Annotated in this window: 56 protein-coding genes, 2 pseudogenes and 1 other annotated feature (2 of these 59 only partly in view); of the genes and pseudogenes, 42 read left to right on the forward strand and 16 right to left on the reverse strand. The window is 48.4% G+C overall.

The features are described from left to right. The 13 genes and pseudogenes from ABEQ74_RS15385 to ABEQ74_RS15445 form a co-directional block, all read left to right on the forward strand. Window positions 1-17 carry the end of an XkdQ/YqbQ family protein gene (locus ABEQ74_RS15385; protein ID WP_430123031.1) on the forward strand. It extends 949 nt beyond the left edge of the window, so the window shows 17 of its 966 coding nt (coding positions 950-966); its start codon lies off the left edge, out of view; its stop codon occupies window positions 15-17. Window positions 18-23: 6 nt separating this feature from the next. Further along, window positions 24-320 (forward strand): DUF2577 domain-containing protein, encoded by a 297-nt coding sequence (locus ABEQ74_RS15390; RefSeq protein WP_053491635.1) that lies wholly within the window; start codon window positions 24-26, stop codon window positions 318-320. After that, window positions 317-730 (forward strand): DUF2634 domain-containing protein, encoded by a 414-nt coding sequence (locus ABEQ74_RS15395; RefSeq protein ID WP_430123032.1) that lies wholly within the window; start codon window positions 317-319, stop codon window positions 728-730. Before ABEQ74_RS15390 ends, ABEQ74_RS15395 begins: the two co-directional genes overlap by 4 nt. Further along, a complete protein-coding gene (locus ABEQ74_RS15400; RefSeq protein ID WP_430123033.1) occupies window positions 723-1,781 on the forward strand; it encodes a baseplate J/gp47 family protein in 1,059 nt (352 codons plus the stop codon). The genes ABEQ74_RS15395 and ABEQ74_RS15400 overlap by 8 nt, the downstream gene beginning before the upstream one ends. Further along, window positions 1,778-2,323, forward strand: coding sequence for a YmfQ family protein (locus ABEQ74_RS15405; protein WP_430123034.1), 546 nt, complete (start codon window positions 1,778-1,780; stop codon window positions 2,321-2,323). Before ABEQ74_RS15400 ends, ABEQ74_RS15405 begins: the two co-directional genes overlap by 4 nt. Window position 2,324: 1 nt before the next feature. After that, window positions 2,325-3,818 (forward strand): hypothetical protein, encoded by a 1,494-nt coding sequence (locus ABEQ74_RS15410; RefSeq protein WP_430123035.1) that lies wholly within the window; start codon window positions 2,325-2,327, stop codon window positions 3,816-3,818. A gap of 36 nt (window positions 3,819-3,854) precedes the next feature. Continuing rightward, window positions 3,855-3,977 (forward strand): annotated as a pseudogene (locus tag ABEQ74_RS15415) (IS200/IS605 family transposase); the annotation flags it as partial. A 1,026-nt stretch (window positions 3,978-5,003) separates the two neighbouring features. Then, window positions 5,004-5,453, forward strand: a complete 450-nt coding sequence (locus tag ABEQ74_RS15420; RefSeq protein ID WP_430123036.1) for a phage holin family protein — start codon at window positions 5,004-5,006, stop codon at window positions 5,451-5,453. Further along, on the forward strand, window positions 5,440-6,225 hold the full coding sequence (locus ABEQ74_RS15425; protein ID WP_430123037.1) for a glucosaminidase domain-containing protein: 786 nt from the start codon (window positions 5,440-5,442) through the stop codon (window positions 6,223-6,225). Before ABEQ74_RS15420 ends, ABEQ74_RS15425 begins: the two co-directional genes overlap by 14 nt. Window positions 6,226-6,554: 329 nt before the next feature. Then, window positions 6,555-7,004 carry a hypothetical protein gene (locus ABEQ74_RS15430; protein WP_430123038.1) on the forward strand — a complete coding sequence of 150 codons (450 nt, stop codon included), beginning with the start codon at window positions 6,555-6,557 and terminating at the stop codon, window positions 7,002-7,004. 380 nt (window positions 7,005-7,384) lie between these two features. Continuing rightward, window positions 7,385-8,800 (forward strand): deoxyguanosinetriphosphate triphosphohydrolase family protein, encoded by a 1,416-nt coding sequence (locus ABEQ74_RS15435; protein ID WP_430123039.1) that lies wholly within the window; start codon window positions 7,385-7,387, stop codon window positions 8,798-8,800. Window positions 8,801-8,938: 138 nt separating this feature from the next. Further along, window positions 8,939-10,099, forward strand: coding sequence for an MsnO8 family LLM class oxidoreductase (locus tag ABEQ74_RS15440; RefSeq protein WP_430123040.1), 1,161 nt, complete (start codon window positions 8,939-8,941; stop codon window positions 10,097-10,099). Between the two features lie 53 nt (window positions 10,100-10,152). Then, window positions 10,153-11,130: a TRM11 family SAM-dependent methyltransferase gene (locus ABEQ74_RS15445; RefSeq protein ID WP_430123041.1), complete on the forward strand. Its 978-nt coding sequence runs from the start codon at window positions 10,153-10,155 to the stop codon at window positions 11,128-11,130. 142 nt (window positions 11,131-11,272) lie between these two features. Here ABEQ74_RS15445 and ABEQ74_RS15450 read toward each other — a convergent pair whose 3' ends face one another. Continuing rightward, window positions 11,273-11,584 (reverse strand): MGMT family protein, encoded by a 312-nt coding sequence (locus tag ABEQ74_RS15450; RefSeq protein WP_430123042.1) that lies wholly within the window; start codon window positions 11,582-11,584, stop codon window positions 11,273-11,275. 300 nt (window positions 11,585-11,884) lie between these two features. Next, on the reverse strand, window positions 11,885-12,838 hold the full coding sequence (locus tag ABEQ74_RS15455) for a D-2-hydroxyacid dehydrogenase (protein WP_430123043.1): 954 nt from the start codon (window positions 12,836-12,838) through the stop codon (window positions 11,885-11,887). A gap of 324 nt (window positions 12,839-13,162) precedes the next feature. On the opposite strand from ABEQ74_RS15455, the gene thpR reads away from it, so the two are divergent. From thpR to ABEQ74_RS15470, 3 genes are all read left to right on the forward strand, one after another. Then, on the forward strand, window positions 13,163-13,711 hold the full coding sequence (gene thpR, locus ABEQ74_RS15460) for an RNA 2',3'-cyclic phosphodiesterase (protein WP_430123044.1): 549 nt from the start codon (window positions 13,163-13,165) through the stop codon (window positions 13,709-13,711). A 106-nt stretch (window positions 13,712-13,817) separates the two neighbouring features. Continuing rightward, window positions 13,818-14,717, forward strand: a complete 900-nt coding sequence (locus ABEQ74_RS15465) for a cell wall hydrolase (protein WP_430123045.1) — start codon at window positions 13,818-13,820, stop codon at window positions 14,715-14,717. 42 nt (window positions 14,718-14,759) lie between these two features. Continuing rightward, window positions 14,760-15,443: a metal-dependent hydrolase gene (locus ABEQ74_RS15470; protein WP_430123046.1), complete on the forward strand. Its 684-nt coding sequence runs from the start codon at window positions 14,760-14,762 to the stop codon at window positions 15,441-15,443. Between the two features lie 95 nt (window positions 15,444-15,538). Here the strand turns inward: ABEQ74_RS15470 and ABEQ74_RS15475 are convergent, their stop codons facing one another. Beyond that, the gene (locus tag ABEQ74_RS15475) at window positions 15,539-16,714 is read right to left on the reverse strand and encodes an MGDG synthase family glycosyltransferase (RefSeq protein WP_430123047.1); all 1,176 of its coding nucleotides are present in this window, start codon (window positions 16,712-16,714) and stop codon (window positions 15,539-15,541) included. A 337-nt stretch (window positions 16,715-17,051) separates the two neighbouring features. Here ABEQ74_RS15475 and ABEQ74_RS15480 point away from each other — a divergent pair, with 337 nt between their 5' ends. From ABEQ74_RS15480 to ABEQ74_RS15495, 4 genes are all read left to right on the forward strand, one after another. Then, entirely contained in the window at window positions 17,052-17,633 is a 582-nt protein-coding gene (locus ABEQ74_RS15480) for a TetR/AcrR family transcriptional regulator (RefSeq protein WP_430123048.1), read from the forward strand. A gap of 215 nt (window positions 17,634-17,848) precedes the next feature. Continuing rightward, window positions 17,849-20,113, forward strand: a complete 2,265-nt coding sequence (locus tag ABEQ74_RS15485) for a YhgE/Pip family protein (RefSeq protein WP_430123049.1) — start codon at window positions 17,849-17,851, stop codon at window positions 20,111-20,113. A 403-nt stretch (window positions 20,114-20,516) separates the two neighbouring features. Beyond that, a complete protein-coding gene (gene gltB / locus ABEQ74_RS15490; protein WP_430123050.1) occupies window positions 20,517-25,112 on the forward strand; it encodes a glutamate synthase large subunit in 4,596 nt (1,531 codons plus the stop codon). Between the two features lie 284 nt (window positions 25,113-25,396). After that, window positions 25,397-25,543, forward strand: a complete 147-nt coding sequence (locus ABEQ74_RS15495) for a hypothetical protein (protein ID WP_430123051.1) — start codon at window positions 25,397-25,399, stop codon at window positions 25,541-25,543. Window positions 25,544-25,632: 89 nt separating this feature from the next. Here ABEQ74_RS15495 and ABEQ74_RS15500 read toward each other — a convergent pair whose 3' ends face one another. After that, complete coding sequence (locus tag ABEQ74_RS15500) at window positions 25,633-26,001, reverse strand: helix-turn-helix domain-containing protein (protein ID WP_053491656.1); 369 nt, start codon at window positions 25,999-26,001, stop codon at window positions 25,633-25,635. Window positions 26,002-26,258: 257 nt separating this feature from the next. On the opposite strand from ABEQ74_RS15500, the gene ABEQ74_RS15505 reads away from it, so the two are divergent. Together ABEQ74_RS15505 and ABEQ74_RS15510 are read left to right on the forward strand one after the other, a co-directional pair. Beyond that, the gene (locus ABEQ74_RS15505) at window positions 26,259-26,621 is read left to right on the forward strand and encodes a hypothetical protein (protein WP_430123052.1); all 363 of its coding nucleotides are present in this window, start codon (window positions 26,259-26,261) and stop codon (window positions 26,619-26,621) included. Between the two features lie 452 nt (window positions 26,622-27,073). Beyond that, a complete protein-coding gene (locus ABEQ74_RS15510) occupies window positions 27,074-28,000 on the forward strand; it encodes an LCP family protein (RefSeq protein WP_430123053.1) in 927 nt (308 codons plus the stop codon). 111 nt (window positions 28,001-28,111) lie between these two features. On the opposite strand, the pseudogene ABEQ74_RS15515 reads toward ABEQ74_RS15510, so the two are convergent. Next, a pseudogene (locus ABEQ74_RS15515) lies at window positions 28,112-28,303 on the reverse strand (helix-turn-helix domain-containing protein); the annotation flags it as partial. A 295-nt stretch (window positions 28,304-28,598) separates the two neighbouring features. Here ABEQ74_RS15515 and ABEQ74_RS15520 point away from each other — a divergent pair. From ABEQ74_RS15520 to ABEQ74_RS15530, 3 genes are all read left to right on the forward strand, one after another. Beyond that, the gene (locus ABEQ74_RS15520) at window positions 28,599-28,760 is read left to right on the forward strand and encodes a hypothetical protein (RefSeq protein WP_430123054.1); all 162 of its coding nucleotides are present in this window, start codon (window positions 28,599-28,601) and stop codon (window positions 28,758-28,760) included. 104 nt (window positions 28,761-28,864) lie between these two features. Beyond that, window positions 28,865-29,782, forward strand: coding sequence for an ABC transporter ATP-binding protein (locus tag ABEQ74_RS15525; protein WP_430123055.1), 918 nt, complete (start codon window positions 28,865-28,867; stop codon window positions 29,780-29,782). After that, complete coding sequence (locus tag ABEQ74_RS15530; protein WP_430123056.1) at window positions 29,772-30,548, forward strand: ABC transporter permease; 777 nt, start codon at window positions 29,772-29,774, stop codon at window positions 30,546-30,548. Before ABEQ74_RS15525 ends, ABEQ74_RS15530 begins: the two co-directional genes overlap by 11 nt. 139 nt (window positions 30,549-30,687) lie before the next feature. Here the strand turns inward: ABEQ74_RS15530 and ABEQ74_RS15535 are convergent, their stop codons facing one another. After that, entirely contained in the window at window positions 30,688-31,107 is a 420-nt protein-coding gene (locus tag ABEQ74_RS15535; protein ID WP_430123057.1) for a bactofilin family protein, read from the reverse strand. A 40-nt stretch (window positions 31,108-31,147) separates the two neighbouring features. Beyond that, window positions 31,148-32,119, reverse strand: coding sequence for a M23 family metallopeptidase (locus tag ABEQ74_RS15540; RefSeq protein WP_430123058.1), 972 nt, complete (start codon window positions 32,117-32,119; stop codon window positions 31,148-31,150). Window positions 32,120-32,408: 289 nt separating this feature from the next. Between ABEQ74_RS15540 and cls the strand changes: the two genes are divergently transcribed. Together cls and ABEQ74_RS15550 are read left to right on the forward strand one after the other, a co-directional pair. Continuing rightward, the gene (gene cls / locus ABEQ74_RS15545; RefSeq protein ID WP_430123059.1) at window positions 32,409-33,839 is read left to right on the forward strand and encodes a cardiolipin synthase; all 1,431 of its coding nucleotides are present in this window, start codon (window positions 32,409-32,411) and stop codon (window positions 33,837-33,839) included. A gap of 166 nt (window positions 33,840-34,005) precedes the next feature. Then, window positions 34,006-34,923: a YitT family protein gene (locus ABEQ74_RS15550; protein WP_430123060.1), complete on the forward strand. Its 918-nt coding sequence runs from the start codon at window positions 34,006-34,008 to the stop codon at window positions 34,921-34,923. A 64-nt stretch (window positions 34,924-34,987) separates the two neighbouring features. Here ABEQ74_RS15550 and ABEQ74_RS15555 read toward each other — a convergent pair whose 3' ends face one another. The 3 genes from ABEQ74_RS15555 to ABEQ74_RS15565 all read right to left on the reverse strand — a co-directional run bounded on the left by ABEQ74_RS15555 (window position 34,988) and on the right by ABEQ74_RS15565 (window position 37,724). Beyond that, entirely contained in the window at window positions 34,988-36,058 is a 1,071-nt protein-coding gene (locus tag ABEQ74_RS15555) for a serine hydrolase domain-containing protein (RefSeq protein ID WP_430123061.1), read from the reverse strand. Between the two features lie 29 nt (window positions 36,059-36,087). After that, window positions 36,088-36,669: a TetR/AcrR family transcriptional regulator gene (locus tag ABEQ74_RS15560; RefSeq protein WP_430123062.1), complete on the reverse strand. Its 582-nt coding sequence runs from the start codon at window positions 36,667-36,669 to the stop codon at window positions 36,088-36,090. A 173-nt stretch (window positions 36,670-36,842) separates the two neighbouring features. After that, window positions 36,843-37,724, reverse strand: coding sequence for a DUF2167 domain-containing protein (locus ABEQ74_RS15565; RefSeq protein WP_430123063.1), 882 nt, complete (start codon window positions 37,722-37,724; stop codon window positions 36,843-36,845). Between the two features lie 422 nt (window positions 37,725-38,146). Between ABEQ74_RS15565 and ABEQ74_RS15570 the strand changes: the two genes are divergently transcribed. After that, a complete protein-coding gene (locus ABEQ74_RS15570; protein WP_430123064.1) occupies window positions 38,147-39,229 on the forward strand; it encodes an SPL family radical SAM protein in 1,083 nt (360 codons plus the stop codon). Here ABEQ74_RS15570 and ligD read toward each other — a convergent pair. Genes ligD through ABEQ74_RS15585 form a run of 3 tightly spaced genes read right to left on the reverse strand, consistent with a single transcriptional unit; the run spans window position 39,212 to window position 41,975 of the window. After that, window positions 39,212-40,129 carry a non-homologous end-joining DNA ligase gene (gene ligD, locus ABEQ74_RS15575; protein WP_430123065.1) on the reverse strand — a complete coding sequence of 306 codons (918 nt, stop codon included), beginning with the start codon at window positions 40,127-40,129 and terminating at the stop codon, window positions 39,212-39,214. The genes ABEQ74_RS15570 and ligD overlap by 18 nt on opposite strands. A 5-nt stretch (window positions 40,130-40,134) precedes the next feature. After that, window positions 40,135-41,040, reverse strand: coding sequence for a DNA ligase (locus tag ABEQ74_RS15580; protein WP_430123066.1), 906 nt, complete (start codon window positions 41,038-41,040; stop codon window positions 40,135-40,137). A 5-nt stretch (window positions 41,041-41,045) separates the two neighbouring features. Further along, window positions 41,046-41,975, reverse strand: a complete 930-nt coding sequence (locus ABEQ74_RS15585; RefSeq protein ID WP_430123067.1) for a Ku protein — start codon at window positions 41,973-41,975, stop codon at window positions 41,046-41,048. A 202-nt stretch (window positions 41,976-42,177) separates the two neighbouring features. Between ABEQ74_RS15585 and ABEQ74_RS15590 the strand changes: the two genes are divergently transcribed. From ABEQ74_RS15590 to ABEQ74_RS15625, 8 genes are all read left to right on the forward strand, one after another. Next, complete coding sequence (locus ABEQ74_RS15590) at window positions 42,178-42,468, forward strand: hypothetical protein (protein WP_430123068.1); 291 nt, start codon at window positions 42,178-42,180, stop codon at window positions 42,466-42,468. A 17-nt stretch (window positions 42,469-42,485) separates the two neighbouring features. Then, the gene (locus ABEQ74_RS15595; RefSeq protein WP_430123069.1) at window positions 42,486-42,668 is read left to right on the forward strand and encodes an H-type small acid-soluble spore protein; all 183 of its coding nucleotides are present in this window, start codon (window positions 42,486-42,488) and stop codon (window positions 42,666-42,668) included. Between the two features lie 396 nt (window positions 42,669-43,064). Beyond that, window positions 43,065-43,535, forward strand: coding sequence for a tRNA (adenosine(37)-N6)-threonylcarbamoyltransferase complex ATPase subunit type 1 TsaE (gene tsaE, locus ABEQ74_RS15600; RefSeq protein WP_054404089.1), 471 nt, complete (start codon window positions 43,065-43,067; stop codon window positions 43,533-43,535). Continuing rightward, complete coding sequence (gene tsaB / locus ABEQ74_RS15605; RefSeq protein WP_430123070.1) at window positions 43,522-44,313, forward strand: tRNA (adenosine(37)-N6)-threonylcarbamoyltransferase complex dimerization subunit type 1 TsaB; 792 nt, start codon at window positions 43,522-43,524, stop codon at window positions 44,311-44,313. The genes tsaE and tsaB overlap by 14 nt, the downstream gene beginning before the upstream one ends. A 19-nt stretch (window positions 44,314-44,332) precedes the next feature. Continuing rightward, entirely contained in the window at window positions 44,333-44,857 is a 525-nt protein-coding gene (gene rimI / locus ABEQ74_RS15610; protein WP_053491674.1) for a ribosomal protein S18-alanine N-acetyltransferase, read from the forward strand. Next, a complete protein-coding gene (gene tsaD / locus ABEQ74_RS15615) occupies window positions 44,854-45,912 on the forward strand; it encodes a tRNA (adenosine(37)-N6)-threonylcarbamoyltransferase complex transferase subunit TsaD (protein WP_430123071.1) in 1,059 nt (352 codons plus the stop codon). Before rimI ends, tsaD begins: the two co-directional genes overlap by 4 nt. A 104-nt stretch (window positions 45,913-46,016) precedes the next feature. Beyond that, window positions 46,017-46,142, forward strand: a complete 126-nt coding sequence (locus ABEQ74_RS15620) for a hypothetical protein (RefSeq protein WP_430123072.1) — start codon at window positions 46,017-46,019, stop codon at window positions 46,140-46,142. A 165-nt stretch (window positions 46,143-46,307) separates the two neighbouring features. Beyond that, window positions 46,308-46,651, forward strand: a binding site (T-box leader). Window positions 46,652-46,802: 151 nt separating this feature from the next. Then, window positions 46,803-48,326 (forward strand): 2-isopropylmalate synthase, encoded by a 1,524-nt coding sequence (locus ABEQ74_RS15625; RefSeq protein WP_430123073.1) that lies wholly within the window; start codon window positions 46,803-46,805, stop codon window positions 48,324-48,326. A 478-nt stretch (window positions 48,327-48,804) separates the two neighbouring features. On the opposite strand, the gene ABEQ74_RS15630 is transcribed toward ABEQ74_RS15625, so the two are convergent. Next, window positions 48,805-50,757, reverse strand: a complete 1,953-nt coding sequence (locus tag ABEQ74_RS15630; protein WP_430123074.1) for an ABC-F family ATP-binding cassette domain-containing protein — start codon at window positions 50,755-50,757, stop codon at window positions 48,805-48,807. Between the two features lie 391 nt (window positions 50,758-51,148). On the opposite strand from ABEQ74_RS15630, the gene ABEQ74_RS15635 reads away from it, so the two are divergent. The 5 genes from ABEQ74_RS15635 (at window position 51,149) to tatC (ending at window position 54,142) form a co-directional block, all read left to right on the forward strand. Next, on the forward strand, window positions 51,149-51,799 hold the full coding sequence (locus ABEQ74_RS15635) for a 5-formyltetrahydrofolate cyclo-ligase (protein ID WP_430123075.1): 651 nt from the start codon (window positions 51,149-51,151) through the stop codon (window positions 51,797-51,799). A 3-nt stretch (window positions 51,800-51,802) separates the two neighbouring features. After that, window positions 51,803-52,279 (forward strand): cyclic pyranopterin monophosphate synthase MoaC, encoded by a 477-nt coding sequence (moaC, locus tag ABEQ74_RS15640; protein ID WP_430123076.1) that lies wholly within the window; start codon window positions 51,803-51,805, stop codon window positions 52,277-52,279. A 63-nt stretch (window positions 52,280-52,342) separates the two neighbouring features. Further along, window positions 52,343-52,834 carry a MogA/MoaB family molybdenum cofactor biosynthesis protein gene (locus tag ABEQ74_RS15645; protein ID WP_430123077.1) on the forward strand — a complete coding sequence of 164 codons (492 nt, stop codon included), beginning with the start codon at window positions 52,343-52,345 and terminating at the stop codon, window positions 52,832-52,834. Window positions 52,835-53,052: 218 nt separating this feature from the next. Continuing rightward, window positions 53,053-53,286, forward strand: a complete 234-nt coding sequence (locus tag ABEQ74_RS15650) for a twin-arginine translocase TatA/TatE family subunit (RefSeq protein WP_053491680.1) — start codon at window positions 53,053-53,055, stop codon at window positions 53,284-53,286. Window positions 53,287-53,368: 82 nt separating this feature from the next. After that, window positions 53,369-54,142: a twin-arginine translocase subunit TatC gene (tatC, locus tag ABEQ74_RS15655; RefSeq protein WP_430123078.1), complete on the forward strand. Its 774-nt coding sequence runs from the start codon at window positions 53,369-53,371 to the stop codon at window positions 54,140-54,142. A gap of 147 nt (window positions 54,143-54,289) precedes the next feature. On the opposite strand, the gene ABEQ74_RS15660 is transcribed toward tatC, so the two are convergent. Both ABEQ74_RS15660 and ABEQ74_RS15665 read right to left on the reverse strand, forming a co-directional pair. After that, window positions 54,290-55,111 carry a WYL domain-containing protein gene (locus ABEQ74_RS15660; RefSeq protein WP_430123079.1) on the reverse strand — a complete coding sequence of 274 codons (822 nt, stop codon included), beginning with the start codon at window positions 55,109-55,111 and terminating at the stop codon, window positions 54,290-54,292. After that, the gene (locus tag ABEQ74_RS15665) at window positions 55,080-56,411 is read right to left on the reverse strand and encodes a helix-turn-helix transcriptional regulator (RefSeq protein WP_430123080.1); all 1,332 of its coding nucleotides are present in this window, start codon (window positions 56,409-56,411) and stop codon (window positions 55,080-55,082) included. The genes ABEQ74_RS15660 and ABEQ74_RS15665 overlap by 32 nt, the downstream gene beginning before the upstream one ends. A gap of 202 nt (window positions 56,412-56,613) precedes the next feature. On the opposite strand from ABEQ74_RS15665, the gene ABEQ74_RS15670 reads away from it, so the two are divergent. Continuing rightward, window positions 56,614-56,970, forward strand: partial view of a nucleotidyltransferase domain-containing protein gene (locus ABEQ74_RS15670; RefSeq protein ID WP_430123081.1) — the start only. The gene runs 462 nt beyond the window's last position; 357 of the gene's 819 nt are visible here — the first part of the coding sequence; the start codon lies at window positions 56,614-56,616; the stop codon falls past the right edge of the window.

Here is a 56,970-nt window from a genome sequence, read left to right on the forward strand (position 1 = left end):
ATATGAAGGTGGTGTAAGCAGTGATGTTAGATATTATCAAAAAAGCCAGTCTCAGCGCCGTAGGAAGCACAAACCCGATGGCGGTGCTGTATGGCACAGTCACATCTGTAAGTCCTCTTGAGGTGAACGTGGATCAACGTTTTAGCCTTACGGAGGATTTTTTAGTTATGGGGGAAATGTTGACGGAATACAAGCTGTACATTGAGGGTGTAGAGTATGTAATCCGAAAGGGACTTAAGGCAGGAGACACGGTGCTGCTCCTTCGTTACCAGGGCGGTCAGACGTATCTCATACTGGATCGGTTGGTGAAGCCATCATGATCCCGCAAGGTGGAACGCTTCAACCGGACAGTCAGATTATGGAGACTCTAGAGCAGCCAAGTTTGACGTATGAACTAAATCTGAAAGAAAAAACGATAGCTGGCTACATTGATGGTCTGGAGGCTGTTAAACAGGCTGTTGTAAAAATACTTCAGACTCGTCGTTTTGAACATTTGATCTACAGCAGCAACTATGGCCAAGAGCTGGAGTCTGTCATCGGGCGTGATCCGCTATGGGCCTATGCTGAAATTGAGCGGCACATCAAGGAAGCACTGCTGCAGGATGACCGCATTTTATCGGTAGATGACATGAAGATTACTTTTAAAGGCGAACAGGCTTTAGCGGAGTATATCGTTCGAAGCATATATGGGGCTTTCCATATGACAGAGGAGGTGAGGAAGGATGGTTGAGGAACAAACGTATGAGTTGATTCTGGATCGAATGCTGGGCAGAGTACCGGATGGCATGGATAAAAGGGAAGGCAGTATTATCTATGATGCGCTGGCACCCTCTGCAGCTGAACTTGCCCAAATGTACGTGGAAATGGAGTATTCCATGAACCTGAAATTTGCCGCTACAGCGACGGGTGAATTTTTGGATCGAAGTATTGCCTGGTCGGGATTGATCCGAAAGAAGGCAACAAAAGCGCAGCTTCTGGGACATTTCTCAGGCAGTAACGGCTCTCCTGTGGATGTTCCTTTGGGAAGCCGTTTTTCATTGGATTCGTTAAATTACAAAGTGATTACCCGGCTGGATACAGGGCAATATGTTCTGGAATGTGAGACAAGCGGGAAGGAAGGCAATCGCCGATTTGGTTCACTGCTTCCGCTAGAATACGTTGAAGGGTTAGTTAAGGCAGAACTAATGGAGCTCTGGGTACCCGGAGAAGATACCGAATCGGATGAAGTGTTATATGAGCGCTATCGGGAGAAAATCTCCCGCCCTGTGACCAGTGCGAACCGAAATCAATATGAGCTATGGGCCAGGGAGAAAACGGGGGTTGGCAAGGCCAAGGCTTTTCCGTTATGGGATGGTCCGGGAACAGTGAAGGTCGTACTGCTAGACAATGAGATGCGATCGCCTACGCCTTCTGTAGTGGAATCGGTACAGCAGTATATCGATCCAACCATGGATGGCATGGGGGAAGGAACTGCTCCAGTAGGCTCGGTTGTAACCGTGGTGGGGGCGGTTGAAGTCCCTGTAAATATTGAGGTACAGGTTACACTGCTGGAAGGAGCCGGGATAGATGGTGTGCAGGATTCCATTGAGCAAGGTGTTCGCCAGTATCTCAAAGACCTTGCTATGTCCGACCCATTGGTTCGGTATAACCGGATTGCCAACGTGATCTTGGATATTCCAGCAGTTATCGACTACGAGGTACTGACCGTGAACGGCGGTACGGACAGCATTCCGATCGCACCTGAAGCGGTGGCTGTCCTAGGGACGGTGACGGTCCGATGAGTAAAGCCGAAACTTGGCTGGGGTACCTGCCGTCCTTTTATCATGATATTAGAGAAATGAAAGCTATTGCAGATGCCGAAGGGCCTGAACTAGATAAGCTCACGCAGAAAATGGATGATCAATTGGATCAGTATTATCCAGAAACCGCTACATGGACGCTGTCTCGGTATGAGCAGGATCTGAATATCCCGGTGAATCTATCCAAGCCGATCGAGCAGCGGCGTTCAGTTATCATCTCGAAAATGCGAGGCAGCGGAAGGGTTTCTGCCAGCATGCTCAAAAACGTAGCGCAAGCCTACGATAGAGGCAACATTGAGGTGTCCGTTCAGCCGGCAGAGTATAGAGTGACGATACATTTTCGCGATACGCTGGGTATTCCCCCCAATTTGGGGGATCTGAAATCTGCCATTGAGGAGATCAAGCCAGCACATATAGCGATAACGTATGCGTTCAACTACTTGCTGATACGTGATATTCATGACGTGATGACCCTGTTTGACATGGGCCAAACGCCATTAAACAAATTTGCAGGAGGTGTTTGAGTTGTCCAGTAATACACCGAATTTAGGACTATTGAAGAAAGACCCAATGGTGGATGGCAACGAGACCTTTAACATTGAGACGATGCTGAATGAAAACTGGGATAAGGTTGATGAGGCTGTGGGGAGAACTGGAGGATACGGAGTTACGACTCAGCCTAAAGCGAACGAATATGAGGTTAATCTAAAGCCTGCCCCGGCGAGCCTTACAGCTGGAATCCGAGTTACCGTAAAGGTCAATGCTGCAAGCACCGGAGCCCCAATGCTCAACGTTAATGGTTTGGGATCCAAACCAGTGCTCAAGACGAACGGGAGTTCTGCTAGTTTTAAGCAGGATGGCCTCTACACATTGGTATATGATGGTCAGGCTTTTATTTTACAGGGTGAAGGGGGGGAATATGGAACGGCCACCGCGGCCCAGGTTCTGTCAGGGTACACCTTAGGAACCGAGAACGGTTTAGTAAGTGGGAACATACCTGACTATTCCCGCAGTAAGCTAGGGCAAGGCTATGCGCAAGCGGTAAGCGCAAAAGGGGACCACGGGGGTGCCCTAGTAGTAGAACCCGCAAAAGGGTACTACGAACCTGGGGTGAACAGCGGGGGGTTCGGATCAATAATCACAACGGACCCTAACTATAAGCCGGATAACATCCGAGCGGGTACCAGTATCTTCGGGGTTCCAGGGAAAAGTACAGTCGTGGATACTGCAGACGCAACCATCGAAGAACTTCACGTTCTATCAGGAAAATCAGGGTACGCCAAAGGGAAGAAGATCAATGGCTTAATGGCCAACAGGACGACAGACCAGTCAGCTGTGTCTTATGAAGTATCTTCGGGGCAATATGCACTTCGCCCCCCAGCCGGCTACTACAACGGTCAAGTTTGGGTCTATAGAAACGAGCCAGGAATAAAAACCGAGAACATTCGAAAAGGCGTAAATATAGGTGGGGTAGGAGGTTCGCTAAGTTCTATAAAACGAGTCATTAGAGGGGTTTCCGTAATACCAGGAAACGAAGTCACTGCGCACGCGGACCTGTCATCTTATGGGATTGATTGGTACGGGGCCATCCTTAGATTCAGTTCAGTCTCTATAACCCAATACACACAGCATCAGGCTATCATGGGCCGTATACAGCCGCAGTATAATAACGCAGTATTTATGCGGTCCGTATCGGCGTACGAGACGGTCACGGTTTTCTGGGAAATCACGGAGTATGAGAGTGTGGTATTCAGGAATGATTACACATTTGATAAATCATCCGGTTCCACACCTTATAGTAAGGTACTCCCTGATCGTTGGGTGAACCCTAGAAAAACATTGGTAGTCGGTAGTTATTGGTATAGGCAATCCTCTGGCGGTCTGATACAGGGACCTGCGGCAGCTCCTACTTGTTACATTGAAGGGACGTCATCCACGCCTAACATCAACTTTATAGGGGAATCCCGTAACACCGTAGGCACGGAGTACTGGCATGCACAGGTTATAGAGTTCGCTTAGAATAACATAGCCCGGCTTCGTGCCAAGCGGGCCTATTTGAATGAAGTAACAGTAGCGAAGTGAATTCATGAACAAGAGGCACTTGACCAAGCTGTAGATAAGTTGAGTGTAAAAGAGTACGAAGATCCATTTAGCAGCAAAATGGACAAAAAGAAATAAACCAGATTGACTGGTAAGTGAAAGTGACAAATAACACTGAGGCTGAACAGGTTTGTGGTCAGGCTAGCTTCTCTAGGCACAATTTGGAGTGGACGTATAGCCATGATTTCCTCCTCGAAACTCGGAATATCAGATGTTTTAACCAACCACAAATAGTAGATCTGATACAAACAGATGATGAATCATCAAGTGAATTTGAGTTCAATATCTCCGGTTACATTGACGGTATCCCGGTAACTACTGGCTTGTTGCGACCGCGTTTTGTTCTCAATGCTTGGAGTGAGTAAAGCCCAGAATTCAAACAAAGAAGCATTCTCTAAATGGTAATGTTTTGCTGAAGATGGGCATGGTGTGGCGCCAATAATGGAATCTATCTTGATGCTAGACTTTTGAATCGAAGGGTTAACACCTGAAGAAATCGTGGAGCTGACAAGACCGCAACCTGTGGAACTCAATGAATTAGACCGGTTGGGCATCGAGATGGTAACAAGGAAACTCGATGCATTGGAGCTTTGCCATCAGAATGAGGCGCAAGAAGCCAAAATTGTTGGGCTTGAATTACGATTGCTGTCACTTGAGAATAACTGATCGAAAGGAGAAGATGACGATGTTCGAGAACGATTTTGAACGTCTGAAATACTACTATGAAAGAAGTGGGCGCAGAAGCTTCAATTGAGACAATACGTTGGTTTGACGTAATCACCTCAGAAGAATATGAAGTCATCACTGGCGAGTTTTACTAATTCTTCATTGGATCTGCTCACAAAATAAGAAGCTTCAAAGGAGAAGGCGGAATCATGCTGGAGAAGCGGAGCGGTCGCCTTTGTCCACGGATTTTAACCCTATCGATAAAGGATCAGGAAAATCTGTGGGCAACAGCGATCGGAAGCATGATCCGCAGGCGAAGTGACGTACACGCTAACAAGGATTTTCCCCTTTAGCAAACCATGAATATCAGCAACCCAGGCCCTCGGCTCCCCCGAGGGCTTTTTCACATCTTAAAAATCATATAAAGGAGGAACAATTATGTATGAGCACATCGGTCAGCTGTTTAAGATGCTGGTGGCGGGGACGGGGGCCGTGACTGGGTACGTCTGGGGTGGATGGACGCTGCCGCTGCATCTGTTGTTGTGGCTCGTGGTGGTGGACTGGTTGACCGGATGGGGTGCGGCCTGGATGAACGGCGAGCTGCGCAGCCGTATGGGGTATACGGGGATTGCACGAAAAATGACCATTTTTCTCATTATCGCGCTGATGCATCTGGTGGATCAGGTACTGGGCGAGATGAATTATTTCCAGAATACAGTAATATTCTTCTATCTCGCGAATGAGCTGCTGTCTATTATTGAGAATGTCGGGCGAATGGGGGTACCGATCCCGCAGTCCCTGCGTAATGTGGTACAAGTATTTCAAATCAAATCCGAAGAGACTAAGCAGACTACTCGAAAGGGGGAAAACAAGGATGAAACCCTTTGAATTTATAGCCAAGCTGGCGCCCATTGCGACCCAGGACATGCGTCAGTATGGAGTGCCCGCTTCGCTTACGCTCGCCCAGGCCATTCTGGAATCCAATTGGGGAACGAGCGGACTTACACAAAAAGCGAATAATTTGTTCGGCATCAAAGGCACCGGTCCAGCGGGAAGCGTCACGATGCAGACAACGGAGTACCGGGGGCAAATCCCCTATACGGTGAATGCTCAGTTTCGTAAATATTACGGCTGGCATGAATCGGTTACGGATCATACCAAGCTCATACTGAACGGAACGAGAGACAAGCCAATGCGGTACCATGGTGTGCTCTGGGCGGATTACAAAACGGCAGCGAATGAGATTTGGAGGGGAGGCTACGCAACAGATCCCAAATACCCGAGCAAACTCATCTCTCTAATCGAACAGCACTCGCTTTATCAATATGATCTGCCAAATCCAAAGGAGGAGGAACGCATGAAAATCGAACAATTAACCACGGAGCTGCAAAAAACGCAGGAGCAGATGCGTCAGTTGAGTGAGCAATATGCTTCTGCGTTAAAGCTGCTAAACGAGCAGGGTAGCACCATCAAGCAGATAAACGCTAGGCTTACGGCTGTCGAGGCAGCGAAACCTGCTAAAGTTCCAACTTGGGCTGAACCTGCAATACACGCTGCACAGGAGGCAAAAGTATTGAACGATCCTGCAGGCAGCTACGATTTTTATAGAATCATGACCGTCCTGCATCGATTGGGCTTTTTTAATAAAGTGGATAAGTGAACATTGGGCAGGCAGAGTTACGAAGTTATATAGGGACTATGTATGTAAAAATGAAACAATACTGCTGTAAAGAAACTAAGCAGCGGTTCAAACCGATTAGGTATACATGTACAAGTCCTAACGAATATGCAAGCTGGCATCGGTAATCCAACTGAGGTCAGCTTTATTTGTTTTGCTTTGTTACAAACTCTCATTACTATGTATCGGCAATAAGCGTTATGAGAATTGGAATCAAATGTCTATGTCATAAATGAAACGTACGCTGATGTAATAACCTTTTGGCAGGTAAATACGTTTAAGAATTAAACCCTCGAAAGGTGGCCAGTCTGATGAAAAAATGGATAGGCATGCTGCTATGCCTGGTGTTCCTTGCCGGTTGCGGCCCTAAGAGTGACCTAGCAAATTCTAAATATTTCAATATCCAGGAGATTCTTGATCAAGCTGGTGCTGTACCGAAATATATAAGCATTGAAGATTTCACCGGAGATGAACGGGAGATCCTCACGACATTGAACTCATTGATGAAATATAATCTGTCCGACGATATTCCGGGTATCGGTACCTTGTATTCAAAGGAGTCCTCCAGTGAACACGGAAATCCTCAAGAGGCCCATGTGTTAAGTCTGATCGTATCGATGGAATCGCCAAAATTTAACTTTACGTCAAACCAGAACGCAGAAGTATATGTTAAGCAATCCGACATTACCATAGCGGACCCCAACAAGAACCTGAACACCGCCGATAAAATATACTATATGGTTAAAGAGAATGCAAAATGAAGAATCTCATCCATTCAGAACTGATACTCTTTCGTACATAGATGAAAGATCCATTTCCAATGAATGTAGTTTCCTAAAAAATCTATTCCCTCATAAAAAAGCTACATTATCTATCATATATCGTTTTATAACGATGCCCTCATACATGCAGGTAATTGAATGCATTTCCCCAATAGATAGATCTTGCTCCCTTACTCCTGACCTTTTTATTCTGACGGAACTTGTGTACAGCCGGATAACGGAAGCGTCAAAGCGGGTATACAAGGAAGGAACGGATTTACTTTGCTATGGCATTTTTCTTTCAGATGCCTGATGGCATATAATCTAAAGAATGAACTATATAGAAGCGATCCTAAACAGATAAAACAGGAGTGGGATAAATGAAACTGAAGGAGCTTAGAGAGCATCGCCAATATCCAGAGCAAACAAAGTCGGATGCTTCACGGGCGGCCTATGAACGGGACTATTCGCGTTTGATTCATTCGCCGACGTTTCGCAGATTGCAGGGGAAATCACAGGTGTTTGGAGCTGGCACGGGAGATTACTACCGGACGCGCCTAACGCATTCGCTTGAGGTAGCGCAGATCGCACGCGAGGCTGCACGCAGCCTGACGCGTCATTATCCTGAAGTGCTGCCGGAGCAGGCGGAGAATGCAGGACTGATGATTGATCCCGAGGTGGTGGAATGCGCGGCGATCGCTCATGATTTTGGACACCCGCCATTCGGCCATAAGGGCGAAGAGGTGCTGCAGGATATTTTGGAAAAGCATATAAACCGGAAAACCGAGGAAGAGCTGACGCGCCAACCGGGCACGCCGACACCAGAGCAGGCGGCCAAGGTACAACAGGCCATGCGGCGCAAATATGAGCATTTTGAAGGGAACGCGCATAATTTTCGGCTGATTATGTTTTTGGAGAAACGAGAGAATGTCAACGGGCTGAACTTATCGGATGCGGTGCTGCTTGGCATTAACAAGTATCCATTCTCGGGCCTCGATAATCCCAAGGGAATGTACCGTCATGAATGGGAATACATCTCACAGATTCGGAAGGAATGGGGGATTCCCGGCACGCACAGAACCCTTGAAGCGCAGCTTATGGACCTTTGTGACGACATTGCATATTCCGCGCATGATCTGGAGGATGGTATTAAGGCAGGGAAGATCGAGGTGCATGAGCATTTTCTGCGGGACAGCCATCTTAACAAACTGATCGTGCAGAAGATCATGACGCTGGAAGACGAAGTATGGAAGGGCTGGACGAAGGAGCAAATTCACCCAAAGGTGGAACTGGTGCTGGATGAGTTCCTGAAGATTTGGAATGAGAAAATGCCGACCTGCGAGAATGATTATTCCCGTACTCGGCGTGAGGTCAAGGCTTACTGGGTCAGCCTGTTTGTGGGCAGCTTGGGGGTAATCTCAAACGGGAATTGGAAAAAGGTGACGTTTGTCAAAGACGGCGAGGAAGACGAGGATATGCTGCGCACGGTCAGTGTGCTGAAGAGCTTTGCCTGGGTAACCATGATTCGTGATCTGCGCGTACAGCGCCTGCAAAAACGCAGCGAATGGATCATCAAGCGTCTATGGGATGCTTTTCTTGATCCGGTCGCATCCAAGGCGATAATTCCGTCCGATTGGCTCCAACGTTATGAATCAGACCAGAAGCGGGCTCATCCGATATGGACCTGGGAGCATATGGTGATTGATTATATTGCAGGGATGACTGATGCTTTTGCCGAGAAGATCTATAACGAGTTGTATGGGCTGAAGGTAGGCTCCATTTACGATTTGGATTAGGAACAGCGAGAGGACAGGGTTTATGGCTGCTATTCTATTGCCTTAACCATTGCCCATTTTTGCTTCAGCAAGAGTGACTCAACTGAACCTGATATCACTTGTATCGGAAGATGGGATGGAGGTCAAAGGGGGGATTGCATGAACAACCAATTGAAGCTAAGCGTGCTGGATTTGGTTCCGCGTTTAGGAGAGAGCTCGTTCGAGGAAGCCTTACAGCAGGCGGTGACGCTGGCCCAGCATGCGGAAGCTTGGGGCTACGGGCGTTATTGGGCGGCAGAACATCATGATCTGGAGCACTTGTCCTGCGCCTCACCGGAAATTCTGCTGTCCCATATCGGCGCCAGGACTACGCGCATCCGGCTTGGTTCCGGCGCCGTGCTGCTGCCCCACTACAGCCCGCTGAAGGTGGCGGAGAATTTTCGCATGCTGGCAGCGCTGTACCCCGGTCGCATCGATCTCGGGATTGGACGGGCACCTGGAGGTTCCGCCCATACGAGCATGGCGCTCAGCGGTAACTTTCTGGGCCATGTGGCTGATTTGCCGCAGCGGATCAGGTCTTTGACCGAGCTGCTGGAGGATCGGTATCGTTATGAAGATGTGCCGGTCGCTGCGAAGCCGGTTCCTGCAGCTCAACCGGTAATGTGGATGCTGGGCACAAATACGAAAGGTGCAGGCTACGCTTCTGAATTCGGCATGGGTTATGTATTCGGCCAGTTCATGAGCGATGCAGACGGTGCGGAGATTCTCCGATCTTACAGGGAAGGCTTTCAGCCAAGCGCTCATCTGCAAGACCCGCGAGCGATGGTGGCGGTCAGCGTAGTTTGTGCTAAGACGCAGGAAGAGGCGGAGAAGCTCGCGGCTGACATTCCACAGCCGGGACAGCGCACCGTGGCCGCGGACCCTAAAGAAGGTCGATTCGAAGCTGATGCCCACTACACACCCTGTAACAAGACAACGGTGGCCCTAGATCAGAACCTTGACTCGGTTCCTAAGGAACAAGCAGGAGTCCACGGAGCTGATGCTCCTCGATCTATCGGAAGAAGAGACACCACTCCTGCCGGAGACGGATACGCTCAAGGAGAGCCTGGTGAAGAAACTAGAGGCCCTCAGGTGGCTTCTGATGGTTCTACTTCTGCAGGCCCGTCCAAGAGACTCATCGTCGGCACGCCTGCAAGCGTGCGAAGCAGATTGCAGGAGATGTCAGAGCAATATGGCTGCGATGAGTTTCTGATCGTTACGCCCGTTAGCGATTATCAAGCGCGGCTGGAATCCTATCGGCTGTTAATGGAACAAGAGTAAATAACAGGGTTGTACCTGCGCACATATATAATAGAAGAGAGAAGAAATAAATGATGAGTTTACACAAATATGAAATTGCTTTTGGAGAGCAATTTGTAAGCCATAAGCCATCTTATCTGTACACATACTCCTGTCATGAAACGGAGCAGGAGCTCTGCTGCATGGAGCTGACAGAGCTGTTTGGTCATGAGCCTGAAGGAGAGAATTGGCTAGAGAGCGAGCGTTGGATTGATCCTGATCGAAGCCCATTCTTAACGGCTTGCCTTGATATCAGGCTAACAGCGGAGTCGATTGAGCAAATGGCAGAGAAGGCAGCCTCTATTCAACTTAAAGACAGAACCTTCAAAGTGGTATGTTTGAAGGCTGGGGATCGTTTCAGTTATGAGGAATTGCGCGGGTATGAGCGGACGGTAGGCCGAGCCATAACGGGACAGGCACAGATGAAAGCGCCGGATATCACGCTCGGCATGGTGTCCATAGGCGGTAACTGGAGAATGGGGATGCTGCATGAACCTGAGCGGGCATGGCTGGATCATAAGCAGAAACCGCAAAATTATTCCACAGGCCTCAGCTCGCGCGTCGCCAGGGCACTAGTCAACCTGGCTGTTCCAAGGCTGGATGAAGTCACGCTTCTTGATCCCTGCTGCGGGATGGGGAATGTACTGATTGAGGCGTTGTCGATGGGAATCACGGCCGAAGGACGGGATATTAACCCGCTCGCCATTAGGGGAGCAAGAGTGAATCTCAAGCATTACGGATACGATGATAATCTGGTTGCGATCCAGGATATGAATTCATTGCAGGGGCATTATGATGCCGCGATCCTGGATCTGCCATATAATCTGTGTTCAGTTTTCCCAGAGGAGGAAAAATTACAGATGCTCCATAGCTTACGTCGGCTGTCAGATCGTGCTGTCATCGTCAGTACAGAGCCATTAAGGGAACAGCTCATGAGCACAGGTTGGAAGCTGCTTCGTCAAGGAAAGACGCGCAAGGGAAGCTTTGTGAGGGAGATATGGCTGTGCGAGTAAATGGCTGTGCGAGTAAATGGCTATGCGAGGAATGGCTGTGGGAGTAAATGACTATGCGAGTAAATGGTGATATGAGCAAATGGCCTGCATAAATTAATCGCAGTATGAATTGATGGCTATGTTAACCATTCGCTCTCGGATTCTATTCAGGAGGATGATAACGAAATTTCTCCAAATCGATCATACCTTTATGATTCACGATAACGCCTTCGTCTTGAAGGTATAGCTCCTGCATGAGTCGGGATTCATCATCCTTGATGGCAATTTCTCCTTTGGCGTTAACGACTCGATGCCAGGGCAGCTTGTGAATATGACTGAGAGTGTGAAGTATTCTAACCACCTGCCGGGCACCTCGGGGACTGCCAGCTAGTCCGGCCACCTGTCCATACGTCATTACATATCCTTCCGGGATGCTCTGAATCACTTCAATGACTCGTTTCGTATACGGCTGCATCGCTCTCTGATTCTCCTTTAATATATTAATTAAGAAATCGGAACGTCCCGGATGGCAGGAAGCCTCGGGACGTTCCTTTTTTTAAAAGTGCATATAAACATCTAAGTATAGGATTTCCTTGAAATCGCTATACGGTGAAGGACAGCAACAGTCACCTAACTGCCGTCTGTCTTATATAAGGAATGTCAATGCTACAGACATATTTCTTAAACTGCTATGACTAATGTAACGTATGCTTTCACAAGCTCCTAAATAAGGGATATTAATACTTGATATTAGTACCAGGTCACAAACCTCTAATCAATAGGATTTACTATAGTCGATTACATTTCGAGGCAGGGGCTCACGGTTTACATAATGTTGTAAATTCTCTAAGAAGATGTCCATGACGCGTTCGCTGTAACGATCTGTATCTCCGGCCATATGAGGGGTCATGATGACGTTGTCCATAGACCATAGCGGGTGGTCTGATGGAAGAGGCTCTTCCTCAAACACATCCAATCCGGCCCCTGCCAAAGCCCCTGATTGAAGAGCTTCAATGAGATCGTTCGTAACCACGGATGGCCCCCGACCCACGTTGAAGAAGAAAGAAGAGCTCTTCATCGCTGCAAATTTAGTCTTGTCAAACAAGCCGCGGGTTTCGTTGGTCAGGGGGAGTATGTTCACGACATAATCGCCTTCTGCCAGGGCCTCTTCAAGCTGGTCGACTTTATACATGACTTCGACATGAGGATCCGATTTACCGGAGTGGCGGACGCCAACGGTTCGCATGCCGAATGCTTGGGCGACCTTCGCAGCATGACTGCCGATCTGACCAACGCCGACAATGACGATCGTTTTTCCAGCTAGTTCCGTGAAGCTGCCGGAAGTATCCCATTTGTTATTCGATTGCTGGCGAATGGCGAGATGCAGGTTGCGTGTGAAGGCCAGAATCATTGCAAAAATATGCTCCGTAATCGGTATGCTATGTACGCCGCTGGCGTTGGTAAGCTGGATTCCCTTGTTCTCAAGCTCGCTCAGCGGCATTTTATCCACACCGGCTGACCATGCTTGAATCCACTTTAGTTGACTGTCCTTGGACAAGATGTTCTCCTGTAAGGAACGTGACCAGCCGATTAGAATTTCGGCATCTCGAATGGATTGGGGCGTAAGCTCTTTGGCTTTTGAAACCAACAGCTCGCAGTCAGGAGCGATTTCCTTGATTTTTTGCTGTTGTTCGGTAGTTAATTCGTGTATCGCAACGATTTTCGGCATGGTGCTACCTCCTAAGGAATATAATCATCAACCATAAAAAAAGCGTTATTCTTCTTGAAACATATTATCAGAAATCAAAACTTTGCGCACAGGTGACACACCGTGTTGGTAAAATTATACATGTTTTTTTGTCTGATTTATGGTAAATTGGAGCTTCATCATATTTTTAGGCGAACAAATGCACCCTGAATAGTAAATTCAGGTTAATTTGCTCAAACTATAGACGATCTCGAAAACATGGTGCTTATAGGAGCCGACAATGGGCTGCTTGGGTAATTAGGAAGGGAAGGAAGTGTCTTAGTGAGCCTTTCAGAGAAGGAAACTATGGATCGTTTATTTGTTGCCGTACCTTTGCCTGCCGATGTGTCTTCACGGATTCAGGAGTGGACGGCTGAGTGGGCAGAGCAAGTGTCTTTCAGAAAATGGGTTCATCCTCAGGATTATCATATTACCGTGCAGTTTCTGGGCGATACGCCCACACATCGCATAGAGGAGCTGACAGCAGCGCTTCAGGAGGTTGCGAAGAAGCATCAACCATTCCAACTCCGTCTTCATGATGCGGGTGTATTCGGCGCAATGGCCTCACCCAGAATTTTGTGGGCAGGAGTCGGCGGGGAATTGTCTGCACTAGAACAGCTTCAGCGATCGGTAGTCCGGAAAATGGAATCCTGTGGATTCGTGCCGGAGGATCGGCCTTATCGTCCGCACATCACCGTTAGCCGTAAATTTCAAGGTGATCAAAAATTTTCTTTGGATGTTATCGGAAGTGGACCCGAACCTTTCCAATGGAAAGTGCAAGAGATTGCTCTTTTTCGAACAAATTTGCATGCAAGCCCCATGTACGAAAAAGTAGGTGTGGCGCGGCTTTCCTAGATTTTCTGAAAGTGAAAATAAAATGTTCATAAAATTACCATGTTTTCAATGCCTAAAAATGTGGTTACATAGTGTAGGAATGTTTCGACATCATAGGAGGAAAAATATGGTTATGAAAGTGCTACGGCAAAATCGCTGGGTTGCGCTGTTAATTGGTGCACTCTTTGTGAGTTTGTCTCTTATAAGCTTGCTTGGGATGCAGGCAAAGACAACAAGTGGGGAAGAAGGACAGCAGGAGATGCCGAAGTTTGTAGTGGCTGCCCAAGCTCCTGAACAGATTCCTGATCTGTTCAAAACAGAAGCAAGTACATCACAGAATAGGGAACCTGTCAGCAATTTGTCTTCAATTGTTTTCCAGGAGTGGAATAAGACAGGCGGCAAGAACGGGGCGTTCACAAACGATCAAGGTATCGGTTTGGCTGACCCCCAAAAATTATACTCCCAGCAAACAGTGAAGGCTGCAGAAGAGAAAAAGAAAAAAGCCAAATCTCAAACTGCAGACGGGAAACCGGCAAAACAAAAGGGGAAACATGTCGTAAAATCACAGGCCAAGAGCCTAACACCCCCCACAACTCTATACTTCACGAGAACAAATACGTTGACCCAGGATCAGAAAGATAAGGCAACCTGGACTTACGATTTGTCAGCTGAAGAGCTGCTTCTGCTCCAGAAGATTGTCATGGCAGAGGCGGAAGGCGAACCGTACGAAGGCAAAGTAGCAGTTGCTAACGTTGTCTTAAACCGGCTACGGTCAGCTAATTTTCCCGATACGATTACTGATGTTATTTATCAAAAGCACCAATTTAGTCCTGTAGCGAACGGGCGTCTTAAACGTGTCCAGCCGAACGAAGAGACGATCAAGTCCGTGAATGCGGCACTTCATGGCCAAAAAGAGGTAAAGGACGATACGTACTTTTTCCTTTCTCTTAAGCTTGCGCAGGATCTGACCGTGCATCATTCCAGAACGTTTGTCAAAAAAATAGGGAACCACTCTTTTTACAAGTAGAGCCCATATGGGTAAACTAGTATGTAGGAGGTGTGTTTAACCATGAATATAACGTATTACGGCCATTCCAGCATATTGGTGGAAGAAGGCGGCGTTCGTGTCATTATCGATCCGTTGCTGTCAGGGAACCCGAACTCAGGTATCGATCCCAAAGACGTAAAGGTGGATGCTGTGGTGCTGACGCACGGGCACTCCGACCACTTTGGCGATTGCATCGAGATTGCCAAGCAGAATGATTGTCCCATCATCGCGGTTTATGAACTGGCGGTCTATTGCGGCAGCCAAGGGGTCAAATCGCATGGCATGAATATCGGGGGAAGCGCACAGTTCGATGGATTTAAGGTGAAATTTACCCCGGCGTTTCACTCGTCATCCATATCGGTTGGAGACACTTGGCTCTACGCAGGAGAGCCTGGAGGTGTCATTCTAACGATGGGCGGTAAAACCTTCTATCATGCAGGTGATACAGGTTTGTTCGGTGATATGCGCCTGATCGGAGAGATGAACAACATCGATGTGGCTGCGCTGCCGATTGGTGATTCATTAACGATGGGCCCACAGGACGCCCTGCTGGCCGCGCAGTGGATTCGGACGAAATATGTCATCCCTGTACACTATGACACCTTCCCGGGCATTAAACAGGATGCTGGAGCCTTCTGTGACGAATTGGCCAAGATGGGTGTTCAGGGCCATCCGTTGAAAGCAGGAGAAAGTCTGGAAATCTAGTGAACCGAAGGTGAGAAAAAGCTTCCCTGTCACAAACGACAGGGAAGCTTTTTTGGGTAAAGTTCAATAGCTGAAGAATGTGAGCATAATGAATATTAGGGCTGGTCCGCTAAAATCTTGATATGGTCTTCGTGGTTTTCAGGCAAGCGGCCTGCAACCAGCATTTCCATCACCTTGCTGGCACAGTGATTGGGATCCAGATGCGGGGAGCGTCTGCCGCAGACTTGGTCACGTTTATTCGATACCTGATCATAATGATCAGACAGCAGGCTTAGCCATTTGTCGATCACGGAAGGTGAATCCAGGATTTCTGCATAACCTTCGCTGACAAAGAAATGAGAATTCACTTCTTCCTGTCCTGGAATAGGTTCATAGAACAGCATGGGGATACCTTTCGCGGCTCCCTCCGTGCACGTCATTCCGCCAGGCTTCGTAATAAGCAGATCCGATACGTCCATAAGTTTATGTATATCGTTACGATAACCGAGAACATGAATGTTGGGATGCTGGAAGACCGGATCTTCACGCATGCTGGCAACCAGCTTCTCATTCTGTCCCATACAGAAAACCAATTGGATATCCCCGGCCCTTGCTGCCAGCTTGCTGAGCAGATCTTTACTGAATACGAGCCCCCAACCACCACCCATGATCAGCACCGTCGGCATATTTTTCAACTGCAGCTCGGTCTGGAGCGCCTCCCGGTTACCCCGTTCCCAGAATTTAGGGTGCACCGGAATGCCCGTTACATGGATGTACTCCGGAGGGATGTCCCGGAGCATCAGCATGTTCTTCACATGTGGTGTGGAGACAAGATATTCATCAACCTCCGGATTGACCCAGGTGCCGTGTGCATCATAGTCCGTGATGAGCGTATAAAGCGGAACATTGAGTCCCTGACGCTTCAGACGGGAGACCACGGCGTTTGGGAAAGGATGGGTACATATGATAAGATCCGGTTTAAGCTGTTCGATGACCCTCTTGGCCTGCGCATAAAAAATACGGTGCAGCGCGAGCCGTGTTAGACGGTTTAACGATTTCTTATATTGCGAACGGTACAGCATGCCGACAAGACGCGGCCTGGTGCTGACGGTTTTTCGATAGGCGGATAAGATTAACGGTCCCACGGTTGGATTTAAAAAATTGCCAAGCTCAATCACACGGCAGTGGATGCCGGGACTTATCCGATGTATACCTTCAGCCAGGGCATACGCTGCTTGCGTATGCCCTGTACCGAAACCCTCTGAGAAGAGGAGCACTCTTGTATATCGCATGGTTTCACCTACTTCTTTCTCCCTCTATCTTACAAAACAGGAATCATTTTTTGAAGAGCGGCGCGAAAAAAAGAGTTTGCATCATAAGTATACGCGCGAAAGGGAAAAGCATTTCAATTATTTTCCGGCCTGAATGGAAAGGACTCTTTTCTACATTAGACGTTATTATAACGTTTGAACCCCGTAGTGAAATTTATATAAAATTTTTAATAAAAAAATATTGCAATGGTTTCGATTATCTGATAAAGTAATTTTTGACCGAATGACCATAATTGTATTTTGGTCAGTTTCGAGAGGGATAGCCCATCTCAAGAAGATTATAGAAGGAGGGGTAAGCATGTCAGCTGTGGACCGTCGGAAGCAGGTGCTGGATGCTGCCTCCAAGTCGTTTGCTTTGTTCGGATATAAAGCGACGACGATGGAACAGGTGGCGAAGATTGCGAATGTTGGAAAAGGCACGATCTACACGTTCTTTACCAACAAGGATGAACTGTTTGATGAGATTCTGCTATCGGCCATTATGGAGATGAAGCGTCTTGCGGAGCAGGAGATCCGGTCGGACAGGGATTTCTTCGACAATCTCTATCGGGTGCTGGATGCGCTGCTTGAATTCCGTAGTGAGCATGAGCTGTTCATTAAGCTGTCTCAAGAGGTACGGGATATTGGCACACCTAAGGCGCACGAAGGATTGACGAAAGTGGAGAACGGAATCGTTGGGTATCTCCGGGGAATTGTGGAGCAAGCCAAATCGACCGGTGAGATCAAGCCGCTGGATGCTCAAGTGGTATCATTTGTGATGCTGAAGCTGTATGTTGCGCTCACAACGGACTTCAATCAGCTTCGCGAGCCGTTGAGCAAGGAGCAGATCAAGGAATATATGATGGTGTTCTTGGCTGACGGGCTGAAGGCCTCTTCGTAGAATGAATGCTTAACCCTCCTTCGTGTTGAGGAAGGCGTACTCTCATGGCTTGAGGGATCGTCTTCCTTGCCAGCGATCTTTTTTTGGCCTGAACTGACCGAATGAGCAGAATGGTCATTATGTACTGTGTTGGAAAAATTGTGTTCTGCCTATGCTGCAGACGCATGTCGGCTAAATAGCTGCTGTATCTAGAGAATAAAAGGAGAGAGACTGGGATGAAGTCACTATCAGTATTTACAAAAGATCTTGGTGCTGCCGTTCGGAATAAAAAAATATTGATTCCGATCATCGCGGTGCTGTTCATACCGGTCATGTACAGCGGTATGTTCCTCGGGGCCTTTTGGGACCCCTATGGTAAGATGCAGGATTTGCCCGTAGCGGTTGTCAATAACGACCAGGGTGCTGTTTTTGAAGGCAAGACGCTTCAGGCTGGCGAGGATTTGGTCGCCGAGTTGAAGAAAGGGAAGGATTTTAATTGGCAATTCGTTGATCGAAGTGAAGCAGAGCAAGGCATGAAAGATAATAAGTATTACATGACGATCAGCATTCCCGAGAATTTCTCGCAGCAGGCAACAACCTTGATGGATGAACATCCCGCACCGGCCCAAATTATATTTGAGCCGAATGAAGGTTATAACTTCCTCGCCGCGCAGATCGGTGGAACCGCTGTGAAGGAGATTCAGTCCAAGGTATCCGCCAAAGTGACAGAAGCTTACACGGAAACGTTGTTTGATCAAGTAGGCAAAGTGTCCGACGGCTTAAGTGAAGCTGGGGACGGCGCCACGAAGTTATCCGAAGGTGCCGTGAAGTTGGACGATGGCGCAGTGAAACTGAAAGAGAATCTGGCTAAAATGGTCAGCGGCACACAAGCGCTGCAAGATGGACTCGCTCCTTTGACGCAAGGAGTGCAGGACTTGAATAACGGTGCCGGCAAGTTGAACACCGGTGCCAGCACCCTTGCTTCCGGCTTGGATCAGCTTAAAGCAGGTCACAGCAAGCTGCAGGCAGGAGCTGAGGAAGCAAGCAAAGGCGGTGCCAAGCTGCAAGCAGGGATTGAATCTGCGGTAGCGGGCAGCAAGACTCTTAATGAAGGTCTTCAAGCGAATCAGGCAGGAGCATCTCAGCTTGCGGAAGGTGCGAAGAGTGCACATGAAGGCAGCAGCAGCCTGAAGGCTGGTCTGAATCAATCGCTGGAAGCGACGGCTTCTCTGGAGCAGGGAGCCAAAGCCGTTGCCGATGGATTGAAGCAGCTGGCTGAAAGCAATCCGGAGCTGGCACAGAGTCCGGACGTACAGAAGCTATTGGCAGCGAGCCAATCCGTGGCCTCTGGCACAAGTCAGTTGAATGCCGGCCAGCAGCAGCTGGCCCAAGGCGCAGCACAGCTGAATCAAGGCACACAGCAGCTGCAGGAAGGCGCTGGCAAGCTGAGCGCGGGAGCTAGCCAGCTTGCTGAAGGCGGCAAACAGCTTGCCGGAGGCGGTCAAGAGCTGCTCGCAGGCGTGAAACAGCTGAACGCAGGACAAAGCCAATTGGCAGACGGCATGAAGCTGTTTGGTACGAAGCTAGGCGAAGCGGCAGCTGGCGGCAAGGAGCTCGCAAGCGGTGCGGCAACTCTTTCGCAAGGCACGCAGCAGCTTGCAGGCGGAGCAGGCAAGTTGGGTAGCGGTGTAACAACCCTTGCTGATGGTTCCAAGCAGCTGGATTCCGGTGCTGGTGAACTGGTAAATGGAATGAGCGAATTGAAGGAAGGCAGCGGGGAGCTTGCAGGTAAGCTGAATGAGGCTGCCGGCAAGACTGGCGATATTAAGACAACTGACGAGACGGTCAGCATGTTCGCTGGTCCTGTAAAGGTTGAAGAGCATAAAGTTAACGAGGTGCCGAACTACGGTACAGGCTTCGCTCCTTACTTCCTGTCACTTGGTTTGTTTGTAGGCGCGTTGATCTCCACAATTATTTTACCGATCCGCAATTCATCGGTACCGAATGCATCCGGATGGAACCGGTTTGTCAGTCGCGCTCTTTCTTTCGCAGGTATGGGATTGATTCAATCTCTACTGGCAGCAGTAGTTATGTTGTATGGATTGAAGCTTGAGGTACAGAGTGTTCCACTCTTCTATCTCTTCACGTTCATCACGAGTTTGTCGTTTATGTTCCTGGTGCAAATGTTTGTCACATGGCTGGATCAGCCTGGACGCTTCGTCGTGATCGTTATTCTGATCTTCCAATTGACAACAAGCGCAGGTACGTTCCCACTGGAACTCATTCCGAACTGGATGAAGGCCTTGAACCCGTTACTGCCAATGACTTACAGCGTAAAAGGTTACAAGGACGTTATCTCCACAGGAAGCTTCGAGGGCATGTGGTCTAGTGCGGGTATGTTGGCTGGATTCGGTCTCGTATTCTTGGCTTTGACTGCGGTATACTTCCTGACTACGAAAAATAACAAGTCAGCAGATGAAGAGACAGCAGTGACCGCATAAACGATTATAGCTAAGCAAAAGGACATTCTCCCAAAGATCAATGAGATCTTCGGGAGAATGTCCTTTTTTTTCTTGTTCGGAATGTTCTATTTGTATAATTATTTGCACTATAACACATAAAATTCATATGGACATGAAGTTTATTTTTACAAATTACATATAAAAACAATTCTTATCAATTTCATAAAAACTTTGAATTGGATGCGGTTATTAAGCGGTGATAAAATAATAAAACCAATTAATCAACCGTATAAAAACAAAAGTAAGTTCGTTTATAGACTTGCACTAAAATGCATCATGCAGATGATGGCTTACTTCTGTCGATTGAGGATGAATGCCAATTTTTTATATCGTTCTTCCTTGATCTGCCGCATTATATCCTAAGTTAGAAAGGTTGCATCTTATGAAACATACTGATTATCCCCGGAAACAGGGCCTATATGACCCGCGGTTTGAAAAAGATGCTTGCGGTATGGGATTTGTGGCCCATATCAAGGGTAAGCCATCACATGACATCGTCAGCAGCGCCTTGAGGATGCTTGCCAATATGGAGCATCGCGGGGGCCAGGGCAGTGAGCCGAATTCCGGCGACGGTGCCGGGATCATGCTGCAGATTCCTCATGTATTTTTCTCCATTGAGGCAAAGAAGCTAGGCTTTGAGCTTCCGGAAGAAGGACATTATGGTGTCGGCATGCTGTTTCTTTCCCATGATCCTGTAATCAGAGCGGAACATGAAGCCGAGATGACCTCAATCATTGCAGAAGAAGGCCAAACCCTGCTTGGTTTTCGGGATGTGCCGACCCATGATGAAATGCTGGGTCAAACCGCAAGAGCAGCCAAACCGTATGTTCGCCAAGTGTTCATCAGGCGAAGTAACGACATTTCGGATGAACTCTCGTTCGAACGCAAGCTGTACATCATCCGTCGCCGTACGGAGCGGGCTATCCGTTACAGTGGAAATCCGGAAGGCGACAGCTTCTACGTCTCCAGTCTTTCCTGTCGGAAAATCGTATACAAGGGCATGTTGACTACAGAGCAAGTAGGGGAGTTCTATCTGGATTTGCAGGAAGAGAAGCTGGAGTCTGCGATCGCGCTGATCCATTCCCGTTTCAGTACAAACACATTCCCGAGCTGGGAACGTGCGCATCCTTACCGGTTCATGATTCACAATGGCGAGATCAACACACTGCGCGGGAATGTAAACTGGATGCATGCCCGCCAGTCGCTGCTTGAGCACGAACGGTTCGGAAGCGATCTGGAGAAGATTAAACCTATCATTAATCCGGATGGGTCTGATACCGGTATGTTTGATAATACGTTTGAGTTTCTGTATCTCAGCGGCCGCTCCCTGCCGCATGTGGCCATGATGATGGTCCCGGAGCCTTGGAATAATCATGAGGACATGGATAAGACCAAGAAGGCTTTCTATGAATACCATAGTACGTTAATGGAGCCATGGGACGGCCCCGCAGCGATGGCGTTTACAGATGGCATCCAGATCGGAGCTATCCTTGATCGAAACGGTCTCCGGCCATCCCGTTATTATGTGACTAAGGATGATCGTATCATCCTGTCCTCCGAAGCCGGTGTGCTGGATGTTCCGCCAGAGGATGTGCTGTATAAGGACCGTTTGCGTCCGGGGCGTATGCTCCTCATCGATACAAGGGAAGGGAGAATCATCTCTGACGAAGAAGTCAAAGCTGCCATCGCTGCTGAACTTCCATACGAGGAATGGCTGAAAGAGCATCTGGTGGAGCTTCATGATCTACCGGAGGCGCCGGAACTGCCAGAACCGAAGCATGAGAATGTGCGTCAGCTTCAGTTAGCCTTCGGCTACACGTATGAGGAGCTGCGCAAAGTGTTGGAGCCGATGGCTGTCACGAGTGCTGAAGCCATCGCATCCATGGGATACGACGCCCCACTTGCGGTGCTATCCGACCGTCCGCAGCGATTATTCAACTACTTCAAGCAGATGTTCGCTCAGGTGACCAATCCGCCGATTGACGCGATCCGGGAAGAACTCGTCACTTCCATGGGCACAACGATCGGTCCCGAGCGCAATCTGCTGAAGCCGGAACCGGAGAGCTGCCGTCATATCCGTCTGGATTCGCCGGTCCTGTCCAATGAAGAGTTTGCGAAGCTGCGTCATATTCACCGTCCAGGATTTAAGTCTATGACTATTCCGATCTTCTTTCCGGCAGCGGAAGGAGCTGAAGGACTGCGCAAAGCGATCGACACCCTCTGTGAGGCTGCGGATCGAGTCATAGCCAAGGGTCATAATTTATTGATCTTGTCCGACCGTGGACTGGATAAGGACAACGCCGCGATTCCTTCGCTGCTTGCCGTTTCATCACTTCATCATCATCTGATCCGTCAGGAAACCCGGACCAAGGTAGCGATCCTGCTTGAATCCGGCGAGCCGCGTGAAGTCCATCACTACGCCCTGCTGCTCGGTTACGGTGCGAGTGCTATCAATCCCTATCTTGCATTCGAAACATTGGACGACATGATTCAAGAAGGCATGCTGCAAGGCATTTCACACGAGAAAGCTGTTAAGAACTATATGAAGGCGGCGAACAAGGGTGTCGTGAAGGTTCTGTCGAAGATGGGGATTTCAACGATTCAATCTTACCGCGGCGCACAAATATTCGAAGCTGTTGGTTTGAAGGAAGATTTCGTGGATCGTTACTTCACGTGGACTCCTTCGCGTATTGGAGGCATCGGTCTTGCGGAAGTGACCAAGGAAACGCTTGCCCATCATGAACGTGCTTTTACGGATAAGGATGGCAGTGACAAGACGCTGGACTCAGCAGGCGAGTATCAATGGAGAGCGGAAGGAGAGCAGCACTTATTCAACCCGAGAACGATCCATTTACTGCAGCAGGCTGTCCGGACCAATGACTATGCAGCGTACAAGAAATATGCGGAGCTCGTACAAGGCGAGAACGAACAGCATTTGACTGTGCGCGCACTGTTGAAGTTCAAGCCGGTCTCTGAACCGGTTCCCCTGGATGAGGTGGAGTCCGTAGATTCCATTATGCGCCGTTTTAAAACGGGTGCGATGTCGTTTGGGTCTATCGGCAAGGAAGCGCATGAGAGCATTGCGATCGGAATGAACCGCATCGGGGGCAAGAGCAACACAGGGGAAGGGGGAGAGGACCCGGCTCGCTACATCCCTGAAGCGAATGGTGACTCCCGCAGAAGTGCGATCAAGCAGGTGGCCTCGGGACGATTCGGTGTCACCTCCCATTACCTGGTGAATGCAGATGAGATTCAGATCAAAATGGCGCAGGGAGCGAAACCCGGCGAAGGCGGGCAGCTGCCCGGCCGTAAAGTATACCCATGGGTAGCCGAAGTTCGCGGTTCGACACCTGGCGTAGGTCTGATCTCGCCGCCGCCGCACCATGACATCTACTCCATTGAGGATCTGGCGGAGCTTATCTATGACTTGAAGAGCTCGAATCCACGAGCGGATATTAATGTGAAGCTGGTATCCGAGGTGGGGGTGGGTACGATCGCTGCAGGCGTTGCGAAGGGCCGGGCGGACATTATCCTCATCAGCGGCTATGATGGCGGGACGGGGGCTTCTCCGCAAGGCTCGATCCGTCATGCGGGTATGCCATGGGAGCTTGGTCTTGCCGAGACTCATCAGACCCTCATCATGAACAATTTGCGTGACCGCGTCGTGCTCGAAACGGACGGTAAAATGCTAAATGGGCGCGATGTAGTCATTGCCGCAATGCTCGGAGCCGAGGAATATGGCTTTTCCACAGCACCGCTTGTGGCCATCGGATGCATTATGATGCGTGTCTGCCAAATGGATACCTGTCCCGTTGGTGTCGCCACCCAGAATCCGGAGCTGCGTAAGAACTTTACAGGGGATCCCGAGCATATCGCCAACTTTATGCGCTTTGTCGCTCAGGATATGCGCGAGCTGATGGCAGAACTTGGATTCCGGACTATTCGCGAGATGATTGGCCGTACGGATGTTCTGGATGCTATTAAAGCCGATGATCATTGGAAAAAGAAAGGCGTAGATATTTCGGCACTGTTATATATGCCAAAACTTCCGGAAGGCAGCACACGCTATCGCTTGCAAAGACAGAATCATCGCTTGGAAGAAACACTGGATATGCGTTCCCTCCTTAGCTCCGCTGCTCCAGCGTTGGAGTCAGGAACAGCGGTAACAGGCACCTTCCCGATCACGAACGTGGACCGTGCTGTCGGAACCATTCTGGGAAGTGAAGTGACACGCAAATACGGTGCTGCCGGACTGCCGGAGGATACCATTCAGCTTAACTTCGTGGGCTCATCAGGCCTCAGCTTTGGCGCATTCGTGCCAAAAGGATTGACGCTGAGAATCGAAGGCGATGCCAATGATTACATTGGCAAAGGACTTTCAGGCGGTAAGATCATCGTAAAGCCTTCGCCTATGGCGACTTTTAAAGCCGAGGAGAATATCATTGCAGGCAATACGGCATTCTATGGCGCTACAAGTGGTGAAGCTTACGTACGAGGGATTGCCGGGGAGCGTTTTGCCGTACGCAATTCAGGAGCAAACATCGTTGTTGAAGGCGTCGGCGATCATGGCTGCGAATATATGACTGGCGGTCGTGTAGTCGTTCTGGGGGAGACCGGCCGCAACTTTGCAGCCGGAATGTCCGGTGGTGTTGCATACATTTATGATCCTGAAGGTACCTTTATGAATCGCTGCAATTTGGAAATGGTCCTTCTTGAACGTGTAGAGGATATTAGAGAAGCTGAGCTGCTGAAGCAGCTTATTGAGCGGCATGAGCAATATACCGGCAGTGTGCCGGCACAACAAATTCTAGGAGATTGGGATCAGGCGCTTGGTCAATTTGTACGAATTATTCCACGGGACTATAAGCGCATGCTGCTGCATATTGAGAAGATGCAAGACCAAGGCTTGGCGGGTGAATCTGCGCTCCTCGCTGCATTTGAAGCCAATATGAAAGAATTGGTGCGTACAGGGAACTAGTAGCAGTAGGTCTAAGGTTATCAGTAACCACTTGGTATTCTATAATGAATGCCGAGTGGTTTTTTGTATAGATTCTCTGATACCGCTTTCAAAAGATTATTCGACAAAATTAGAACCGGATGTTTTGGACAATGGTTCCATGAGACGACAGCATCGTATGGATTCATTGGTTATAATATTGATAAGTAACTTGTTCAAAAAGTTTCCTGTAAAGATTATATTTACACCTATTGTAAGGAGCTGGGATGGAGACGAAATTATAGATAAGCGAGGTAGTTGTAGAAATGAGTGTGGACAAGGAGAGAAGCTCCGGAAGCACCGAGCATCGGCTTGACCAACAGAAGACAAACCTAGATATCAACAAGCTTATGACTCAATTAGGTATCCATCCTGATCAATGGCTGCAAATGGAGGCACTGCGAAAAAAATAAAAAATCATCCATATCGACAACAATCCCCGATACGTGAGTGCAGGATTTCATTCACATGTCGGGGATTTGTGGTTGATCGTTATGGCGTATTATTTCATGGCCCTTTCCATGCGGACAAATGCAATGAATCGTTTAGCTTCATCTTCGGTTAATTTACGACCATCCACGGTAAGGTTAAAGCGCTCCAATAAATCCTCATCGGATAGCTCAAGGCCATCCACAAATGCCCGTACCTCCGGGTCAAGCACTACTTTCTCCTGTGTCGTTCTCCCGATCAGATAGTCTATGGATACATCGAAGAGATCTGCCAAGCGGGTCAATGTTTCGAAGTCAGGCTTGCGGCGATTTTTTTCATAATGGGATAGGGCTGCACGTGTAATACCGACAGAGGTAGCGAGTTCTTCCTGAGTCCACCCATGCTGTTCACGTAATTCTGATATTCGTTCTCCGTAGTTCACGCATTGATCCCCCTTTCGAGTGGCTTGTATCTATAGAAGTTATTGGATAGATCCATAAGTTCACTTTGCCGATTTATTATATACATAAAAAGGCTACTTTTTAATTGACTAGATACATTATGTATCGTATTATTGACGTAAGTAGGATACATATTGTATCTGGATAATCATGGTTGGTGACGGTTGGTATCATTTTATCCAGCACGAAGATGTCCCATACCACAAAATTCTAACAAGGAGCGGATGGGTTACCACAAATGTTACAAGAACAGCAACATCAAATCACGGTAAGAATTAAAGTCATGAAAATCGGGGATTTAACCATTCATGGGAAAAGTCATTCCGTGACACCGCTAGAGCTGCTGCCTAGTGGTCTTGTATTCCTGTGTCCTTGGGAAATACCGATCCATTCCAACGTTGTTTTGGGATACGAAATTGATGATAATGTAGATCACATCCAGGTAACAGGACGCATTGAATCAAGAGGACTCTTTTATGGCCGTCAACTGTATCATACAGAATTTCATACGGATGGCGATAAAAAGACTCGGATTGTAGGTATGCTGAACCGCATGATGTTTGGTCACAACGATTCCCAGAAAATTAGCCTTTATAACTAAATTGTAATAGATTTCCTGCACCGAACAGGTAATCCTATTGAATCATTATAATGGTTTAATTGATATTCTACTATATTTATGTTGCTTGGTCATTAGTTCTTTTACCTTAAATCATACAGATGATGTAGGACATACCTAAGATAAAAGTTAGGCTATTCCTCATCAAATATGGAATTCTCATCCCATTATTACATCAACAATTTTTAGTTAACGTTACTCTATATCCTCGATATTTATTTCTGCTAATTACCTTTCTCCTGTCCTTTGATTACTTGAGTCCCAGCCAGATCATTGATTTATTATTGTCAAAAATAAAAAAACAATCTCATATGACCCCGCCGTAAGGATCTAGTCATTTCTAGCCTTGTTTCATGCTGGTGTCAATCGGCTCATCATTTGCTTATTCCTACAAACGGACATTATATGGTCCATGCAATGGAGGGCATTTAAGGATGAATATGAAATTAAAATGGGTCCTGTGGCCGCTGGCGATTCTGATATTGCTGCCTTCGGCTTATCTGTTATACACGTATCAATCTATTAAATCAACGGCAGAACAAATTTATGAAGAGCGGCAACCACCGCCTGTAACCCCGACATTCATATATGGTGGGGAGCGCACCAAGGCGGGGGAGAGCACTACAAAGGATACAGATGCATTTACTGTTCTGGTTTTGGGTGTAGACCAAAGGCCCTATGATCGGGGCCGCTCCGATGTGATGATACTCATGGCAGTCAATCCTACGAAGGGGTCTGTGCTCATGTTTAATATTCCCCGCGATACGCGGACGGATATTGTCGGGTATGGGACCGTGGATAAAATTAATCACGCCTATGCATTTGGAGGCATCCCGATGTCAGTCAGTACCGTGGAGAATTTCCTGCAGTTTCCCATCGATTACTACATTAAAGTGGATATGGAGGGGTTCTCGAGCATTGTAGATTCGCTAGGTGGAGTCACCGTAAATAATCGTATGAAGTTCGAATATGGCGGATATAACTTTGATCAGGGACAGTTGAACCTGAATGGCAGCGAAGCACTTGCCTTCTCACGAATGCGGTTTGAGGATCCAAAGGGCGATTTGGGAAGGAATGCTAGGCAAAGAGAGGTGCTGGAAGGAATTCTGGATAAAACGTTAAGAGTATCTACAGTGTTTAAACTGGAAACCCTTCTCAATCAGATTGGAAACAGCGTAAAGACGGATATTTCATTTGAGGAAATGAAAAAGTTTCTAACGGAGTATCGTCATCATATAGGGAAGGTTGAGCAGGTTGAGATTGCGGGTTATGGACAGATAATAAACGGAATATGGTATTTTATCGTCGGTGATAAAGAAAGGGAAGACATTATCACGACACTGCGAGGATATATGGAATGAGTTGCAACCCACCCCCCCTTTTATTCTAAGAGAGGGGGTTTTGGGCGTGAGCACATAAACGAAGGGTGAGGGGAATCGTACTGTTATTCGCAAGTGGGGTAAGTGGGACTATCTTCCAATGATTTGATCAATCGTGGTTTGAAATACATCTGCCAATTTGGTAAGAGTCTCCAGATTAGGTTCTCTGCGATTTTTCTCATAATGTGATAAAGAAGCACGGCTGATACCGATAATCTCTGATAATTCTTCTTGAGTCCAACCTTTCTGCTCCCGCAATTTTGCAATGCGAGATCCATATGACATGCATGCTCACCTCTCTAAAAAGATCCATTAATGTAGACTAAACATCAAAATGGAAATATCAATATGATACAAAATGTATCCTAAATTTCGTCTATCGTCAATACATATTGTAGCATTTATTAAAAAATAAGCATAACTCTCTAAAGCTGTGAGCCTATAGTATTAGTCACTTCCGATCCACAATAATATTTGACAAAGTGCAACAATTTATATAGAATTTCTGTTATAGATACAATTTGTATCATTTAAAAAATACATAGAATAGATGCGTCAATCCCGGGGAGGAGATGACGGGATGAATGAAGTGATGATGTATTGCGTCGGCTGCTGTCGCTTGATTCCGGTTGCTCAAGGCGACAGCTTGTTTAAGACCGGATTTTACAAGCACGATGTTCCAGCGGGGATTTGCAAGGAGTGTCAATCGGCTGATTTGGTACATCAGGAGGATACCGATTGAGCCAAAAGCAGCAGGTTTTACGCATGCCCAATATTTTGCCTCTTGTCCTGATAATGTATAATGTGGAGATATTCATGGTGCATAGGCAAGGGAGGATAGATCACATGAAGCAGGAACCATTGGTAAGCCTGATGGGTGTTACGAAGAAAATATCATCTAAAGTACTGGTAGATAATGTGACCTTTGATATCATGCCTGGACAAATCTTCGGATTCCTGGGACCGAACGGAGCAGGTAAGACGACTACCATTCGCATGATGGTGGGGCTGATGTCCATTACGCAAGGGGATATTATCATTGGAGGATATAGCATTCGTAAGAATTACGAGCAGGCCGCCACTCAGATCGGTGCCATTGTCGAGAACCCCGAAATGTATAAGTACTTATCGGGCTATAACAACCTGAAACATTTTGCGAGAATGATGAAGGGCATCACCAAAGCGCGGATCGATGAGGTAGTGGAACTCGTTGGACTTGGTAAGCGGATTCATGAGAAGGTGAGTACGTATTCGCTCGGGATGCGTCAACGTCTCGGCGTAGCGCAGGCGCTGCTGCACAGGCCTAAGTTATTGATCCTGGACGAGCCTACGAATGGCTTGGATCCGCAAGGTATTCGGGAGCTGCGGGATTATTTGCGCAGATTGACACAAGAGGAAGGGACATCCGTCTTTGTGTCCAGCCATCTGCTATCCGAAATGGAACAGATGTGTGATACCATCGGCGTTATCCGTCACGGTAAGCTGATTGATATTCGCCGGCTTCGCACGGCTGACGGAGAGCGGATGTACGAAGAGACGGCATTCACCGTCAACGATATGGAAGCTGCCGCAGCGCTGCTGGAGGACGTCCAAGCAACGGTTCGGGATCACCAGCTTATGGTTGGGGGAGACCAGGATATGATTGCGGACATAAATGCGAGATTGGTCGGAGCAGGCTTGCGCGTTTATGCCATACAGCCGGTAACCCGGTCGCTGGAGGATCAATTTTTGGAAATGACGGGAGGGGAATCCGTTGTTGATTAACTTTGCCCGTCTTGTAGCGAACGAGAATATGAAGGTATATTACCGGGTTCGCACTTGGGTCATGCTCTTACTACTTCTCTTGTTTAATGCAGCTATGCCTGCCATGCTGTACTGGACGAGTGCTCCGATGGATGTCTGGACTGTGTTTACATGGACGGAAAGCTTCACTATCTACTTGAGCGCCATATTTACGGTCATCATCGCTGCGGATATTGTAGCAGGGGAATTTGCCGGGGGGACCATCAAGCTGCTGCTGATTCGGCCATGGAGCCGGGGGAAGATTCTGCTGTCCAAATTCGTCTCCCTGTGTTTGTTCCTTCTGTTGTGTGCTGCTATAACAGCTGTGGCAGGTATCGCTGCTTCGCTGCTGCTATTTTCCGGTAATACCGGATTTGCAAATAGCTCTGGGGGTTCTTCCATGGATAGCTCCCTTCTGCTGCTGCTGACAGATACAATCCAAGTGTTTGTCATTTCGCTGATCGCCTTTATGCTCTCCACGATATTCCGTTCCAGCGGCTTGGCTATTGGATTATCTCTCTTATTCCTGTTCACTAAGGATATATTCAGTTTTATCTTTAATCCGGAACGGTTTGAATGGGCTAAATACTTGCTCTTTCTGCACATCGATCTGAGCGGATATCTCAAGTCGCCTGTCGGTCCCGGGGGAGTGGGTCTGGGCTTCTCCGTCACGATCCTGGTTGTTTATTGCCTGCTGTTCATGCTTGTTTCCTGGATGGTCTTTGCGAAGAGAGATGTAGAAGCTTAACTCTGTGAGTCATTAGAAAAAAAAGAGCTCCTTCTACCGTGTGAAACAGGGAAGAGAAGGAGCTCATTGGATGGCTCGGCTGAACAAATGGCCGATGGTATGATACATATACGAATTCGGACGGTCGCCCATATACCAGTTACCCTGCTTCTGAACGCTGAATAGGCAGCGTGGTTTCCTTTGACTCTGTAGTGGCCTGACTGGGATTCTGTTCTTCCATTCGGCTTGCACCGTTAAGAAGTCCGCCCTCCATAACGATCAAGGAACCCGCATATACATCTCCATACATTTGTCCTGTAGGTGTAATCGTCAGCTTGCTCTCCGCAGTTACATCGCCATACACTTTGCCGGCAACAATGACTTCCCGAGCGGAAATATTGGAGCGGGCAATCGCTTCTTCGCCTATCGTCACACAGCCATGGCTTTGGATGGAACCGTTAAAACGGCCGTCAATTCGCAAATTATCCTCGCATTGCAGTACACCTTCCATCTCACTTCCTGGACCAATCAATGTATCGGTCCGTTGTGAGGCTCGTTTATGTTTGTTTTTCTTCTTCATTACTACCATCCTCCTGAACATAAGTATAGATGATTACGCCTTAATTCAGATAAGGCATCGGGTCAATAGTCCGGTTGTTCTTAACGACCTGAAAATGTAGATGGGGACCTGTGCTTCGTCCCGAGGAGCCAAGCTTACCGATGGTCTCTCCTTGACCGACATGGTCGCCTACCGAAACGTCAATCTTACTCAAATGCATATACCAGGTTTCCAAACCATTAGGATGCTGAACCACGATATAAAGTCCACGGGCTCCGCTGCGTTCTGCGGCTGTTACTACCCCGGCACCTGCAGCATAGACGGGATCCCCGGTTTTACCGGCAATATCAATGCCTGCATGATAGGCCGAACGTCCGGTAAAGGGATCACTCCGATAACCGAAATTCGATGTAAGCCGTTTGGAGGTTGTCGGCCACAGGGATGGCATACCTTCACGTTTCTCCTGTGTTTCCTGGGCCTGATCCAGTGTGCGGGGAATATGGCGCTCCATGCGTGAAATCAGCTGCTGAATCTCTTCAAAATCATCTTGGGCGTCTTTGGCAACACTTAGCATCTCATTCTCATGAACGGCGATGAATTCGCCGCCCACATGCTCTTTAGCTGCATCCGGGATGGAGGAGGTCTGTCCGGACAGGCTTCCGTGCTTCTGAATAAACTGTTGCAGCTCCTGCTCCAGCTGTTGGACACGCTCCATCTGAGCTTTTGTTTGCTCTGCTTCACCCGAAAGCTGAATGATGGCTTTATTCAGGCGTTCAATAGCCTCGTCCTTGTCAGTGACGGTGACTTCCATCTTTAAGGCTTCCAGGCTTTTCAGCGTTAGCTGCCGTTCGAGCTCCGAGATCGAATGTGCCGACTGGATCTGCAGAGAAACAATCAGTCCGGCAATTGACAAAATAGCGGCGGCAGGCACAGCGATCATCAGGGGCTTAGACAGATGGATTTGTTTGACAGAATGCTGTGCATCCCTCAGTACCAGCAATGTCAAACGTTGTTTACGCTTTGCGGTCTTCATGGCATCTCCCTTCCATACATTCATACTCTAATTCAGGATTACAATGCATCCGCTAGACTTGGTCAACTCCTTATCTAGTATGTATTCTATTCTTTCGGAGAACATGTCAAAAATATGATTGAGTAAGAGAATTTATTCAGCAGGGTACCCATTTGGGTAATTGAATAAATACATAAGAAATTGGTCAATGATGTAGTGTAGTTATCCGCTTGTCTCTCATGACTTTTATTTGTACACGATGCACATTATACGAAGATACTATTATTTTTATCGTGAGGAGGCTGCCGGTATGTTGTGGCTTCTCGTTGCACTGATTGCGTTTATTTTACAGATGGCCGCAGTGCTGCTGCTTGAGTTTCGGAATCCATCCAAAACCGTAGCATGGTTGTTTATATTATTTTGCCTTCCCTTGATCGGGTTCGTACTCTATTTCTTCGTAGCGCAGGACTACCAGCAGCGGTTGAAGATTCGTAAACGGGGCTCCAGGCTGTTTCAGGAAATCAGGGACCACTTATGGGATCGGGCAGCTGTTGTCCGGCGTAAGGAAGGTATGAACAATGCAAGCTTTCATCATAATGATCGCTTGTTTAATCTGCTCAATCATTTGTCGGAAAGCCCGATTACAGGCTGCAATCAGACCCGGGTGCTGACCGATGGGGAAGAGACATATGATGCGATGCTGCGCGCGATGGAGCAGGCCAAGGATCACATCCATGTCGAGTTCTATATTTTTCGCCATGATCGGATCGGTACGAAATTTCAAGATGTAATGATCCGAAAGGCGAAGGAAGGCGTCAAGGTACGCCTCATATGTGATGGGCTGGGAAGTTACAAGCTTAAGAAGACATTTATTCAGCGGTTTAAGGAATCGGGCGTGGAGTTTTATTTCTTCCTGCCAGCGATGGTTTCGATGTTCAGCCGCAGAATTAATTACCGTAATCACCGCAAAATCGTCGTGGTGGATGGCACGGTCGGTTTTCTTGGCGGGATCAATGTTGGGGACGACTATTTGGGCGAATACCCCCACATGGGCTATTGGCGAGATACACATCTGGAAATAGAGGGAGATGCGGTTTATTTTCTGCAGAGTGTCTTTTTGCATGACTGGAAGCTTGCTTCAGGAGAGCGCATTGCTGATGTTGGATTGTATCCGGAGCATCACTGTGTGGGGAAGGAGCAAGTGCAAATACTGAGCAGCGGACCGGATATGATCTGGAATGCGATTCAGGAGATGTGCTTCGGGGCGATTTCCGTGGCGAAGGAACGAATATGGATCACGTCGCCTTATTTTATCCCTGATGCGGGAATTTATGAGGCGCTGAAGACTGCTGCGGTCAGTGGTGTTGATGTACGGATCATCATTCCCGGTCACGCCGATTCCCGCTTTGTAAAGATGGCAAGCTTGTCCTATGTAGAAGAGCTGCTGGCTGCAGGTGTTAGCTTCTATGAATATGAAAAAGGCTTTATCCATGCCAAGGTGCTCATTGTGGATGAGCTTCTCGGTTCGGTCGGTACGGCAAACATGGATATGCGGAGTTTTTTTTGCAATTTCGAGCTGACAGCCGTAATGTTCGATCACCAGCCTATTGAGCGTTTGGTAGCGGATTTTAGAGAGGATCTGAAACATAGCAGACTCATCGATGCTGAAGCGTTTCGTCAGCGGGGAAGATGGCAGAAGGCAGCTGAGATTTTATGCAGGATGCTGTCTCCGCTGCTATGATTTAGAGGAGGATGCATCTGGTGCAATGCTCACGGAAAAGCAAGTAAAGACAGGAAGAACTTTGAAAATTATGTGATCTGCTTTTATTTATATGATAGAATATTTTATAGGTTACACTTATAAATATGTAACTAACTTAGTTTCATACGTTGAACGGGGGAGATTTATGTCAAGTGATCTGAAGATTTTTGCTCAAGTGAAAGCGGAGCAGCAGAAGCCGGAGAATCCCAAGGCAGGATCAACAGCCTTGAAGCTTCTCCGCCGTCTGGTGTTCTTAACTTTCGGTTCCATCCTGATGGCCGTCGGGCTGGAGATATTTTTGGTCCCGAACAAAATTATAGATGGTGGAATTACCGGAGTATCCATTATGGTTTCTCATGTCACCGATATTCCGCTGGGCGTGTTCCTGACTTTGTTTAATCTTCCATTCTTGTTTATGGGGTATAAACAGATCGGAAAGACGTTTGCTTTATCCACGTTATTCGCCGTAGTGGTGATGTCGATCGGCACTTATTTTTTGCATCCGATTGATCCCATCACCATTGATCCACTACTGGCGGCTGTGTTCGGCGGCATTCTTCTCGGGATTGGAGTGGGACTCGTTATCCGCTCCGGCGGCTCCTTGGACGGCACCGAAATTGTAGCCATATTGATCAATAAGAAAACCCCATTCTCTGTCGGTGAAATCGTGATGTTCATCAACGTATTCATTCTCGGCAGTGCAGGCTTTATTTTTGGATGGGATCATGCGATGTATTCGCTAATTGCCTATTACCTGGCGTTTAAACTGATTGATATTACGATCGAAGGAATCGATCAATCCAAATCGGTTTGGATTATCAGTGATAAGCATAAGGAAATCGGAGATGCGCTGACCCATCGTTTGGGACGCGGGGTAACCTATCTGGATGGAGAGGGAGCATATTCCGGGGACAGCAAGAAGGTTATTTTCGTAGTCATTACCCGCCTGGAGGAAGCGAAGCTCAAGTCTATTGTGGAAGACTGGGATTCTCAGGCATTCGTTGCCGTTGGCAACATTCATGATGTGAAGGGCGGCCGGTTTAAGAAAAAGGCCATCCATTAGTTTCCCATAACATTTATGCTCCACCTGCGTTGATTGTTTTAACGCGGGTGGAGCAGTTTTTGGTTCAAGGAGTGTCTGCCTGTAGGCGAAGCGCCTTCTTTTCCCGCGAATAGAGGCGGATTACTCGCGCCATCGTTGTCGCGGCGGATGACTGGCCGAGAACCTGATTAACAGTTCCGGTGAAATAGAGACCCGACTCAGGGTGATGGAAGGCAAATGCACCGCATTGCCCCCAGTGACCGATGAGTCCGCGGCCCAGACCGAAGGGGGATAGCGGCTGCCTTGAGATTCCGGTCCCATAGAAGAAGGGACCAGGTGCCCAAAGAAAATTCCATTGTTTTTGGATCTCTTCCAATTCAGATAGCGGAAACAAATTTCCGTTAAAGAATGACCGCAGGAAAATCATGAGCTCCTTTGCCGTTGATACGATTCCGCCTTCTGCACCGATCGATGCCATGTACAAGGGAAGTTCCATACGCTTTTGCTTATAATAGAATGAGACGGGGCTCTTATCCTCAGGATTTTGATAGAAATACGTCTGCTTCAGATTCAGTCTATCGAAGATATATTCCTTGAAGACCGTTTGCAGGGATTCACCCTTGATATTCTCGATGATATGTCCAAGCAGCCGATAGTTCGTATCGGAGTATTGGGCTTTCCTTCTCTGGCCTGGTTTGAATGGAGGTTTCTGCTGCCTGGCTGCATTCAGTATTTTATCTAGATCCCATGCCTGATCATTCCCGGCTGCGAGATCGGCGAAGACAACCTGGGAGAAATAGTCTGGAATGCCTGACGTATTGGACATTAGCTGCTTAACGGTGATTTCTTTTGTATAGTCTCTGTTATCCATCGTGTGGAGTCCTGCTATGGTCTCCTGGGGCAGATACTTGCTGATTGGATCACCAAGATCGATCCGCTGCTCCGCTCGTAAGTTCAACAGCACGGTTGTCACGAATAATTTGGTTACACTGGCAACAAAAAAGCGATCCTCAGCCTCCATCTCTCCGCCACTGCTGACAAGAGACAGCGACTGTTCCTGATTTTCTATACACATAACCGCTCGAAATATGTTTTTCTTTTTCGTTATTTGTGTCATCCATTTATCAAGAAGTGATTGATCCAGAATTGTTCCCATCCTTTAACCCCTCCATGAAATATAACTTCTTATTCCTCATCTTTTCCTGTTATTCGTAAACGCATGGCACTTATGAAATCTTCTGCGGCTTCGTCCATCAATTCCATCATCTTGTCGTCATTAATGCTTTCCGTAAACAAATCATTGGCCAGCATCACACAGAGACCTGTCTGAAAAATTTGCATTTTTAATAAAAGAGATTGCAGCTCTTCATTAGAAAATCCGGCGAGCTGCGGGTCTTGCTTCATCATCCCAACAACCTCTTGGACTTGTTCGGGTGTATTTTTCATGTGGGGATTGTTCTTCATCATCAAATCTCGGTAGAGCACGGGGTATTCCTTGGCGAATCTCAGGCTGGCCATGCCGATATCCCGAAAAGGCTGGCCGGATTGCTGCTCTGTTATCAACTCCTTAGCGACCTCAAATGCTCTGAACACGACATGCTGAATCAATTCCTCGGCGTCGCTGAAATTTACATAAATCGGTGCGATGGAGCTGCCGAGCCGTTGTGCAACTTTGCGGATCGTAATGGATTCAATACCATCCGTTTTTGCGATATCAAAGGCGGCCAGAATGATATCCTGTTTGGTAAACTTTGTTTTCGGTGCCATGTCTGAACTCCTTATGTAAATACTAATGTAGAACTAACGATATATATCATTTGATATGTATTGATTGTAATGGAATATACTTCCTAATGCAAGTGAAGAAATAAAGAAATATGCCTCCGGGTCGTGTATCACGAACCGAAGGCATATTTTTTTCTCACAAGGACTGAATTCAATTAGGTTATCGTTTGATCTGGAGCCGTCTCGGTTTCATCCTGTGTCTGAGTGGTCTTGTTGCCTCTTAACTTATTGCGGATGAAGCTGAAAGCTCCTGCGACTGCAGCCACGACTATAAACCAGAATTTCTTGAGGAGAACTAAGAGCCCGACTTTTTTCGCTGCTGCTACGCCGGCTCCTCCTAATATTAGGCCGGTTAAACCGAAACTTGCGGCCTTATCAGTCTTGCTATCATAATCCCCATAAGCTTGTCCTGGTGTAGGTGTGAAGTTTGCGAGAATTTCATTTGATAAGACAGAAGCCGCTTGTTCCCTGCTGGCTGAGTCCGTAACTAATATAATGGAAAGATAGCCATGGCGTGTCAGCAGTTTAACCTGATAGTTAAGAAATGGGTCTCTTTCCGAGTCTTCGAGCATTAATGACCATGTCAGATTGTGGGTCTTGCTGTCATAGAAGGGCTCGATATCCCAACCGGTTGCGAAGATATGATCCGATTCCGGTTTTTCTTTATTCGCTTCCTCATTCCCCTTTTTAATCTGTTTCAACAGCTTATCCGCATTAATTTTATCATCCTTGGCATCCTTGATATGTCCTGAATCTATGTAGTCGAAGTAGACAAACCAGTTTTGGTTTTCATCTGTCGATCCAATACTGGCCACTTCGTATCCAGTGAGGAGATTGCCATCCATGAGGGAGACCTTTTCCGTGTCTTTTTTATCCAGGTAGTATAAACCTTTCCCGAGATCAATCGTACCGACTTCCCCGATTTTTACTGTTACCCCTTCCCCGCCTTCCACAAAATTCAGCGAATCTTCTGAAGCGCTGGCAACGGTAGGCAGCATGAGCATAAAGATCAGCCATAACCCTAAAACTCGTTTCACTGTAGCATCCTCCAATATCTAACAAAATAGGTTTGATCAAAACATGGCACATCATAACATAGGATCATGGATTGATCTATCTTCCATGAATTCTCTCATTTTTACATTTTTCCACCGTCTAAGATAGGATTTGGGGGGGTGGCAGATGTGAAAAAACAGTGAATTAGGTCTTTGTAAACGGGTTTTATAGGTTTGGATGTGACATATAATGTCGTAATTTGCAGAAAAATTTTTGTCGAGAAGTAGTGATTTTTGAAAAAGAGCCACGTTTTCTGTAAATGCATATGTAAAAAATGAAACTTTCATCCTAAGCGGTCCTCAATGAGTATCCATATAATTACATTATAATCAGAACGTATGTTTGTTATAATGAATTTAACTAGAACTTTGTGGAATAACCAACTCGGAGGTGAAGGGAAGCCGTGGCAAAAACGATATATGAACAGGTAACGACCAAGCAGACGCTCAATCGGGTGAAGGAGGAAAGGATGCCTTTCGAATGGTCCATCAATCCGTACCGGGGATGCGGGCATGGCTGCAGTTTCTGTTATGCCCGCGCTTTTCAGGTTTTTATGGGCATGGGGGCAGAGGATGAATTCCAGCATCATATCTTCATGAAATCGAATGCGGCTGAGGCGCTTGAGAAGCAGCTGTCGAGCGCTGCGAGGAAGTTTGATTACGATATTGAAGCGATGAGCAGATCGATCGGAGAGGTTGCAATTGGTACCGCAACCGATCCGTACCAGCCTATTGAGGGCAAGGAGGGTATTACGAGGGAATGTTTGAAACTGCTCGCCAAGTATCGCATCTCTACGAGCATTACGACCCGCTCTCCGCTCGTGCTTAGGGATATGGACATTTTGACCCGAATGGAGAATGTGTCCGTTAACATGAGTCTTAACACATTGAGTGAGGACCTTATCCGAAAGCTGGAGCCGGCATCGCCTCATCCCGAGGGCAGGCTGGATGCGGTTCACAGATTATCGGCTGCAGGCATAAGAACCGGCTTGTTTGTAGCACCTGTGTTACCCTTCTTGACGGATAGGGAGTCTGAACTGAAGGATCTGTTATCGCAGGCGAAGGATCGGGGCGTTTCTTATGCCATGATCTCTTTGCTGAGACTGTCGCGCGATGTGAAGAAATGGTACCTCGAGACGCTGAAACACCAGTATCCCGAAGTGGTTCAGCCTTACCGCGAATTATACGGACAGGGCGCATATGCTGAAGAGAATTACGTTCGTTCCTTCAAGTCGATGGCAGCCAGGCTGCTGAAGGAATATGAACTGAATGGACTGACCAGAGAGGCTACTTCTCCTGTCGTGGGCCCGTCCGAGAGGATAGTAAGTGGAGCTTCCCAAGAGAATGGGGCAGTGGTGGAGGATCATCTACCTCCAACGAGGGACTTGGCTGCTTCTCCACAGCCAAAGAAGCTGCCACAGCCGGCAGCACCAGTCTCCGGGGAGGAGCTTATGCCGGATGTTGAGCAGCTATCCTTTCCTTTTTGATGATCCCTTGCCCGGTGGCTTCAGGTGCCGGATGATATTCTCTATTGGCTGGGGAGGCAGGCTCTGGAGCAGATCACCCTTTTCTCTTAGCCGTTCTTCGATGTTAAGCAGGTGAAACTCCGTCGGAGCCACGTTCTGACGAACTTCATCCCATGTGAGCGGCGTGGAGACGGTCCCCAGACGCCGGGCCCGCGGGGTATATGGAGCGGCGAGCGTCCTGCCGCTGTAGTGCTGAAGATAATCGAAGTAGATTTTATCGCCGCGGTTTTTCTTCAGCCGCTCAATGGTGAACAGCTTGGGGAATTTCTCTGTCACATATTGCCCTACGAATTGGCCGACTGTTCGAAGTTCATCAAACGTAATGCCTTCCGATATCGGAACGATGATCTGCACACCTGTTGCGCCTGAGGTTTTCGGCACGGAGGATAGACCCAAAGAGCTGAGTATATCTCCGACAATGGCGGTTGCTTCCATGATTCGGGGTTCTTCCTGCAGCGTAGGGTCCAGATCAATCATCCATTCGCAGGGAAGATTGCTGCCTGCGAGATGCAGGGAAGGATGAAACTCAAGCGCAGCCAGATTCCCCAGCCAGAGCAGCTCCGGCAGTCCGTTGAGCAGCACATAGTTAATATTTTCGTGTACATGGGTCTGAACAAAAGGCGGCAGCGGCTCTGGCGCGTTCTTCTGATAGAAGGATTCGCCTTCGACCCCGTGCGGATACCGGATGGTCGTGAGCAGCCTGCCCCGGCAATAGCGGAGCAGGAATGGGGAAATGGCTGCAAGCTTCTGCAGATACATCGCTTTGGTAATGCCGACCTCCGGCCACAGCGGCTTGTCAGGATTCGTAATTTGAATCTCCTGCCCCTCAATCGTGAGGGTGCCTTTGACGGTACGAGCCATATGATCTAGACCCCCTCAATCGATACGAGTTTGGGATGGCGCATCATGCCATCCTGACTCCACTCAAGAAATGTAACCTGAACGGATAGCGGCTGGCTGAGCCAAGCCAGCTGTTCTTTCTTCAGGTCGGTATGGAGCGTTCTCCAAACCGCCTCAGCACGATGGCTTTCAGCATATTGCAGCAGCCGCTTCTTCGTCGCTTCATTTAGCCCCAGGGAAGCCCGGCCAATGTAGTTACCGTCATCATCCGCCATGACAAGGCTGGCGACGCGCCCTTCCCTGATGATCATGGCCACGGCAGTGGCTGTCATGTTCACGGCAATTTTTTTCTTATACCAATCCTTATGCTTCTTGCCTTCTCGATAAGGAGAGGAGAGGCGTTTCATCACAATGCCTTCCCATCCCCGTTCTTCGGCCCAGTTCCATAATTGCTCGCCTTCGAGAAACAGATCCGCGATCAGCAGGCCCGGGGTGTTGGAAACGATCTCCTTTAGCCGGTGATGTCGTTCAAGATAGGGCAGCTTGCGCATGTCTTGGTCGCCGTCCACCAGAATGTCGAAGAGAACATAAGTAAACAGGGGAGCGTTCGCGCTGATAGCACGCGACCGCTCCCGCTGAAGCACCTTCTGAAATACGGGACGGCCAAGCTCGGGATGAAAATAGACAACCTCGCCATCCAGAAGTAGACGCCTTTCTTGCAGGCCGGACAATGCCTGAACCACTTCGGGGTACAGGGATGTTTTATCAAGCAGCTTGCGGGAGTATAGTGATACGCTGTTCTGGTCCAGTCCGGCCAGAATGCGCACGCCGTCCCATTTCAGCTGATAACCCCAGTCCTCACCCGTCATGATCTGATCCGTCGAGATGGGTGCCATCGGCTCCTTGGGCAGCAGATTCTGCAATTGTCCCATCGTGATCAGGAGGTCGATTCAGATTTCTTGGATTTGGTTGTCCGGCGCTTCGGCTTCGGTGCGTCAAGATCGCCTTCTCCGCCGCTGACCTTGGCAGCCGGTTCTTTGGCAGCCGTCTTGCGGGTCGTTTTGCGCGGCTTCGGTTTGGTGCCAGGGTCCGTTCCGATCGGCTTCACGGCTTCGATACTCGCCTGAAGGGCGGCCATCAGATCCACCACGTTGGTCTCCTGACGGGCAGGTGCAATCTTGATCTCTTCCCCAGATACTTTGCTGTTGATCAGATCCAGCAGGCGTTCACGATAATCATCCGTATATTTCTCGGGATCAAACGGAGTGGAGAGCTGGTCAATCAGCAGCTTGGCCATATCAAGCTCCTTGGCATTGACCTCGGTTCTTTCAGGCAAATTCGGGACCTGGGAGATCGGCCGGATCTCATCCGGGTAGAAAATGGTCTCGATAGACAAGCATTCATCTAGCACGCGAATCGCCGCCAAGCTGCTCTTGGAGCGAATGGCAATTTTGGCGATGCCAATTTTGCCGGACTGCTTCATCGCTTCCAGCAGCAGCCGGTATGCGTTTGCACCTGCTTGATCCGGTGAGAGGTAGTACGTCTTTTGAAAATAAATTGGGTCAATTTCGGTCAGATCTACAAAGTCCAGGATGGTGATGTTTTTGCTGTTCGATTCTGCGAGCTGCTCCAGTTCCTCTTTTTCGAACAGTACGAATTTCCCCTTCTCATACTCATACCCCTTCGTAATTTCCTCCCAGCCAACCTCCTCTTCGCATACCGGACATTTGCGGATATAAGAGAGAGGGCTTCCGCACTCTTTGTGGATGTAGCGCATCGAAATATCCTTGTCTTCAGTAGCCGAGAACATCTTGACAGGCACGTGCACCAGACCAAAGCTGATCGCGCCCTTCCATACTGTATGCATTCTATGAAACCTCCTATCAAGTTTTTATATGTTTGAGAATGACTGTGTAGTAAGCGTAATAAACGACAACTATAAGAACTTCCTCTATTAGTGTGCCCAAAAAAAGACACTAGTATGAGTTATAGCTCGGGATTGCATAATTAGAACCTGTTTGTGGCATATTGACCATGAACTCTGCCTGTAAAGGGAGGTAATATTCATCATGATGGAATCTAAAGAAACCGCAACGTCGGCAGATATCCAGTCCGAAGAGATACAGAAGGACAGAGCCTCGGATCATTCCGCTGCACAATCGGTCAATGGTGAGATGGTGGATTGGAACAGTCTGACCTCGGAGGAGACCGAGATAGCCCGTGAATCTACGATGTTCGATATTGACCGGATGATCAACGAAGGCCTTGGTGGAGGCAACGTCACCTTGGATAACGGGCTGATCGGCCCTTCCACCACGGATACGATGGACGTCGTGGACGAATCGCCAAGAGAACCGTAAGAAGGAGGCTTAAACGCATGGATATACAGCGCGCAGTGGAAATTTTTAATTCCAAGGATACTTACAAGGTAAACCTTGGAGGGGAATCCGTTTGGATCGAGCATGTGGATCAACAGAACGGGATGGCTACCGTTCAGGTTGGTTCCCGTCCGACCAATACACTGACCGTGAATGTAGATCGGCTGAAGGAAGGCGAGTAGTTTCTTAAAAGGGCCACTGTATATGGGCTCTGAAACAATAAGCGCGTATGAGTGAACAAAATACACCTTATTCGGAGTCCCATGTCGGAAACCGGATAAGGTGTGTTTGGCGTTGAAACTGAATATTCGCTAATGGGCAATTCGCCAGTAAATCGGGTGATCTGAAGGCTGCGAAATGGCGGAACGGGGCTGAACACTGACCTATGTATATTGTTGTATGGATGGTGGTCCAGAACTGAGAGGATAGAACCTTAGAGAATCCTCGACGCCGATGTTCTGTTCTTGCAGCGGATTGGGAGGACCGATATAATGAAGATCAAGTATTTTGAGATATGGGCAGAATAAGTAAAGGATGGGTTATCAGTGAATAATGGCCGTACGGAAGGCCAGTTTCGAATGATATCAAGCAGCCTGGAAGATACCGGGCAGCTTGCTGCTTGGCTCGCCATGAGGGCAGAGCCAGGGACTGTCATCGGTCTGGACGGGGATCTCGGAGCCGGAAAAACGGCTTTTTCGAAGCAATTTGCACAGCATCTGGGTGTGCAAGGGGTCGTGAACAGCCCGACATTTACCATTATTAAAGAATATGAGGGGCGCTTGCCGCTCTACCATATGGATGTGTATCGCTTGTCGGTGGACGAAGCGGATGAGCTTGGGCTGGACGAGTACTTTTTTGGCGAAGGGGTTTGTCTTGTGGAATGGAGCAGCCTGATTACCGAGCTTATGCCGGAGCAGTATCTGCATATCCAGCTTGAGACTACTGGCGAATCTCACCGGATTATCACGTTATCAAGCCAAGGTGAGCCTTATGGCGAGTGGTGCCGGGATTTGAATGAAAAATGGGGTAGCAGGAATGAACAACAATGATATGAAGCCGCGGCAGCGGTTTTTGGCGCTGGATACGTCTACGGCATCGCTGGCGGTATCCGTGTTGGAGCAGGACAAGCTTTTGTCGGAAGTGAACACGAATGCCGATCGCAACCACTCGGTGCATCTGCATCCGGTGATGGAGCAGGCGCTTGCGGAAGCGGGTCTTGGCATGGACCAGATCGATGGCATTGCTGTAGGAGTAGGCCCTGGTTCTTACACGGGGATTCGGATTGCGGTAACGGCAGCCAAAACTCTTGCATGGGCGAATGACCTCCCGGTCGTTGGGATATCCAGCCTTCATGCATTAGCGTGGGGGGGCTTGCAGTCCGGATGGAAACAAGCCGAGCCAGAGAAGGGAATCCACTGGGTTATACCGCTGCTCGATGCAAGGCGGGGACAAGTGTATACTGCATTATTCGCTGCCGATTCAGAGCATCAAGAGGAAGCACCAGTACGTATGGAAGCCGATGGTATACGCCTGATGCAATCCTGGGTGGAGTTCCTGAAGGAACAGATCAGCAAGCTACCTGAAGAGGAGCGTCCTGTCAGCCTATGGTTTATTGGGGAAGTGGATCTTCATGCCGAAACAGCCCGAGGGCTGGAAACATGGTTTGAGGGTAATCTGCACATCCATCCTTATGCGTTTGAAGGACGCTGGATAGGGTATCTGGGAGCAGACAGATTGCTGGCGCGAGAAGCAGATGATCTGCATGCACTGGTGCCCAATTATACACAGCTTTCCGAAGCGGAAGCGAATCTGCTGCGCAAGCGGTGAAAGGAGCGTAGGATTCGTCATGGACAAGCAGAATAAGCCGATCGATGGAGAAGACGGATTAGCCTTCCGGCTGATGACCCTGGATGATATTCCGGAGGTTCTCGTCGTGGAGCGCGAAGCATTCACCGTGCCATGGACCGAGGAAGCATTTCATAATGAGCTGAAACTGAATCATTTTGCCCGTTATATGATCATGGAGTACGAAGGCCGGACTATTGGCTATGCGGGCATGTGGACGATCGTGGATGAAGCCCATGTTACGAATATTGCGCTGCTGGAGCAGTATCGCGGACGCAAGTGGGGCGATCGTCTGCTGACAGAATTGATGAAGACCGCTGCTTATATGGGGATGGAAAAAATGACGCTGGAAGTTCGTGTATCCAATCTCGTAGCCCAGCGTTTATATATTAAAAAAGGTTTTAAACCGGCCGGTGTCCGGAAGGGGTATTATTCCGATAATCAGGAAGATGCACTTATTATGTGGGCAGATCTGCCCCCTTATCGGGAGGACGATGGCGAGGAAGGAAGTCAAAGGCTATCATGAAGGATGAAAAAATAGACCGGCAGCATAGCTGCATTTTGGCGATTGAAACGAGCTGTGATGAAACCTCGGTTGCCGTTGTTAAGGATGGCTGTGAGGTATTGTCCAGTGTCATTGCTAGTCAGATTGAAACACATAAAGCTTTTGGCGGGGTGGTCCCTGAGGTCGCTTCCCGCAAGCATGTGGAGAGTATCACGTTAATCATTGAGCAGGCCGTGGCGGAGGCCGGTATTGAAATGAAGGATTTGTCGGCAATTGCCGTTACGCAGGGTCCTGGTTTGGTTGGAGCACTTCTGGTTGGTGTGATGGCTGCCAAAAGCCTCGCGTTTGCGCTCGGCAAGCCGCTGATTGGTACGCATCATATTGCCGGTCATATCTATGCTAACCGTTTTGTGGGCGATATCGCTTACCCTTGTATGGCGCTCGTGGTATCCGGCGGACACACCGAGCTGGTTTACATGAAAGAGGAAGGCTGCTTTGAATTGATCGGCAGAACGCGGGATGATGCAGTAGGTGAAGCCTATGACAAGGTGGCCAGGGCGCTTGGTTTCCCGTACCCTGGAGGTCCTCATGTTGATCGTATGGCGCTTGAGGCTGAAGAGGTTGTAGAGCTTCCGCGCGTATGGCTGGAGCCCGATTCCTACGATTTTAGCTTCAGCGGTTTGAAATCGGCTGTATTAAATGTCGTCAATCAGAGCAAAATGCGTGGAGAGGAAGTCAAGACGGAAGCGATCGCCAGGGGATTCCAGGAATCCGTTGTGGAAGTGCTCGTGGAGAAAGCCGTTCGTGCGGTCCGGGCCTATGATGCGAAGCAGCTGCTGCTATGCGGCGGCGTAGCCGCTAATCGCGGACTCCGTAAAGCATTGGCTGATCGCTGCGAGCAGGAAGGTATTAAACTGACGATTCCGCCATTTCAGTATTGTACCGATAACGGAGCGATGATTGCTGCCGCGGCCCATCTGAAATGGAAGCAGGGGGGCTTTACGCCGCTGGATATGAAGGCGGATCCGCAGATGTCGTTGGAACTTTGGGCTGAAAAAGACGCTGAAATTTCTTGACATGTCTCTCGGCAGCACGTATAATCATGATCAAATTCCAGTATATTGAAACGTGATGAACAGGAATAGTAAGGTATACCTTGGTTAAAGAGAGCTGCGGGACGGTGCAACGCAGACGAGAGGAGCCTGAACTCACCTGGGAACGGAGCAGGGGAACCTTATGCAATCATACGCTGATCCAGCGTGAGTCGATTGCGGAGTTTGACCTTGTTACGGGATGGCCTCCGTGAGCAGGCTGCGCACAAATACCTAGTTATTTGGCGATTGAGGGGGCTTTATAGTCTGGAGATCATCCGGCTTGGAGTCAACAAGAGTGGTACCGCGATAGGATAGCCTGTCGTCTCTTGAATAAGAGATGGCAGGCTTTTTGTATTGTATAGATAACAACATATCGGATAAACGCAATGAACGGGAGCAGTAAAAGGGAGCTGTCCTACAGAGAGCTGCGGGATTGGTGTGACGCAGCGGCAGGCAACCTTCGAATCTCGCCCGGAAGCGGAAGAGGGGAACGGCACGCATCGGTTGATGGAGCAAGACGGGCCAAAGACCATGAATGCAGCAGTACTCTCTTACGGAATTTTCCTCCGTCATCAGGATGTCCATTCTCTTCATGTCCGGCCGGCATGGGGGGATCATGGGCACTAAAGTGGACGTATATGTGACGCGGCAAAAACAGCTGTGAACACGAAAGCGTCAATTAGAGTGGTACCACGGAGGGTCTAAGCCCGTCGTCTCTTATGATAAGAGATGGCGGGCTTTTTTGCTGCCGGCAGCAGCAGGGTGGGATGCGTTACGCAAGTCGACGTGCGGACGTACAGTGAACATAACGAATAAGGGCAGAACTCCCGGCATATCCGGGTTTATATCGTAACCAAGGAGGAAATACGAAGATGAATGAAGCCATAAGAACGATCCGAATATTCGATACAACACTGCGGGATGGAGAACAAGCGCCGGGGGCAAGCCTGCAGCCTGAACAGAAAATCGTACTGGCCGGTAAACTGGCAGAGCTGGGCGTGGATGTGATGGAACCGGGTTTTCCGGTTTCCAGCCCGGGGGAGTTTGCCGCTGTGCAGGCTATCTCAAGAGAGCTTCAGCAGGTGGAGATTTGCGGATTCGCACGAGCGGTCAAAGGGGATATTGACGCTGCTGTGAAGGCAACTCAGGATGCGGCCAGAAGACGAATCCATCTGTTTCTTTCTTCTTCTGACATCCATCTTCGCCATCAGCTGCGCATGAGCCGTCCGGAAGTGGTGGCAAGGGCGCGTGAGATGACAGCTTATGCGAAGCAGTTTAGCGACGTGGTGGAGTTTACGGCAATGGATGCTTCACGTACAGGCATTGACGATCTGATCGAGATGGTGGAAGCTGCCATTGAAGAGGGTGCCACAATCATCAATCTGCCGGATACGGTTGGCTATGCGCTTCCGCATGAATATGGCGAGATGTTCCGGCGCGTGCGGGAAGGTGCCCGTGGCGGAAAGACAGTTGAATACAGTGCCCATTGCCATAATGACTTAGGTCTTGCTGTGGCCAACAGTCTGGCCGCGATCCAGAATGGCGCCAGTCAAATTGAGGTGACTGTGAACGGGGTTGGTGAACGTACAGGCAACTGCGCCTTGGAGGAGCTTGTCATGGCTCTCTCCACCCGAGGTGACATGCTGCGTGCGGAGACGGAAATTACTGCCGAGAAGCTGTATGAAGTTTCCCGTCTTGTTAGTGGTGCCATGCATTTCCCAATCGCCTACAATAAGCCTGTCGTCGGACGGAATGCCTTCCAGCATGAATCCGGCATTCACCAGGACGGTTTGCTGAAGGATCGAAGCACCTACGAGATTATGGACCCGGAGAAGCTGGGCATACCACGCAGCATGATTGTGCTGGGCAAGCATTCGGGTCGCCATGCTCTGAAGGATCGCCTTGCCCGTTATGGCGTTGAGCTTGTTGGAGACGAGATGGAGTCCTTGTATAACACTTTCAAGGAGACGGCCGACCGTCAGAAGGTGGTTAGCGATGATCAGCTGCTGCAGATGGTTAGCAGCACACTTGGTAAGCCGGCACAGGTATATGAGCTGAGCGAGGCGCAGGTCATTTCCGGAACGGGCAGTAGCCGGGTTGCGGCAGTTACGCTGCGCCACCTGAATGATCAAACAGAAGCCACCTACTCCAGCGTGGCGGATGGTCCCGTGCAAGCCGTCATCTCGGCGATCAGCCAAGGCATAAGCAGCGACATCACCTTCGGTGATCTGGAGCTCCATTCCCTAAGTAGCGGTGAAGATGCTCATGCCGAAGCCGCCGTTACGGTAGAAAAGGCCGGCAAGATCTTCCGCGGAACAGCCGTTCATCAAGACATCGTCATGGCGGCGGGGCTGGCTTATGTTGCTGCATGCAATTCGGCATTGATGTCAGTATAGGTGCGGAAGCACTGAAAGTCCCGAAAATACCGAATGCAGGGATGAGTTCCTTGTCCTATCCATAACGCAAATACCTGAACGACCTTTCCTTTTCTACATGAGGAAGGTCGTCTTTTTTAACCTAAACAGAATGTGAATCCTATATAGGGATCTGGTACATAAGACATATAAATCTGTCAAGTTGTGAACAAAGTTATCCACATATCCTCCACTGATTGTGTACAAGTCGGAAAAATCTCGATAAATCGGTATTTTGCAAATCGCTGAAAAAAGCGGACAGGATTTTCAAATACGTTCTTAATAATTGTGGATAATGTGGATAAGTTCGTGGATAAAGCTGGATGCGGAGAAGAAACATGCGTATAACAACAAAAAAATGACCCTTTGGGTCATTTTTGAGGTGGTTGTATGCACTCTTTCTGGGGATAAGTGTGTGTATAAACAAAATGATTCGATTTGAAACACTTTTGTGAATTTTTTAGGATTCCAGCAATGCTTCCCATTCCGCAAAAATCTGCTCGAGCTGATTCTTTTTCTCATCCAGTGCCTGCTGCCGTTCTTGCAGCGCCATATAATCCTGATAGATGTCAGGGTTCGTCATCTGGAGCTCCAGCTCGGAAATGTCAGACTCCAGTACGTGAATCTCCTCCTCTAGGCTTGCGAGCTTTCGCTGGCGGTTTCGCTCTTCCCGTTTAGCTTGCTTGTCAGCTTCAAAGGAAACGGCCCCTTGCTTCTCCGCGGGAGCCTCGTTTTTCCCTTCCTGGTTCAGGGATTGGCGGGCAAACGGCTCGGTCGGTTCGTCATTCATATCAAGCATTTCCTGCTTTTTCTCCGTATAGTCGTCATAATTACCCAGGAAATGTTGAGTGCCATCCGGATGAAGCTCAATGATGCGCTCTGCCATTTTATTAAGGAAATAACGGTCATGAGATATGAATAATAAGGTGCCTTCGTAATCCATAAGGGCTGATTCCAATACCTCTTTGGCAAATAAATCAAGATGGTTCGTCGGTTCGTCCAATATGAGCATGTTGGCTTCAAGGAGCATGAGCTTGGCCAGCGAAACACGCGCTTTCTCCCCGCCGCTTAAGGAGCTGATCTTCTTGAGCACATCCTCGCCGCTAAACAGGAAGTTACCAAGAACGGTGCGGATGCGGGCTTCTTCCATATGAGGATAGGTGCCCCACAGCTCTTCCAGAACCGTATTGCTGGGATTCAGCTCAGACTGTTCCTGGTCGTAGTATCCGATCTTCACTTTAGTACCCCATTGCAATGATCCTGCGGCAGGTTTCAATGTACCGATCAGGCATTTAAGGAGAGTCGATTTGCCGACTCCGTTAGGACCGATTAAAGCGACGGTTTCGCCACGGCTAAGATCAAAGGATACATGCTGAAACAGCGGCTTATTCTGCTCAAATGTAAGGGATAGATCACGAACATGAAGCACATCCTTGCCTGACATATATTCAGCTTCAAAAGAAAAATGCGCCTTCTTTAAATCACCGAGTGGTTTGTCCAGCCGTTCCATCTTCTCCAGCGCTTTGCGGCGGCTTTGCGCGCGCTTGGTCGTAGAAGCCCTGACGAGGTTCCGCTGTATAAAGGTTTCCATACGGGAAATCTCATCTTGCTGTTTCTCGTATTGCTTCAGCTGGGATTCGTACTCGGCTGCTTTCAACTCAATGTATCGGCTGTAGTTGCCTGTATATTTGGTGGAATGGCGGCGTTCAATTTCGACGATGGTCGTCACAAGCCGATCTAGGAAATAACGGTCATGGGAAACGACAAGCAAGGAACCCGAATAGCCGCGCAGATAATCCTCCAGCCATGTGAGGGTCGCAATGTCTAAATGGTTTGTCGGTTCATCCAGCATGAGCAGATCGGGTGCCTGCAGCAGTATTTTGGCAAGGGCTAGTCTGGTCTTCTGACCGCCGCTTAAAGTAGCAATAGGGGTGTCTGGCGAAAAGCTGCCGAATCCCATGCCATGCAATACACTGCGGATGCGTGTTTCGATTTCATAGCCGCCTTGATCCTTGAACCAGTCCGAGCGGATTGCGTAGCGATCAAGGAGTTCTTGATACCTCTTTGGATCATCGCTGGATTTCGGATCGGCAATCTGCTCCTCCATCTGACGAAGCTCGCGCTCCATTTCCAGCAGGGGGGAGAAGACATCCAGCATCTCGCCCCATATCGATGAATCCGACTGAAGGCCGCTGTTCTGGGCAAGATAACCGACAGTGGTTTCTTTTGCCTTGAAGATTTGTCCGCCATCATACGACATTTCGCCTGCCAGTATTTTAAGCAGAGTTGATTTGCCCGCTCCATTAACTCCGACGAGGCCGATTCTTTCGCGTTCTAGCACTTGCAGATTGATCTTATCAAGTACGGGAGTAACCCCGTATAATTTCGTAATGCCATTGGCTTGCAGCAGCATGTTATGTGAAACCTCCATCATTCTATATGTTTCTTTCTTCATTATAAGAAAAACATCTACCGACGTACACTCTCAGAAGACAGACCGCATATAGCGGAAGTTTTTCTTGCGAGATAAGGAGGATATGCCTTTGATGTATATACATTCATATCTCTTAAGAAAAACATCTACCGACGTACACTCTCAGAAGACAGACCGCTTGTAGAAGCTGTTCTTCTTGAGATATCAAGATGATCATGTTACCAAGTTTGATACGTTCAGGTATCCTAAAGTAAGTGTACATGAAAAAGGGCGAACAATCGACCATAATGGCACCTTCCCATATTCTTGGCTAATGGATGGAACAGTGGTAAACTAAACATAATTAAAAGCGTGAGAGGGACGATTCACGTTGACCAAGTCTGGGGAAGAAATAAAGCGGTTATCCGCCAAACAGGCCTTGCGCATAGAGATGGCGTCGCGCAGGGATGAGCTATCCGAGGAGGAACGGGCCGAGCGTTCAAAGCAAGCCTGCGGATATGCTTCAGATTTCATGAAACGGCTGCGATTGCAGAGCATGATGATTTATGTCCCGTTTCGCTCTGAGCTGGACTCCCGGCCTTTAATCGAATGGGCATGGAGGGAGGGTGTGCATGTTATCGTCCCCCGGAGTATGCCGGAAGACCGATCGATGGAGTTGTACGAGCTTAAGGCATGGATTGAGCTGGCCCCGGGAGCCTATGGTATATGGGAGCCGGATCCGTCTCGTTCTCACAAATGGATGAACGGTAATCCGGATATAATCTGGGTACCCGGGCTCGCGTTTGACAGGACCGGCGGTAGACTTGGTTACGGGGGCGGTTATTATGACCGGCTGTCGGACAGGCTTGGCGAGGGAGCGCAAGATAACACCCATCAGACTAGAGAGCCTCTGTGGATGGGAATCGCTTATGAGGTTCAGGTCGTGGAGCATGTTCCCATGGAAGATCACGATAGGGTATTGGACGGTTTGATTACGGAACGGGGACATTTCGTGAAGACCAGATCTGCACCGGAGGGGTAAATAATGGAATTGAGTCATTTTAATGGCCAAGGCAGAGCGCGAATGGTAGATGTTAGCGATAAGGATGTGACCACCCGGACAGCGGTAGCGAAGACTACGGTTACGATGAATCCCTATACGCTGACTCGTATCCAGGAGGGAAAGATTGGCAAGGGAGACGTGCTTGCCGTAGCACAGGTTGCGGCCATTATGGCGGCCAAGAAAACATCGGATTGGATTCCGATGTGTCATCCGCTGTCACTGACGGGAGTCAACGTAGAATTCAGTGATAACGCCAAGGATGAATTATATATAGAAACAACAGTAAAGACGACAGGCAAGACAGGCGTTGAAATGGAAGCTCTGACAGCAGCTTCTGCAGCTGCACTGACGGTTTACGACATGTGCAAGGCCTTACAAAAAGACATGGTCATCGGACCGACCCTGCTCGTGAGCAAATCCGGTGGAAAGAGCGGAGATTACATACACGAAACGACATAGTGTGAATAGATAAATTAAAGTGCTTAGATACAGAGACGTACGAGTGGGAAGGAGAGAGAATAGATGGTGTGGAAAACGGCGATCCTGACAGCGAGTGATAAAGGTTCGCGGGGAGAACGTGAGGATACGAGTGCTCAAGTAATCCGGGAATTGGTAGAGGAAGAGCTGAGCGGTGAAATTATCGAATACCGGATCGTTCCCGATGAACAGGATGAAATTATTGCGGCACTGATTGAGCTTACGGACTATTATCAAGTGGACCTCGTGCTTACAACAGGCGGAACGGAGCTCGCGGTTCGGGATGTGACTCCTGAAGCGACAAGGAGGGTCATTGAACGCGAAGTGCCTGGCATTGCAGAAGCGATGCGCGCTACCGTGATGCAGAAGAATCGAAGCGCAATGCTGTTTCGGGGCGTATGCGGCGTCCGCGGCCGTACCTTGATTCTCAATCTGCCCGGTTCTCCAAAAGGCGTGCATGAGAATTTGGCTGCGGTCATGGATCAGCTTCCGGAGGCTTTGCTTATGGTAACGGGTCAGTATCGGGAACAGCTCTAAAGGGCAACCTTTTAGATAATTATGTAAATAAAATGTCACTTTCTGGCCTGTATATGTGATTTACATTATGGTATGATGGCGGTATAATATGAGCTTGTTTCAACTGCTGTAGTCGGATGGTTTTGGATTAGTTAATACCTGTTGTAGTGCAAGGCATTGGATTCATTCATCCTGATGTCCATTTATAGGCATTAAGCAGGACAAGGAGGAGAACAGATATGGGTTCTACAATCGGAGTGCCGGGCATCATTCTGCTCGTCATTTTGGCGCTGCTCTTGTTCGGACCGAACAAACTCCCTGAATTGGGACGTGCTGTGGGACGGACTTTCCGTGAGTTTAAGAACGGTGCTCGGGAGATTATGGATGATACACCTGTGGAGAAGAAGGAGGAAACTCCTCAGCAGGCCGCTCCTGCTCCAAGCAAGGTGGAGGACAAGCGTCTTCCCGAATAAACTCATGCAAGTTAATTTTTGAAATCCCTTCCTTCGGGAGGGATTTTGTTTTGTCAGGGTCACATATAGGGTGGTGATTAGCATGTCTGAGCAAATGAAAGATATGGCGCTCGTGGAGCATTTGGGCGAACTGCGAAAACGAATTATTATCGTGCTCGTGGTGTTCGTTGCTGGACTGATCGGAGGACTTTTTGTTGCTGACCCGATCTATCAATATTTGACGGCAGCCGAAGAAGCCAAGAATTTTGAATTACATGCCTTCTCTTTCTGGGATGGAATCGGGATCTACATGAAGATCGCTGCTATTTTCTCGCTTGTTATATCCGTTCCGCTGATCTTCTATCAGCTATGGGCATTCGTCAAGCCGGGGCTTCGCAAAGCAGAACAGAAAGCAGCCATTCGTTATGTGCCATATGCGTTTCTTCTGTTCATTGTGGGGATTATGTTCGGATATTACATCGTGTTTCCGATGACATTGTCATTCACGACGACGATTACGCAGGGCATGGGGCTCCAGGAGACCTACGGAATTACCAATTACTTAGATTTTATGTTCAATCTTGTATTGCCGCTGGCCTTGCTGTTCGAGCTGCCGCTGGTGGTGATGTTCTTAACGAGAATTCGCATCCTGAATCCGCTAAGACTCAGAAAAATGCGCAAAGTAGCTTATTTCGTACTCGTCTTCATTGCGGTTGTTATTACGCCGCCAGACTTCATCTCAGATTTCCTGGTTACGATTCCGCTGCTGCTGCTCTATGAGTTCAGTGTGTTTCTGTCTTCCGTGATCTACCGCAAGCAATTAGTAGCGGACATGGAACGGGACAGCAAGTACATGCAGGTAGATGATGAGGACTGATAGTAGCTGTTGGTTACAGTAGGTACTGCTAATAGGATTGGATAAGAACAACCCGCATAACCTTACTCCAAGGGAGTATCGTTATGCGGGTTGTTTTTTGATCAAGAATCTAGCCCCTGATTTTATGCAAATCCATTTCAATTCATCCTAACGTTCATCTTCATTTTGAGTGTATCTCGCCAGTGCGATCGCTGCGGTTTCTTGCATGCGGGCCTGCAGGGTGCTTCCTTCTACTACTTTCACCCGCAGTCCGAGAAAGCGAATGCGGGAGAGCAGGAAGTCGCACTCATCCTCCAAATAGCAGACCTTAATGCGGTATGTGTTGGAATCCTCATCATAATCGACGGTCTTGTCAAAACAGGAGAAGGCGTACAGGATTCGTGACAATTCACCATTGTATCGGCGATCGATTTCAATGAGAGCGTGCTTCTGGCGATGTTCTATCAGATTCTGCAGCCGTCCCTTGATGTGATCAATTCGAAATGACGGAAGTGATGTACCTTGGATATATAGAATATGATCGAGCTTTGTGTACATGAGCCATCTGCGTTTCCTGCTGTACCAGATTAGCATCCATTCCCGTTTGATCATGGAATACTCCAATTTGAAAGGGAAACCGGACTGATTGCTGCGGACCTCTCCAATCTTGGTGCGATAGCTTAAGCGAAACCCCTGATCATTCATGATCATTCTTCGCAAGGTGCGAAGATGCGGGTGATATACGCTTCGTTCCTGCCCCTTGGCTTTCTCCAGAATAATCCCCTTCATCTCGGCATTGCTATGCTCCATGTGAAGAATTTGTTCAAGTCGTTTCAAGGTTTCAGGCGTAAAGGCGTTAGCTGTCTCAGGATGCACCAGCATCATCTTGAGCCAGCCCCGTTCTTGAGTGGTTATGGCAATCGAGTCGGTTTCTTCAAGCCGCGTCATAATCTGATAATTAAAAATCTTCTCGAATGGATTCTGGCTCATAATAAGCGGCAATCTCCTTCCATTCCTTGATGAACTCCATGCGAAGGGAGCGGGGCTTGAGCACCTCGCAGCTGGAGCCGAAGCTCCGGAGCCAGGGCTTTATTTCACTTGTGCCGTTCACTTCGATTTCATATAGAAATGAATCGTCGGATTCCATCGTAATGGTCCCCCATTGTCCTTGTGCCTTGACCCGATTTAGCACAAAATTAACCTTGCTGTCCTTTGGGTTATAGAATCTGGCCACAATCTTGGTAAGATTGCGAGTATCGGTAACCCAACTATTCTCGAATTCGGGCAGTACTTCCGTTAGCCGCTGCTGGAAGACTTCCTCCTCAACCACGTCGCCTTCTTCGATCTGAGTTAATCCCTCCATGCGAAACTTCATGAGACCTTGTCTGCCATTATGACCGATCAGATACCAACGTCCATATTGATGGTCGTAAATCACGCGCAATGGCAGTACCGTTTCCCGAAGTCCTTTAGATTCTCTGTGGAACAACGGATTTGTATTTTGGGAAGCATAGCGTGAAGTGCTTTTGGGTGATAAATACAGGAAACGGATTCTTGCTCTTTTGTTGATGGCCTGAAATATGGTATGCAGATGTGCCTCATCCAATATGCGTGAAGGATAATGATATTTATAGATATAAGCAGCGGTTGAGTGCGCAGCAATGTCACGCTTCCGCAAAGCCCGCTTTAAGTTGTCCCTGAGCATATAACCCTGAACGGATGGGAGCTGCGTATTCGACATGACATCGACATAGTCGTATAGATCAAGCAGCTCGTCATCGGACAACGAATCGATCAGATCAAGGGCGCCCTTGTATCGGTAAGGCCGTTCTGTGCCTGTCTTTACAATGACGCCAACTTCCTCAAGGTATTTGAGATCCCCGCGAATCGTCTTCTCATCCGGAAGGGATTCCCCGTCAGGGAAGTGATCGCCGCATAGGTCGATCAGTTCTTTTGCAGTTAACTGTTGATGCTGCAGCTGGGTGAGGATTATGGACAGTCGCATGCTTTCCGATGCCTTAAGCGATTTACCGCGGAACAATAACAGCAGGAGCGGGTCCGCAGTTTCATAGTAAGAATAGCGCAGTCCCTCCGATAAAGTGGCGCTTTGTTCTTCTGAGAGCTGCGGCTGAAGGGTTTCAATGATGTTTTTTAAGTTCCGGAGCGTTTTATCATAGGTATGTACTGAAATACCAAGTCGATCGGCTAGTTGTTGTCGGTTGTAAGCTCCCCCGGCCAGCGCCAGAATGCGAAGGAACTGGATTTCTTTATCGAAGCTTTCCCGAGCCATGGCGCCCTCCTTCAAATCATATATTAGATCGTACATGATCCTGTCTGTCACTATTGTAGCAAGGATAGGGAACCTCATAAAGGAAGGAAATGATAACTCTTTTTGTTATCGCCATACTTTCGCCCTGTTGAAAGAGGAGCGCTTGGAAGACAATAAGGATATCAGAAATCACACGGCAAATAGAGAAGGAGAGATTCCGGATATGAATATAACGCAGGAAATGAAATCGACGATTCAGCAGGAACTTGAACGAATTGAGCGGGAGGAAGGAATTCTCATTCTGTATGCTTGCGAATCAGGAAGCAGGGCGTGGGGCTTCCCGTCGACAGACAGCGATTACGACGTAAGGTTTATTTATATCAGACCCGTGGAGTGGTATTTATCGATATTCGACAAGCGGGATGTGATTGAGCGGCCGATCAGCGACAGACTGGACATAAGCGGTTGGGATTTGAAAAAAGCGCTGGGGCTTTTTCGTAAATCGAACCCGCCCCTGCTCGAGTGGCTGGAGTCCCCCAGTAAGTATAAGGAGACGCTTGGCATTGCCCAGCAAATCCGG

Origin of the sequence: Paenibacillus solani, from assembly GCF_050475945.1 — a bacterium.
In the GTDB taxonomy this organism is placed as follows: Bacteria; Bacillota; Bacilli; order Paenibacillales; family Paenibacillaceae; genus Paenibacillus_AQ; species Paenibacillus_AQ solani_A.

Excerpts from the sequence above, each read along its gene's own strand:
- ABEQ74_RS15390 (WP_053491635.1), top strand. The coding sequence starts at position 24 with ATGTTAGATATTATCAAAAAAGCCAGTCTCAGCGCCGTAGGAAGCACA.
- ABEQ74_RS15395 (WP_430123032.1), top strand. The coding sequence starts at position 317 with ATGATCCCGCAAGGTGGAACGCTTCAACCGGACAGTCAGATTATGGAG.
- ABEQ74_RS15400 (WP_430123033.1), top strand. The coding sequence starts at position 723 with ATGGTTGAGGAACAAACGTATGAGTTGATTCTGGATCGAATGCTGGGC.
- ABEQ74_RS15405 (WP_430123034.1), top strand. The coding sequence starts at position 1,778 with ATGAGTAAAGCCGAAACTTGGCTGGGGTACCTGCCGTCCTTTTATCAT.
- ABEQ74_RS15420 (WP_430123036.1), top strand. The coding sequence starts at position 5,004 with ATGTATGAGCACATCGGTCAGCTGTTTAAGATGCTGGTGGCGGGGACG.
- ABEQ74_RS15425 (WP_430123037.1), top strand. The coding sequence starts at position 5,440 with ATGAAACCCTTTGAATTTATAGCCAAGCTGGCGCCCATTGCGACCCAG.
- ABEQ74_RS15430 (WP_430123038.1), top strand. The coding sequence starts at position 6,555 with ATGAAAAAATGGATAGGCATGCTGCTATGCCTGGTGTTCCTTGCCGGT.
- ABEQ74_RS15435 (WP_430123039.1), top strand. The coding sequence starts at position 7,385 with ATGAAACTGAAGGAGCTTAGAGAGCATCGCCAATATCCAGAGCAAACA.
- ABEQ74_RS15440 (WP_430123040.1), top strand. The coding sequence starts at position 8,939 with ATGAACAACCAATTGAAGCTAAGCGTGCTGGATTTGGTTCCGCGTTTA.
- ABEQ74_RS15445 (WP_430123041.1), top strand. The coding sequence starts at position 10,153 with ATGAGTTTACACAAATATGAAATTGCTTTTGGAGAGCAATTTGTAAGC.
- ABEQ74_RS15450 (WP_430123042.1), bottom strand. The coding sequence starts at position 11,584 with ATGCAGCCGTATACGAAACGAGTCATTGAAGTGATTCAGAGCATCCCG.
- ABEQ74_RS15455 (WP_430123043.1), bottom strand. The coding sequence starts at position 12,838 with ATGCCGAAAATCGTTGCGATACACGAATTAACTACCGAACAACAGCAA.
- thpR (WP_430123044.1), top strand. The coding sequence starts at position 13,163 with ATGGATCGTTTATTTGTTGCCGTACCTTTGCCTGCCGATGTGTCTTCA.
- ABEQ74_RS15465 (WP_430123045.1), top strand. The coding sequence starts at position 13,818 with ATGGTTATGAAAGTGCTACGGCAAAATCGCTGGGTTGCGCTGTTAATT.
- ABEQ74_RS15470 (WP_430123046.1), top strand. The coding sequence starts at position 14,760 with ATGAATATAACGTATTACGGCCATTCCAGCATATTGGTGGAAGAAGGC.
- ABEQ74_RS15475 (WP_430123047.1), bottom strand. The coding sequence starts at position 16,714 with ATGCGATATACAAGAGTGCTCCTCTTCTCAGAGGGTTTCGGTACAGGG.
- ABEQ74_RS15480 (WP_430123048.1), top strand. The coding sequence starts at position 17,052 with ATGTCAGCTGTGGACCGTCGGAAGCAGGTGCTGGATGCTGCCTCCAAG.
- ABEQ74_RS15485 (WP_430123049.1), top strand. The coding sequence starts at position 17,849 with ATGAAGTCACTATCAGTATTTACAAAAGATCTTGGTGCTGCCGTTCGG.
- gltB (WP_430123050.1), top strand. The coding sequence starts at position 20,517 with ATGAAACATACTGATTATCCCCGGAAACAGGGCCTATATGACCCGCGG.
- ABEQ74_RS15495 (WP_430123051.1), top strand. The coding sequence starts at position 25,397 with ATGAGTGTGGACAAGGAGAGAAGCTCCGGAAGCACCGAGCATCGGCTT.
- ABEQ74_RS15505 (WP_430123052.1), top strand. The coding sequence starts at position 26,259 with ATGTTACAAGAACAGCAACATCAAATCACGGTAAGAATTAAAGTCATG.
- ABEQ74_RS15510 (WP_430123053.1), top strand. The coding sequence starts at position 27,074 with ATGAATATGAAATTAAAATGGGTCCTGTGGCCGCTGGCGATTCTGATA.
- ABEQ74_RS15520 (WP_430123054.1), top strand. The coding sequence starts at position 28,599 with ATGAATGAAGTGATGATGTATTGCGTCGGCTGCTGTCGCTTGATTCCG.
- ABEQ74_RS15525 (WP_430123055.1), top strand. The coding sequence starts at position 28,865 with ATGAAGCAGGAACCATTGGTAAGCCTGATGGGTGTTACGAAGAAAATA.
- ABEQ74_RS15535 (WP_430123057.1), bottom strand. The coding sequence starts at position 31,107 with ATGAAGAAGAAAAACAAACATAAACGAGCCTCACAACGGACCGATACA.
- ABEQ74_RS15540 (WP_430123058.1), bottom strand. The coding sequence starts at position 32,119 with ATGAAGACCGCAAAGCGTAAACAACGTTTGACATTGCTGGTACTGAGG.
- cls (WP_430123059.1), top strand. The coding sequence starts at position 32,409 with ATGTTGTGGCTTCTCGTTGCACTGATTGCGTTTATTTTACAGATGGCC.
- ABEQ74_RS15550 (WP_430123060.1), top strand. The coding sequence starts at position 34,006 with ATGTCAAGTGATCTGAAGATTTTTGCTCAAGTGAAAGCGGAGCAGCAG.
- ABEQ74_RS15555 (WP_430123061.1), bottom strand. The coding sequence starts at position 36,058 with ATGGGAACAATTCTGGATCAATCACTTCTTGATAAATGGATGACACAA.
- ABEQ74_RS15560 (WP_430123062.1), bottom strand. The coding sequence starts at position 36,669 with ATGGCACCGAAAACAAAGTTTACCAAACAGGATATCATTCTGGCCGCC.
- ligD (WP_430123065.1), bottom strand. The coding sequence starts at position 40,129 with ATGGCTCGTACCGTCAAAGGCACCCTCACGATTGAGGGGCAGGAGATT.
- ABEQ74_RS15580 (WP_430123066.1), bottom strand. The coding sequence starts at position 41,040 with ATGGGACAATTGCAGAATCTGCTGCCCAAGGAGCCGATGGCACCCATC.
- ABEQ74_RS15585 (WP_430123067.1), bottom strand. The coding sequence starts at position 41,975 with ATGCATACAGTATGGAAGGGCGCGATCAGCTTTGGTCTGGTGCACGTG.
- ABEQ74_RS15590 (WP_430123068.1), top strand. The coding sequence starts at position 42,178 with ATGATGGAATCTAAAGAAACCGCAACGTCGGCAGATATCCAGTCCGAA.
- ABEQ74_RS15595 (WP_430123069.1), top strand. The coding sequence starts at position 42,486 with ATGGATATACAGCGCGCAGTGGAAATTTTTAATTCCAAGGATACTTAC.
- tsaE (WP_054404089.1), top strand. The coding sequence starts at position 43,065 with ATGATATCAAGCAGCCTGGAAGATACCGGGCAGCTTGCTGCTTGGCTC.
- tsaB (WP_430123070.1), top strand. The coding sequence starts at position 43,522 with ATGAACAACAATGATATGAAGCCGCGGCAGCGGTTTTTGGCGCTGGAT.
- rimI (WP_053491674.1), top strand. The coding sequence starts at position 44,333 with ATGGACAAGCAGAATAAGCCGATCGATGGAGAAGACGGATTAGCCTTC.
- tsaD (WP_430123071.1), top strand. The coding sequence starts at position 44,854 with ATGAAGGATGAAAAAATAGACCGGCAGCATAGCTGCATTTTGGCGATT.
- ABEQ74_RS15625 (WP_430123073.1), top strand. The coding sequence starts at position 46,803 with ATGAATGAAGCCATAAGAACGATCCGAATATTCGATACAACACTGCGG.
- ABEQ74_RS15630 (WP_430123074.1), bottom strand. The coding sequence starts at position 50,757 with ATGCTGCTGCAAGCCAATGGCATTACGAAATTATACGGGGTTACTCCC.
- moaC (WP_430123076.1), top strand. The coding sequence starts at position 51,803 with ATGGAATTGAGTCATTTTAATGGCCAAGGCAGAGCGCGAATGGTAGAT.
- ABEQ74_RS15645 (WP_430123077.1), top strand. The coding sequence starts at position 52,343 with ATGGTGTGGAAAACGGCGATCCTGACAGCGAGTGATAAAGGTTCGCGG.
- ABEQ74_RS15650 (WP_053491680.1), top strand. The coding sequence starts at position 53,053 with ATGGGTTCTACAATCGGAGTGCCGGGCATCATTCTGCTCGTCATTTTG.
- tatC (WP_430123078.1), top strand. The coding sequence starts at position 53,369 with ATGTCTGAGCAAATGAAAGATATGGCGCTCGTGGAGCATTTGGGCGAA.
- ABEQ74_RS15660 (WP_430123079.1), bottom strand. The coding sequence starts at position 55,111 with ATGAGCCAGAATCCATTCGAGAAGATTTTTAATTATCAGATTATGACG.
- ABEQ74_RS15665 (WP_430123080.1), bottom strand. The coding sequence starts at position 56,411 with ATGGCTCGGGAAAGCTTCGATAAAGAAATCCAGTTCCTTCGCATTCTG.